This is a genomic window from uncultured Campylobacter sp., assembly GCF_938002845.1.
In the GTDB taxonomy this organism is placed as follows: domain Bacteria; phylum Campylobacterota; class Campylobacteria; order Campylobacterales; family Campylobacteraceae; genus Campylobacter_B.
Genome location: NZ_CALKZP010000050.1, coordinates 115,343 through 162,799, shown reverse-complemented (window position 1 = coordinate 162,799; position 47,457 = coordinate 115,343). Strand labels below are relative to the sequence as shown.

General features: G+C 47.3%; 43 protein-coding genes, 1 tRNA gene and 1 pseudogene (1 of these 45 running past the window's edge). 11 read left to right on the top strand and 34 right to left on the bottom strand.

All coding sequences use genetic code 11. The features are described from left to right. Positions 1-605: 605 nt before the first annotated feature. Positions 606-2,498, bottom strand: a complete 1,893-nt coding sequence (gene mnmG, locus Q0224_RS08435; protein WP_297950505.1) for a tRNA uridine-5-carboxymethylaminomethyl(34) synthesis enzyme MnmG — start codon at positions 2,496-2,498, stop codon at positions 606-608. Between the two features lie 238 nt (positions 2,499-2,736). On the opposite strand from mnmG, the gene bioB reads away from it, so the two are divergent. Both bioB and Q0224_RS08425 read left to right on the top strand, forming a co-directional pair. Continuing rightward, positions 2,737-3,726, top strand: coding sequence for a biotin synthase BioB (gene bioB, locus Q0224_RS08430; protein WP_297950503.1), 990 nt, complete (start codon positions 2,737-2,739; stop codon positions 3,724-3,726). A gap of 39 nt (positions 3,727-3,765) precedes the next feature. Continuing rightward, positions 3,766-4,191 carry a hypothetical protein gene (locus Q0224_RS08425; protein WP_297950501.1) on the top strand — a complete coding sequence of 142 codons (426 nt, stop codon included), beginning with the start codon at positions 3,766-3,768 and terminating at the stop codon, positions 4,189-4,191. Positions 4,192-4,436: 245 nt separating this feature from the next. On the opposite strand, the gene Q0224_RS08420 is transcribed toward Q0224_RS08425, so the two are convergent. Next, positions 4,437-4,511, bottom strand: a tRNA-Glu gene (locus Q0224_RS08420). A 316-nt stretch (positions 4,512-4,827) separates the two neighbouring features. Continuing rightward, a complete protein-coding gene (locus Q0224_RS08415; protein ID WP_297950499.1) occupies positions 4,828-6,051 on the bottom strand; it encodes an ankyrin repeat domain-containing protein in 1,224 nt (407 codons plus the stop codon). A gap of 517 nt (positions 6,052-6,568) precedes the next feature. Here Q0224_RS08415 and Q0224_RS08410 point away from each other — a divergent pair. The 3 genes from Q0224_RS08410 to Q0224_RS08400 all read left to right on the top strand — a co-directional run bounded on the left by Q0224_RS08410 (position 6,569) and on the right by Q0224_RS08400 (position 7,341). Next, positions 6,569-6,694: a hypothetical protein gene (locus Q0224_RS08410; RefSeq protein ID WP_297950497.1), complete on the top strand. Its 126-nt coding sequence runs from the start codon at positions 6,569-6,571 to the stop codon at positions 6,692-6,694. Positions 6,695-6,865: 171 nt separating this feature from the next. Further along, positions 6,866-7,168 carry a hypothetical protein gene (locus Q0224_RS08405; protein WP_297950495.1) on the top strand — a complete coding sequence of 101 codons (303 nt, stop codon included), beginning with the start codon at positions 6,866-6,868 and terminating at the stop codon, positions 7,166-7,168. Further along, positions 7,147-7,341, top strand: coding sequence for a hypothetical protein (locus Q0224_RS08400; RefSeq protein WP_297950493.1), 195 nt, complete (start codon positions 7,147-7,149; stop codon positions 7,339-7,341). The genes Q0224_RS08405 and Q0224_RS08400 overlap by 22 nt, the downstream gene beginning before the upstream one ends. A 28-nt stretch (positions 7,342-7,369) precedes the next feature. Here the strand turns inward: Q0224_RS08400 and Q0224_RS08395 are convergent, their stop codons facing one another. The 7 genes and pseudogenes from Q0224_RS08395 to Q0224_RS08365 all read right to left on the bottom strand — a co-directional run bounded on the left by Q0224_RS08395 (position 7,370) and on the right by Q0224_RS08365 (position 15,767). Beyond that, entirely contained in the window at positions 7,370-7,840 is a 471-nt protein-coding gene (locus Q0224_RS08395) for a hypothetical protein (RefSeq protein ID WP_297950491.1), read from the bottom strand. After that, on the bottom strand, positions 7,841-8,554 hold the full coding sequence (locus tag Q0224_RS08390; protein WP_297950489.1) for a DUF4230 domain-containing protein: 714 nt from the start codon (positions 8,552-8,554) through the stop codon (positions 7,841-7,843). A 736-nt stretch (positions 8,555-9,290) separates the two neighbouring features. Further along, positions 9,291-10,502 (bottom strand): threonine ammonia-lyase, encoded by a 1,212-nt coding sequence (ilvA, locus tag Q0224_RS08385; protein ID WP_005872070.1) that lies wholly within the window; start codon positions 10,500-10,502, stop codon positions 9,291-9,293. Positions 10,503-10,602: 100 nt separating this feature from the next. After that, the gene (locus Q0224_RS08380) at positions 10,603-11,601 is read right to left on the bottom strand and encodes a methyltransferase domain-containing protein (RefSeq protein ID WP_366939510.1); all 999 of its coding nucleotides are present in this window, start codon (positions 11,599-11,601) and stop codon (positions 10,603-10,605) included. After that, a pseudogene (locus Q0224_RS08375) lies at positions 11,593-12,132 on the bottom strand (tRNA (uridine(54)-C5)-methyltransferase TrmA); the annotation flags it as partial. The gene Q0224_RS08380 and the pseudogene Q0224_RS08375, both read right to left, overlap by 9 nt. After that, complete coding sequence (locus tag Q0224_RS08370) at positions 12,129-13,829, bottom strand: Na+/H+ antiporter NhaC family protein (RefSeq protein WP_297950486.1); 1,701 nt, start codon at positions 13,827-13,829, stop codon at positions 12,129-12,131. The gene Q0224_RS08370 and the pseudogene Q0224_RS08375, both read right to left, overlap by 4 nt. 687 nt (positions 13,830-14,516) lie before the next feature. Next, the gene (locus Q0224_RS08365) at positions 14,517-15,767 is read right to left on the bottom strand and encodes an ankyrin repeat domain-containing protein (RefSeq protein ID WP_297950484.1); all 1,251 of its coding nucleotides are present in this window, start codon (positions 15,765-15,767) and stop codon (positions 14,517-14,519) included. A 91-nt stretch (positions 15,768-15,858) separates the two neighbouring features. Here Q0224_RS08365 and Q0224_RS08360 point away from each other — a divergent pair, with 91 nt between their 5' ends. Further along, positions 15,859-16,041 (top strand): hypothetical protein, encoded by a 183-nt coding sequence (locus tag Q0224_RS08360; protein ID WP_297950482.1) that lies wholly within the window; start codon positions 15,859-15,861, stop codon positions 16,039-16,041. 628 nt (positions 16,042-16,669) lie between these two features. Here the strand turns inward: Q0224_RS08360 and Q0224_RS08355 are convergent. Continuing rightward, complete coding sequence (locus Q0224_RS08355; protein WP_297950480.1) at positions 16,670-18,847, bottom strand: cation-translocating P-type ATPase; 2,178 nt, start codon at positions 18,845-18,847, stop codon at positions 16,670-16,672. Positions 18,848-18,850: 3 nt separating this feature from the next. Then, on the bottom strand, positions 18,851-19,075 hold the full coding sequence (locus Q0224_RS08350) for a heavy-metal-associated domain-containing protein (protein ID WP_297950478.1): 225 nt from the start codon (positions 19,073-19,075) through the stop codon (positions 18,851-18,853). 132 nt (positions 19,076-19,207) lie between these two features. On the opposite strand from Q0224_RS08350, the gene Q0224_RS08345 reads away from it, so the two are divergent. From Q0224_RS08345 to acpS, 3 genes are read left to right on the top strand one after another with little or no spacing between them, the layout of a single operon-like run. After that, complete coding sequence (locus tag Q0224_RS08345; RefSeq protein ID WP_177388917.1) at positions 19,208-19,942, top strand: YebC/PmpR family DNA-binding transcriptional regulator; 735 nt, start codon at positions 19,208-19,210, stop codon at positions 19,940-19,942. Positions 19,943-19,950: 8 nt separating this feature from the next. After that, the gene (locus tag Q0224_RS08340) at positions 19,951-20,439 is read left to right on the top strand and encodes a peptidylprolyl isomerase (protein WP_297950477.1); all 489 of its coding nucleotides are present in this window, start codon (positions 19,951-19,953) and stop codon (positions 20,437-20,439) included. A gap of 34 nt (positions 20,440-20,473) precedes the next feature. Next, the gene (acpS, locus tag Q0224_RS08335; protein WP_297950476.1) at positions 20,474-20,845 is read left to right on the top strand and encodes a holo-ACP synthase; all 372 of its coding nucleotides are present in this window, start codon (positions 20,474-20,476) and stop codon (positions 20,843-20,845) included. A gap of 1,223 nt (positions 20,846-22,068) precedes the next feature. Here acpS and Q0224_RS08330 read toward each other — a convergent pair. Next, on the bottom strand, positions 22,069-23,412 hold the full coding sequence (locus Q0224_RS08330) for a class II 3-deoxy-7-phosphoheptulonate synthase (RefSeq protein ID WP_297950473.1): 1,344 nt from the start codon (positions 23,410-23,412) through the stop codon (positions 22,069-22,071). A 104-nt stretch (positions 23,413-23,516) separates the two neighbouring features. On the opposite strand from Q0224_RS08330, the gene rarD reads away from it, so the two are divergent. After that, a complete protein-coding gene (gene rarD / locus Q0224_RS08325) occupies positions 23,517-24,389 on the top strand; it encodes an EamA family transporter RarD (protein ID WP_297950471.1) in 873 nt (290 codons plus the stop codon). Further along, entirely contained in the window at positions 24,382-24,792 is a 411-nt protein-coding gene (locus Q0224_RS08320; RefSeq protein ID WP_297879902.1) for a hypothetical protein, read from the top strand. Before rarD ends, Q0224_RS08320 begins: the two co-directional genes overlap by 8 nt. A 769-nt stretch (positions 24,793-25,561) precedes the next feature. Here the strand turns inward: Q0224_RS08320 and Q0224_RS08315 are convergent. From Q0224_RS08315 to Q0224_RS08215, 21 genes are all read right to left on the bottom strand, one after another. Beyond that, the gene (locus tag Q0224_RS08315; protein WP_297950468.1) at positions 25,562-26,050 is read right to left on the bottom strand and encodes an ankyrin repeat domain-containing protein; all 489 of its coding nucleotides are present in this window, start codon (positions 26,048-26,050) and stop codon (positions 25,562-25,564) included. Further along, on the bottom strand, positions 26,047-27,483 hold the full coding sequence (locus Q0224_RS08310) for a catalase (RefSeq protein ID WP_297950467.1): 1,437 nt from the start codon (positions 27,481-27,483) through the stop codon (positions 26,047-26,049). Before Q0224_RS08310 ends, Q0224_RS08315 begins: the two co-directional genes overlap by 4 nt. 383 nt (positions 27,484-27,866) lie before the next feature. Next, positions 27,867-29,306, bottom strand: a complete 1,440-nt coding sequence (locus Q0224_RS08305; protein WP_297950464.1) for an ankyrin repeat domain-containing protein — start codon at positions 29,304-29,306, stop codon at positions 27,867-27,869. A gap of 149 nt (positions 29,307-29,455) precedes the next feature. Continuing rightward, complete coding sequence (locus tag Q0224_RS08300; RefSeq protein WP_297950462.1) at positions 29,456-30,430, bottom strand: hypothetical protein; 975 nt, start codon at positions 30,428-30,430, stop codon at positions 29,456-29,458. A gap of 176 nt (positions 30,431-30,606) precedes the next feature. Continuing rightward, positions 30,607-31,344: a hypothetical protein gene (locus tag Q0224_RS08295; RefSeq protein WP_297950460.1), complete on the bottom strand. Its 738-nt coding sequence runs from the start codon at positions 31,342-31,344 to the stop codon at positions 30,607-30,609. A 4-nt stretch (positions 31,345-31,348) separates the two neighbouring features. Further along, on the bottom strand, positions 31,349-31,483 hold the full coding sequence (locus Q0224_RS08290) for a hypothetical protein (RefSeq protein WP_297921526.1): 135 nt from the start codon (positions 31,481-31,483) through the stop codon (positions 31,349-31,351). Between the two features lie 176 nt (positions 31,484-31,659). Next, positions 31,660-32,397, bottom strand: coding sequence for a fumarate reductase iron-sulfur subunit (locus Q0224_RS08285; protein WP_177389477.1), 738 nt, complete (start codon positions 32,395-32,397; stop codon positions 31,660-31,662). Then, complete coding sequence (locus Q0224_RS08280; RefSeq protein ID WP_297950457.1) at positions 32,390-34,408, bottom strand: fumarate reductase flavoprotein subunit; 2,019 nt, start codon at positions 34,406-34,408, stop codon at positions 32,390-32,392. Before Q0224_RS08280 ends, Q0224_RS08285 begins: the two co-directional genes overlap by 8 nt. Before the next feature lie 10 nt (positions 34,409-34,418). Beyond that, a complete protein-coding gene (locus tag Q0224_RS08275) occupies positions 34,419-35,102 on the bottom strand; it encodes a fumarate reductase cytochrome b subunit (protein ID WP_297950455.1) in 684 nt (227 codons plus the stop codon). 94 nt (positions 35,103-35,196) lie between these two features. After that, on the bottom strand, positions 35,197-36,015 hold the full coding sequence (gene lgt, locus Q0224_RS08270) for a prolipoprotein diacylglyceryl transferase (RefSeq protein ID WP_297904690.1): 819 nt from the start codon (positions 36,013-36,015) through the stop codon (positions 35,197-35,199). A 585-nt stretch (positions 36,016-36,600) separates the two neighbouring features. Further along, positions 36,601-37,140 carry a hypothetical protein gene (locus Q0224_RS08265; protein WP_297950454.1) on the bottom strand — a complete coding sequence of 180 codons (540 nt, stop codon included), beginning with the start codon at positions 37,138-37,140 and terminating at the stop codon, positions 36,601-36,603. Between the two features lie 19 nt (positions 37,141-37,159). Beyond that, complete coding sequence (locus tag Q0224_RS08260; protein WP_297950452.1) at positions 37,160-38,317, bottom strand: DNA polymerase IV; 1,158 nt, start codon at positions 38,315-38,317, stop codon at positions 37,160-37,162. Beyond that, on the bottom strand, positions 38,314-39,315 hold the full coding sequence (locus Q0224_RS08255; RefSeq protein ID WP_297950450.1) for a bifunctional 3,4-dihydroxy-2-butanone 4-phosphate synthase/GTP cyclohydrolase II: 1,002 nt from the start codon (positions 39,313-39,315) through the stop codon (positions 38,314-38,316). The genes Q0224_RS08260 and Q0224_RS08255 overlap by 4 nt, the downstream gene beginning before the upstream one ends. A 15-nt stretch (positions 39,316-39,330) precedes the next feature. Then, complete coding sequence (locus Q0224_RS08250; RefSeq protein ID WP_297950448.1) at positions 39,331-40,167, bottom strand: WG repeat-containing protein; 837 nt, start codon at positions 40,165-40,167, stop codon at positions 39,331-39,333. A 15-nt stretch (positions 40,168-40,182) separates the two neighbouring features. Then, positions 40,183-40,671 carry an HIT domain-containing protein gene (locus tag Q0224_RS08245; protein WP_297950446.1) on the bottom strand — a complete coding sequence of 163 codons (489 nt, stop codon included), beginning with the start codon at positions 40,669-40,671 and terminating at the stop codon, positions 40,183-40,185. Positions 40,672-41,654: 983 nt separating this feature from the next. Beyond that, positions 41,655-42,449, bottom strand: a complete 795-nt coding sequence (trpC, locus tag Q0224_RS08240) for an indole-3-glycerol phosphate synthase TrpC (protein ID WP_297950444.1) — start codon at positions 42,447-42,449, stop codon at positions 41,655-41,657. A gap of 2 nt (positions 42,450-42,451) precedes the next feature. Continuing rightward, the gene (locus Q0224_RS08235) at positions 42,452-44,296 is read right to left on the bottom strand and encodes a hypothetical protein (RefSeq protein WP_297950442.1); all 1,845 of its coding nucleotides are present in this window, start codon (positions 44,294-44,296) and stop codon (positions 42,452-42,454) included. Beyond that, a complete protein-coding gene (locus tag Q0224_RS08230) occupies positions 44,275-44,634 on the bottom strand; it encodes a YkgJ family cysteine cluster protein (RefSeq protein ID WP_297950440.1) in 360 nt (119 codons plus the stop codon). The genes Q0224_RS08235 and Q0224_RS08230 overlap by 22 nt, the downstream gene beginning before the upstream one ends. Beyond that, positions 44,627-45,787, bottom strand: a complete 1,161-nt coding sequence (locus Q0224_RS08225) for a methyltransferase (protein WP_297950438.1) — start codon at positions 45,785-45,787, stop codon at positions 44,627-44,629. Before Q0224_RS08225 ends, Q0224_RS08230 begins: the two co-directional genes overlap by 8 nt. A 77-nt stretch (positions 45,788-45,864) precedes the next feature. Next, positions 45,865-46,812 carry an NAD(P)-binding domain-containing protein gene (locus tag Q0224_RS08220; RefSeq protein WP_297950436.1) on the bottom strand — a complete coding sequence of 316 codons (948 nt, stop codon included), beginning with the start codon at positions 46,810-46,812 and terminating at the stop codon, positions 45,865-45,867. A 330-nt stretch (positions 46,813-47,142) separates the two neighbouring features. Then, positions 47,143-47,457, bottom strand: partial view of an energy transducer TonB gene (locus Q0224_RS08215; RefSeq protein WP_297950434.1) — the 3' portion only. Its footprint extends 534 nt past the window's final position; the window shows 315 of its 849 coding nt (coding positions 535-849); its start codon lies beyond the right edge, outside the window; its stop codon occupies positions 47,143-47,145.

The window sequence follows — 47,457 nt, the reverse complement described above, 5'->3', positions numbered from 1 at the left end:
AGACTGGAAAGTAGATAGTAGCTGGAAGATGTATCCGCCTAGCGAAAAATAATCTTTAATCCGCCTCGCTCGGGGCGGATTTATCTCCTCTGTAAATATAAATAGCTCAAGATAAGTTAAGCGGATTTTCTCTTATCAATTTTAGCAAAAAGCAATGGATCTCTCTTTTATATCTGTAGTTTAGTAGCTCAAATTTAAAACAATTTAGATATTTAATGCCGTCTATATATCGTTCGACTATTTCTTCAAAAATAGTAGGTATTTCTTCTTCTCGTATAACGTCTTTTAATATGAATATGTTGTTTATTCCTGAGGTGTCAATACTAAAACCTAATTCTTGAATGTTGTTGTCGGCCGCGTCCTTTAATTTATGCTGTTCGAGAAATAATTTTGAACCAGGAAGTGAATAAAAAAGAATTTCGGCGACATACCGTATGTAAAAAAAGTATTTTTTGAGCAATTCTTGACAATGAATCTAAATTTACTATTGGCGTAATTATCAAAACATAGTTTTAGTTCAAACTGAAACATATTTTAAAATATCGTCCAGATTTTTCACTATAAATTTTAAAATTACTTTATTAAGCCTTTTATACTTTAGCATTCTATTCTCGCTTTATCCCAAGCTTATCGCCAAAATTTTGCTTGATGTAGATATGCAAAATATCGATTGCGGCGGGCGTTACGCCGCTGATCTCGCTCGCGGCAAAAAGCGTCGGCGGCGCAAAGCGATTTAGCTTCTGCACGATCTCGTTGCTAAGGCCTCCGATCTTGCTAAAATCGATCTGCGGCGGGATCGCGACGCCAAGCAGCCCCTTCATCCTCTCGACCTCTGCGCGCTGCATCGCGATGTAGAAATGATACTTGCACTGCGTTAAAATTTCATCCAAAACCTCATCGCTAAAGCCCTCAAAATGCGGCGCCAAAGCAAGCAGACCCGCCTTTGAAAAGCCGCTTTTGGCTACGATTTTTTGCAAGCTACAGCTTTGCGAAATGGGCTCTGCGCCGATACTTTGCAGCAGGCTAAGCGTCTGTTTTGAAGGGGTAATCTGCGTTTTTAGCAAAAATTCCATTCCGCTCTCCACGTCAAGCTTAAACTTGCGCGCCCGCTCGTAGCTTGCCTCGTCTAAAAGCCCGATCTCGCGGCCGTATTCGCTTAGGCGCAGTACGGCGTTACCCTCGCGCAGCAACAGGCGAAATTCCGCGCGCGAAGTAAACATTCGGTAGGGCTCGTTCGTGCCCTTGGTAACCAGATCGTCGATCAAAACGCCGATATATGCCTCATCTCTGCGCAAAATCAGAGGCTGCCGCTCGCGCAAATCAAGCACGGCGTTGATGCCCGCCATCAGCCCCTGCGCCGCAGCCTCCTCGTAGCCGGTGGTGCCGTTGATTTGACCTGCCAAAAACAGCCCGCGGATCTTTTTGGTCTCGAGGCTGTGTTTAAGCTCGGTAGGATCGATGAAATCGTACTCGATCGCATAGCCCGGGCGGACGATTTTAGCATTTTCAAAGCCTCTGATCGTGCGCAAAAACGCAATCTGCACGTCGTAAGGCAGACTCGTAGAAAGCCCGTTTACGTAATACTCCGTAGCCTCACGCGTCTGCGGCTCGACGAAGACGTGGTGGCGGTCTCGATTTGGGAATTCGTAAATTTTAGTCTCGATGCTCGGGCAGTAGCGCGGGCCGGTGCTTGAAATCTGCCCCGTAAACATCGGCGCGCGAGCGAAATTTTCTCGGATGATCTCGTGCGTGCGCTCGTTCGTATAAGCGATGAAGCAAGCAAGCTGCTTCGGCGCAAAATTTTTGCTGCGAAAGCTAAAAGCGCGCGGATCCGCGTCGCCGTCTTGGCGCTCAAGCACGCTAAAATCGATCGTCTTAGCATCGATCCTTGGACAGGTGCCCGTCTTTAGCCGCCCCATTTGCAGCCCCAAGCTTCGTAGCGATTCGGCCAGCTCGACGCTTGCCAGCTCGCCCACGCGCCCCGCTTGCAGCTTGTTCTCGCCCACGTGAATTAGCCCGTTTAAAAAGGTGCCGGCGGTGATTATCAGATGCTCGGTCTCATAAACGTTGCCAAGATGGGTCTTAACGCCGCAAATGCGCTGCTCGCCGCCTCGCTCGCAGGTTAAAATTTCGCTCGCGATCTCCTGACTTACGTCCAGCCCCTGCGTGTTTAGCAGCAAATTTCGCATATAGATGCGGTATTCATCCATATCGATCTGAGCGCGCGAACCTCGCACGGCTGGGCCTTTGCTCTCGTTTAGTATTCTAAACTGCAGCCCGCACGCATCCGCCGCAAGCCCCATCTGACCTCCCAGCGCATCGATCTCCTTTACCAGATGCCCCTTAGCAAGGCCGCCGATTGCGGGATTACAGCTCGCAGCGCCGATCTGTTCGGCCAAGATCGTAATCAGCAGCGTCTTTGCGCCCATTTTTGCGGCGGCCAAGCTTGCCTCGATACCCGCGTGCCCGCCGCCCACAACGATAACGTCGTATTTCATTTTTTGCCTTTAAATTTAAAGCCGCAATTTTAGCCAAAATAAAATTTCAAAACGATAAATCGCGCGCAGATGTCGCGGACGAGCCGTCCGTAAAAATCGCAGCGCAAAAGCGGCGTAGGGGGGCATAAAATTCCGCGCAAAATTTTTAGCGCAAAATTCCTACGCCAAATTTCGCGTGCGAGCTTTGCTTTAAATTTAGCGTTGTATAATTACGCATTTTTTTCAAAAAGGCTAAGTATTGATAGACAAATTTTATATTTCCGAGCTGAAAGATCGCGTGATAGGCGGCTGCGAGATTGCAAAGCAGCAGGCGCTAGAGCTGGCGCGATGCGAGGATTTAGGCGCGCTTTTTGCGGCGGCGGATGAGATCAGGCGCGAGTTTTGCGGCGATAAATTTAATCTCTGCACGATCATAAACGTAAAATCGGGGCGCTGTAGCGAGGACTGCAAATACTGCGCGCAGTCGGCGCATTTTAACACGGGCTGCGAGATTTACGGAATTTTGGGCGAGCAGCAGGTGCTAAGCGCCGCGCTTGCGAACGAAGCCGAGCAGACGCACCGCTTCTCGCTCGTCGCCAGCGGGCGCGGAATTTCTCAAAAAAGCTCCGATCTAGGGGCATACTGCGAGATCTATGAGCGGCTGCGAAGTAAGACGCGGCTGCATCTGTGCGCCTCGCTAGGGATCGCTTCAAAGCCCGCGCTAGCGCTGCTTAAAGCTAGCGGCGTGCAGACCTATCATCACAATCTCGAGACTTCGCGTAAATTTTATCCGCAGATCTGCACGACGCACAGCTACGACGATCGCATCCAAACTATCGAGAATTGTCGCGCCGTGGGGCTTGACGTATGTAGCGGCGGGATTTTCGGGCTGGGCGAGGGCATGGAGGATCGCATCGATATGGCGCTGCAGCTGCGAGAGCTGGGCGTTAGCTCCGTGCCGATCAATATCCTGACCCCGATCAAAGGCACTCCGCTGCAAAACGCCGCGCCGCTAGCGCACGATGAAATTTTAAAATCGATCGCGATCTACCGCTTCATCTTGCCGCGCGCGTATCTGCGTTTCGCAGGCGGCAGGCGGAATTTAGGCGAGCACGTGCGCACGGCGCTTGGATGCGGTATTAACTCGGCGCTTACGGGCAATTTCCTAACCACCACCGGCGATAGCATCGCAAGCGATAAGGCGCTTGTGGCGCAGTGCGGGTTCGACCTCGCAAAGGGCGCGGATTAGCGGCTGCGGGGAATTAAAGATAAAATTTAAGAGGTAATTGTGAAATTAAAATTTTTCTCTGCCTTGATTTTAGTTGTGTTGCTTTGCGGTTGCTCGCTGCTCTCGCAGGACGGCAAGGAGGCTCGATTCTTGGCGGACGCGAGCAGATGCGATGTCGCAAGCTCGCTAAATAAGGAGCAGTCAAACCGCTGTGCGAAGCGGCAAAAGATTGACGCCGAAGTCGTGCGTGCGGCGCAAAAGCAAGCGGTATCGCAAGATACGCTTAATTCATTCAGAGCGGACAGCGCACAAGCCCAGCAAAGAGCGCAAGATCGATATATCTCCGAGCAGCGAAGCCTAATGCAGCAGCAAGCGCAGCAGCAACTGGAGCAGATGCAGCAGCGGCAAAATAAGAGAAATTTACAAAACGAGCAGAACTGGAATAGGCTGCGTAATCTGGAAAATATAAGTAGCGGCGGAATTTAGCCGATGCAGCCATAGCTAAAAGCGGTCGGCGGCGCGCTAAAAAATATGAATAGCAGCAGAATTTAGCCGCGAATTTTAAAATTCGATCTAAATTTTAATTCGCGCGACTTTAATTCTAGATCAATTAACCTCGATAAAAATATGATGAAATTTTAATCAACATATTACAAAAACAAATGAGGTCTTAAATTTCAAGGGCAGGCAGCTAAATGCTAGAAAATTTTAATTGATTTTAAGTGATGAAATGGTGACCCACAGGAGATTTGAACTCCTGTTACCGGCGTGAGAGGCCAGCGTCCTAACCACTAGACGAGTGGGCCGAGAAATTGAAAATGGGATAATAGCGAAGTGTATATAAATTTTGGATTAAATTATATATTTTCTGCAAAAATAACGCAAAATAAAATTTTCGCCGAAAACTTAAAGCTTTTTGGCATAGCCGTAAATCTTGGTGCTCTAGAGAGTCCGATATGCCGCCCATTCTAGATGGCACATAAATAAGTTCCGTCGTTGCAGCCATAAGCCAAATCGATATCATAAAAGCTTGTTGCGCATTGCTATCTGCATCAAAAACGCTAATAATTTAATCGCGCTGATTCAAAGCAAACGATAAAGAAGTCAAATTTAGCATAGCTTTTATTTGGCTTCTAGGCTTTTTAGATACTCATATACTCTTTTGTCCTTGTTTTTCCTTGCCCAATCCGATGGAGTTACGCTTTGGTTATGAGAACATCTAGCTTTTGGATCGGCGCCTCTTTCTACTAGATATTTTACGATTTCTAGACTATGAGAACTTGCCGCATAATTTACCATGGAGCAGCCATCCCTATCCTTTGCTTTAAAATTTCCGCCGTATTTTTCCAAAAGCTTTACGAGCCTAAAACTCTTCTCATCGTCGTGTTGGCTTCCGAATACGCTCATCATCATTGCGCTATCAGTCAGTCTTTTTGCACACTCTAGCATCGCGCGAAGCGAATTTTCGTTACCTAACATTACCGCCATTTCAATGGGGGTGGTATTTTCATGACCTTTAAAATTCGGATCGCCGCCCATTTCGCAGTATTTTTTAGCATCTTTGGCGTTGTCTGAATATGCCGTTTTGTGAAGCAACGTTTGTATCTCATCTGCACTCAAACCCTCTTCAGTCTTAGGCTTAACGAAAAAGTTTTTGTCGTAAATCTCCTTTAATGAATTTGTACCGTAGTATTTACCCGGCTCGTCTTTAAAAATCAAATTTATACCATTTAAATCCGTAAGCTCTATAGAGTCGTTTGTTTTTAAATTTATTATCTTGTTAAAGTTAAAAACTAAATCATCCTTTTTAACCCCGCTATCAAAGATGAAAAAGTGACTAAACTCGTAAGGAAATTCGTTTTTGTATTCAGGGTTTGACGCCGGATTTATCCTAGAATCGCCGATTTCTATCTTATCGTGCCCCCATCTTTTGCCGAATATAAATATATTCGTACCCCAGCTTTTTGAAATTTTATCATCGTTCTCGCCCATTACAAAAATATCGTTTCCCCATGGGTCTTCCACATCGCTTCTGCCGCCAGTCAAAATATAGACGTTGTTATTTCCAGGGCAAATTATAGAGTGCCTCGTATCGCTTTCGGCTATAATGATTTCGTCTGCGTTTTGGTTGCAGCGAGAATTTATGTCCCAATATATGGTTTTGCTAAATTTTAAACCCACGTCTTCTAATACGGTGGTATCAAATCCTTGCGTCACTAAAATTTTTTTAGGAAAATATCCCTTCGCTTGCCCGTCTTTGATAAATTTTTCCAAGCTTTGAAAGTCGGTTATATTGCCTCCAAAACAGCTGCCGACCGCCAAAAACAATATAACGATAAATCTCATACTTGCTCCTTTTTTCGAGATAAAATTTTAAAAATTATACAAAATTTGTAAACAAAATTTACTAAAAACAGCTCAAATTTAAAAATCAAAAATAAGCGTTTTTATGCTTATAGTAATGGCACTTGGATAGTTATAAATTTAAGCTGCTCCGCTGCTTTTAAATTTAAAAAGTTAAATCCATTTTAAACAGAATTTGCATAAAATCCCATTTCAAAAACGTATTACGCGAGCGGCGGCGCCAAAGTAAAATTTGCGGTAACTACGGCGTTAAATTAAAAGCACTCGTAACGGCGGCACCAAATAAAATTTGCGGCAGTAGCCCAAGGATGAGATATTCGGCGGCGTGCTGAGCTTGAATCATTCACAGCGACGTAAAGTACGAAGTATGCACGGCGGCGTAAAATTAAAATTCGCAGCGGCTAAATTCAAAGCCTGCGTGGCGATAATCAAAGCATCGCCCGCCGTTTAGTTGCACGGCGCAAGCCGTGAGCCGCACATTAAAATTTAAAGGTATACAATGAACGAAGATTTTCAAAGAGCGAAGCTGCAAGGCACGCTCGGCGCGCTCTGCCTATTAGTCGCAAGCGCGGCGTATTCTATAAAAGGCGAGATCGCTTATTTGGATTCTCAAATCTTAGTGTGAATTTTTGCCTTCACATTCCTTTACCACGCGCTTAAAAACATCCAAAATATCACGGGTCCGCAGATTTTTATAATCTTCAAATACGCCTATAGCATTGCGCTTGCGGCGCTGCTATATTTTTCAGCCATTTATATACTCAGAAGATGTGATTGCAGTAGGCTGCAAATATACGTGCCGTATTTGATATTTGCGGTTACGCTCTCTTGGATAGTTATAAATTTTAAGTTGCGCGCCGCTACCGGATGCAAACTTTTTGCCATATACGCCGCTCTGCTAATCGCAGACATCGGCGCAGACGTCATCTATGGCATGAAAATACCGGCTCCCGCCCCTATAACGATGGGCGTCATAAATTTCATGGAGCTGTTAAATTTAATCTTAAATCCATTAGCGTCCGTAGTACTGCTTCTTGCGTGGCTTAACATGAAAAACCCCGCCAAAGCAAAGGATCTATGGAGCCGGGCGCAGAGATAAAATTTGCTCGCGTTTATACTCGCGCGGAGTTTAAATTTAGACCGCGCCTGGGTGCTTGCAGAGATAAAATTTCACGCTGCTCGTGCTGTTTTGGCAAAGGCACGGCCTCCAAAACCCGCCTGCTTGATTATCTGCGCAGCACAAACTACAAACCGCATCGACGCGACTCTTGATAAATTTAAGAAATTTCGTATCATACGATTATAAGGCCCCTTCGCCGCACTCGTAGCCGAAAATTTTAATCCCCGTATCGCTCTGCTCGTAGCGCAGCGCGGGGATTTTTTGCAGTAGATCTTTTAGCTTCGCTAGATCATTTTTCCGCTCGCCGTCGAAGGCTCGCGGCACCCACACCCACGCGATCTCGTCGTATGCAAACGAGCCTACAGAAAAGCTAGCCCGCTTTGAGCCTGCCTCCCATTTGATGGAGTTTTTGATAGCATAGAAGTTTGGATAGAGGATTTTTTTGATGATGAAGCATTTGCAAAATTTAAAATCCGCAAAAAACTCCGCCCACGTCGCATCCTCGGTAAAATAGCCCTTTGCGCGCAGACGCTTTTTCTCTTTGCGCAGCCTGATCGGCTCATAAAATCGCTGCCAAGCCCTCGCGCAAGCATCCATAAACGCGAGCATGCGGGCAAAGTAAATTTTAAAAAGCGCCTTAAAAAGCTCCATCTACTTCTCGATCTGCGATTTTAGCGATTTATCGATTGCGATCTCGCTGGAGCTTATGTCGATCGTTTGGAGCGCCTTGTCCTGAAAGATGAATCCGACCTCCTTCGCGCCGAAGCTCTTGGCGATTGCCTCCAGCGTGTCGGTCGCGGATTTGTGTATCTTGCCGCCAAGATCGTTGATGATTTTTAGCGAGAGCTGCTTGACCTCGTCCTTTGCGTCGTCGATAAGGTGGTTTTTATCGCTTTCATCAAAGCTCGCGCCGAATAGCCCATTTAGCGAATCAGGCAGCAAAAACGGCAGCAGCTTGGCGTTTTTCTCGTCATAAATTTTCATATCTTTGATCGAGTATTTGTATTTGCACGGCGGCATCTTGATCTCGTAGCGATCCTCGCCCTGCGGCAATATCGCAAACTCGGGACTTAGCAGGTCGTAAACGAACTCGATCTCAAACTCGAAGATGATGGCGATCTGCTTTTTCGTCATCAGCGGCGAGACGAGCGAGCCCAGCAGCCCGCTGCCTACGTTTTGCTTGCGCGTGACGATCTCTTTGGAGTAAATTTTAAAAACGCTCAGCTCGCCGATACTTTTAAGCCGCGTGATATCGGTGGCGATCTGTGGCTTGCCCGCCTGCTCGCCGCTTTTGCGCATCTTAAAAAACATAAAAACTAAGATGCAAAATATCACTAAATTTAGAAGAAAAGCAAAATTTTCCAAATTTCATCCTTTAAAATTTTATCGGTATTTTAGCAAAAATACAGCGCCGATTTGTAGTGCAATTAAAATTTTACGATTTTTGCGACAAGAAATTTTAAAATCGTAGAACGAATTTCAAAGAAGCGAAGCACAATTATAAATTTAACGCGAGCCACAAGGCTCGCCCCTTGAGCGTGCCAGGGGTTAGGGGATTTTAAGGGGAAAGGGGAGCGCCTCTCAAAACGAGCGTAGCGACGCAAGGCTTAAGCCTGGCGGCGTTTCTTGCGAGCGCAGCGAAGCAGAGCAAGTAGCGCCCCTTTCCCCTTAAGAGAAAACGCCGCCACGACCTAAATTCTAGAGGCAAAATTCTACATAGAGAAATTTTAAATTTATTACAAAATAAAATTCTATTTAAATTTCATCCGTGATATATATATATCTTGGGGCGGGAAGGGGGCTTGAATTGCGAGGTCACATTTCTCGCAGAGGCGGCGCTGCCCCGCAGCACCGCATTGCTATGCTCGCCCATAAACCCCACCCATCCCCCTACGACGCTTTATAAGGGGCGAGCTACGCTCGCGCTAATTTTTATGTTGCGGCTGCGCCGCATATTTGGATCTTAAATTATACGTAAAATTTGAAATCACGAGCGCAAAGCATTTCGGCACGGCGAGTATAAGGCGGATGTAAATTAAAATTTAACCGCCGTGAGTCGAGAAGCGCAATCAAAGCCCAAGCCCAGAGCTCCGGCGAAATTTTACAAAATCTCCCTGAAATCATACCCTGCGTTTTTGAGCGCCCAGGCGATGTCCTCTTGATGAGCCTTGCCCTTGGTCTCAAGCGTGATCGTAATCTGCGCATCGCCGTACTCGATATTGGTCGAGAAGCGGTCGTAGTCGATCTTGACGATGTTTGCGTTGGCGCGGCGCAAAATTTCGGTAAGCCCGGTAAGCGCGCCCGGCTTATCGACGAGCGTGACGTTGATCGTCATCTTGCGATGCGATTTGATAAGACCTTTTTCGATGATGATGTTTAGCATCTGCACGTCGATGTTGCCGCCGCTTAGGATGATGCCGATCTTTGCGCCCGCGGGGAATGCAAATTTCGCGTTCATCAGCGCCGCTACGCCCGCCGCGCCCGCGCCCTCGACGATGATTTTTTGCTGCTCGAGCAGATAGAGTATCGCGCTTGCGATCTCCTCGTCATCGACCTGCACGAACTCATCGACGCACTCGATGATCGTAGAGAGCGTGATCTCGCTCGTATCTCGTACCGCGATGCCGTCGGCGATAGTGCGGACCGATTTGGAATTTAGCGGCTTTTTCGCGACGAAGCTATCATGCATCGCAGGCGCGCCCTTGGCGGCTACGGCGATGATTTTGATGTCGGGGTTGATCTGCTTGGCGCAGCTGCAAACTCCCGTCGCAAGCCCGCCGCCGCCTACAGGAACGACGATGTATTCAAGATCTGCGACCTCCTCGATCATCTCAAGCGCGATCGTGCCTTGGCCCGCTTGGACGAACTCGTCGTTGAAGGGATGGACGAACGTCAGATTGTGCTCCTTTGCATATTCCAGCGCAAACGCGTACGCTTCGTCGAAATTATCACCCTTTAGGATGATCTCCGCGCCCAGAGCCTTCGTGCCGCTTACCTTAAGTAGCGGCGTGGCTTCAGGCATTACGATCACGGCATGCACGCCGAATTTTTGTGCGCTCATCGCTACGCCTTGGGCGTGGTTGCCCGCGCTTGCAGCTATTACTCCATGTGCCCGCTCCTCGTCCGTAAGATGCGCGATTTTATTATAAGCGCCGCGAATCTTATATGCGCCGGTGCGCTGCAAGTTCTCGCTTTTGAGATACACTTCTGCGCCGTAAAGCTTGCTGAGCTTCGGCGCCAGAGCAAAGGGCGTTTTATAGACGAAATCGTTTATCGTGCGCTTTGCTTGGATGATTTTATTTAGATCAACCATCTACTTCCTTTCATAATTTTAAATTTTGTTATTATACATATTTTAGGCGGAATTTTATCCCGCACGCCGCTCGGATCCGCAGCTTCGGTTTTAGATCCGCTTAACTCCTGCGCCGCAATAGCACGCCGCATTCGATATGGCTCGTATGCGCGAACTGATCGAAGATCGCAAACCTCTGCACCTCGTGTGTATCGCAAAGCGAGCGTAAATTTTCAAAAAGCGTCTGCGGGTTACAGGAAATGTAGATTAGATTTTGAAAATTTTTTATGAACCCCAGTACGCTAGGCTCCAGCCCCGCTCGCGGCGGATCGATCAAGACGTGCGAAAAATCGTAGCCGAAAATATCGATCCCCTTTAGCCGCTCAAACTCGCGCCTGCGCGCAAACGCGCTCATCAGCTCATCCGCGCTAAGGCGAACGAATTGCGCGTTGCAAACGCCGTTGAGCTCGCAGTTTATGCGCGCATTCGCGATCGAGCTTTTTGAAATTTCGCTCGCCAACACGCGGTTAAATTTAGCCGCAAGCGGGATGGTAAAGTTGCCGTGCCCGCAGTACAGCTCCAGCAGATCGCGCGCGGCGGAGCTTTCTGGGCATACGGCATGTTTTTCGCAGCTTGAATTTTGCTCGGTTGAATTTTTGCAGGCTGAATTTTGCGCGCTTTTCTTTTCACAATCCAAATTTTGCGCAGCGGAATTTTGCACTTCCAAATCCTTGCGAGCGAAATTATCATCCGCAGAGCTTTCGTCTGCGGAGGCACAGTTAAATTTCACGGAATTTTCGCCGCTAAATTCTGCACGAGCGAAATTTGCTTTAACGGAATTTCGGCAAGCGGCGTCAAATTCGGCGGAATTTTCAGAAGCAAAATTTCTATCCATAAAATTTTGCGCAGCGGACTGCTCGTGGCTCGAATTTTGCGCGCCAGAATTCTCCGCTATGAAATTATTTGCGGCGAAATTCTGCTCGGCGCACATCTCGCCCGCGCCGTCTTTGCCTAAGTCCACGCAGCTTCTCGCCCAGGCGATCATCTTTTCGTTCACGCCGCGGTTGGGCTGGATGAAGGCGTTTTCGCCGAAGCGAAATTTATAAACTCGCCCGTCCACGCAAAGCTCGTCTGTGAGGCTTAGCTCGCCGCTTAGCAGCTTCTGTCCGCGCGCGCGAGCCATGATAGTGATACCAAGCTTGTCCGCAAGTTCGCAAATCGCCTCCTGCTCGCGCTCGCCCAGGCGCTTGTGATAAAGCAGCGTCGCCAAAATCCCGCTAGCGCACGAGATAAACTCGACGCCGAAGAGCTTCTCTTTTAAAGCTTCGCTCCGCCTAAGCGCCTCTAGCAGCCGCGGCATTAAATTTGCGATAGGAAGCGCTACCTTGGGGCATTCGTTAATTAAAATTTTCTTACTACGTGCGCCGCCCATCGTGTAAGCAAGATCAAATGCGCTATGCCAAATATCGTGCCAGATGCCAAATTCCGCCCTGATACGATAATTTTGCGGTTGCGAGGCAAAAAATTCAAACTCGCCGTCAAAAAATTCTCTAAATTTATCGGCGATCAGCTGTTTTTTGTATAAAATTTGATCCTCATAGGGCTCGCCGAGCGTGCAGCTGCCGCAACTACCGAAGCTTTCGCAATTCATACATCCACTCTTTTACCCACCGTGCGCAGTAAAAGAATGATAGCCGCGATACCCAGGATCAGACATCCCCACACGCTAAGCCCAAAGCCCGCAGGCAGGTAGCCGCAAACGATACTAATGCCGCAAACGACCAGCGCATAGGTCATCTGCGTGCTTACGTGCTCGATGTGATCGCAGCCCGCGCCCATTGAAGAAAGTATCGTCGTATCAGAAATCGGCGAGCAGTGATCGCCAAATATCGCCCCCGTAAGCACCGCGCTAATGTTTACGCACATGAAAACATGAAATTCCTCGCCGCTAAGTCCGTATTTTTGCCCCACGGCGTGAGCAAGAGGCACGGCCAAAGGTGTGACGATGCCCATAGTACCGAAGCTCGTGCCCGTTGAAAATGAGATAAACGAGCTAAGCACGAAGATCACGATCGCAAGAGCAAAGCGCGGCGTAGCGTCGCTTAGAAGCTCGACTAGGTAGCGCGAAGTGCCAAGCTCTTTGATAACCGAGCTAAGCGACCACGCAAAAAGCAGGATTATGACGGTATTTAGCATACTTTTCCAGCCGCCCACCCAAACCTCGATCGCCTCTTTGACGCCGTAAATTTTTTGCGCGATGCCTAAAACGACGGCGATGATCGACGAAAAGAGCGCGGATTGAAACAGCACGACCGAAGCGTCCGCAGCGCTAAATGCGGTGCGGATCGAAGTGAAGCTAAGAGGGGCTGCTTTGACCGCCTCCAAAGCCTCGCCCTCCAGCGAGCTGTAGCCGTTGAGATAAAATCCGATGACGGAAAGGACGATCATCGCGCCTAGCGGGATTAGCGCGTTTATCTTGCGAAGCACGACGCCCTCTTTGGGTACGAAAATTTGATCCTCTAAATTTTTAATCTTAAAATCCGCAGCTCCGCTCTTGCCGCCGCGAGATGCGATCTCTGCGCGATACATCGAGCCAAACTCCCTGCTCATCACAGCGGTGGCGACTACGAAAAAGATCATGAAAATATTATAAAATCTATACGGGATCGTCTCAACGAAGACGGTGAAGGCGTTTATGTTTTCTATGCCGATCTGCGAGTAGGCCTCTTTGATCGCCGAAATTTCAACTCCGACCCAGGTGGAGATCACCGCGATACCGGTGATCGGCGCGGCGGTCGCGTCGATTATAAAGGCGAACTTTGCGCGCGAAATTTTAAATTTATCCATAAGCGGCCGCATTATCGGACCCACGATCAGCGCGTTTGCGTAATCGTCGAAAAATATCACGATACCCATCAGCCAGGTATAAATTTGACCCAAAACTGGAGTATCCGCGTGCTTGCTAAGCCAGAGCGCAAGCGCCTTCGTGCCACCGCTTTTGGTAACCAGAGCGATGAGCCCGCCGATACACATAACCTGAAGCAAAATACCCGCATTCCACGTATCCGCCATCGATTTTACCATGCGCGAGCACAGGTTCGTAAAAGCGAAAAGCGCCGAAGCCGCGATATTTTGATCGACCATACCGATGAGAAAGGTCCCGCTTAGCACGCCCAAAAACAGCGACAAAATCACGTCCTTGGTGATGAAAGCAAGCACGATCGCCGCAACCGGCGGGATCAGCGTCAGCACTCCGTAAAGCTCGCTGTTTCGCACGGCGGGCTCCACGTCCGCAAGCGCCAGCGCGGGCAAAAAAATCGCCGTAAAGATAAGCAAATTTTTCAACATTTTAATCCTTGATGATTGATAAAATTTTAAAATTTAACCTCCGATCGGGGGCTAAATTTTAAAATTATGCGCGCATTGCAGCAATTATTCATAATTCGCGTGCTTTCTTTTACGGCGATTATTGAGCGCCTTAATCGCGCAGCAAGCTCTGCTATTTTGCTGCGTTTGCAATTTTGCGAACGCATTTTTAAGCAATTTATCGCGCAGAAAAATCTCTCCGGTGCAAAATACCGCGCGCGGCGTAATCAAAAAGCGTTTTATAAGCGCATTTAAAATTTTACTTAACATAGCAAAAGCCCCAAGTCAAGGTAAAATTCCGCAATACTGCGATGCTTACTTTGTCGCAAAAGCGATAAGTTTATCGCACAAAATTTGACGAAATCCCGCTCTTGATCGCAAACCAAAATCCCTCGGCAAAAATTTTATCGCGCATAAACGCACAAATCGCCATTTTTAAAGCTCGTCTGCACGTTTATAAAATTTCAGTGCATGCAACCTGCGCAAGCAAAGCGATAAAATTTTAAAGCGTTAAATTCTACCAACTCGCACTCGAAAAATCCGCTAAATTTATAGAATTTACAAAGCGGCAAAACATTAAATTTAAAGCTCATAAGGCTTTTGCAAACCCAAAACGCCGCAAACCTAAAACGACGACGAAGCGGCGAGCGACCCTTTAAATCAAGCCCGTTAATTCTCGCGCTCAGGTGCATCTTGCGGATCGCTCGTAAAATCATCGCTTACTTGCGTAGGACTTAATCCAAGCGAGCGCAAATAGCTCTGCGTAGCCGCTTCACCACCCGCAAGCGCGTAGTCTAGCGCATTTAGCCCCGCCTCGTCGGCTGCCTTTTCGTTTGCGCCCGATTTTACGAGCAATTCAACGATCTGCTTGGTACTTTTTTGCGCCGCAAACATCAGCAGTGTCTTACCCGCGCCCGAACGTTCACAGCCGTCGCTACGCTCGCCTAGCGACGCTAGAGCCTGAGCTTCAGCGCTGCCGATCTGGCGGACATTTACGCTAGCGTGCGAGTAGATTAGCAACTTTACGAGCTCATAATTTTTTGCCGCGGCGGCGAAAAATATCGGAGTTTGCCCAAGTGAGTTTTTATAGCCAACCAAAGCGCCTTTAGAGATCATAAATTTAGCGCTTTGAACGTTATTCATCGCGTAAAATAGCGAGTTTTCCTCGCCAGCATTCACCTGCGCGCCTCGCTCGATCAAAGCGCCGCTAAAGCGCTCGTCATATCCTAGCAAAAGCGCCAGATCCAGGGCATTATCAAGCTCGTAAATTGCAAAATCCTTGCTAAAAAGTAGCGTACGAAACTCATCTGCACCTACTCCGCCTTTTAGCGCCAGCTCAAGCTCACCGTAATCTCCCGCCTTGCGATCCTTTGCGGCGTATGCGATAAATTCCGCTATCACGGCGCTTGCCAGCTCATCGGCTTCGTTTTTGTTGAATTTAGCGGCGAAATAATCTCTTAGTGCCTCCCTGGCTGCCGGGACCTCGCCCATAAAATTGCCATAAGCGATGAAATTTCCAATCTTGCGCTCAGAGTAAAATTCTAAGGCTTCAAGCGATTTTTCGCTAATTTGCGCGTAGTTTTTCTCTTTAGCATAGCTCAAAAAGCCCTCGCCATCCATCCCCGCAAATGCCAAGGTTCGCTCAAGCCTTTTTTCGTTCAGCAAGGCTTCGTTACCGACACAATCGATATTTTCGTCCCTGATCTCAGAAGCCGCGCTTTTTAAATTTTGCAAAAATTCTGCGCCAGCTAGCGAGCCTTTACAGCCAAAATCGCTTTGCAGCAACTCTTCGTCCGCAGGCTCTTTGCTAAAAAAGCCGCGCGGATCGCTTAGTATCTGCTCGCAAGAAGCGCCAAAAAGCGTGCCGCAAAAAACAAACGAACCCATTAGAATTTTTCGCATCGCTACCTCGAATTGCATTTGAAGCGTTATTTTACCTTTAAATTTATTTATTAAAACTTAGTGCGGACGGTAGAATTCTACGGAATTCCTTTTAACCTTATAAAATTTTGTGGAATTTTTAAAATTTTACGGCGCGGCAGCGAGCTGTACTGAACGGTCGGGTAGCGGCGTAGAGACGGGCGGCGCGATACAACGGCACGGCGAGCGGCGAGCGGTGCTAGGCGATAGTCGGACGGCGGCACGGCGACCGATGAAATCATACTACGACGCTACGGCAAACAACGCCGAATAGCGGCGGCGGCGGTAAGTAGCGTCAGGAGTATACCGAGCGGCGACGCAACGACGAATAACGCTAGAGGGCAAACGGCGCCAAGAGGCAGCTAGACGGCAGCGCGGCGGGCGGCACCGTATGACGGCGCGGCGATCTGCAACGTTAAAATTTTAAAATTTATACGTGGGGCTAGATGTAAAATAAAATTTCACAAACGGCGCAAATCTCGCAAAATTGCACGCGCAATTACCGCAAAATAAAATTATAAGCGCTCAAATTTCATAGAATTTTACGCGTTTACGAGTGATTAACCGCGGGAGTAAAATTTTGCACGCTCTGTGCAGAGAAAAAGAGCTCTTTCAAAACGAAAGAAATTCGCAGCGAGTAGAGTTAAATTTCGCCCGTAAAAATTCCGCCGAATAAAGCCGTCCGCCGAAGTTAACTCAGGCAAGCTTGCTAACGCGGAATCCGGCGGCGGAATTCACGAAATTTTACGCCAGATTAATCGCAAGATAAAATTTTGCAAGCAGCGCTAATCCCGCGGAATTCCGCGCGCGATTAGCCGCAGGATAAAATTTTGCGCGTTTTGCGCCGAGTAAATTAAAATTTCGCCGCGTAAAATTCCGCGCCTAGCGCAAAATCCGCCGCGTTAAAATTTAGCGAATTTCAATCTGATGGAATTTAGCACGACCGTTACGGAGCTAAAGCACATCGCCGCAGCGCCGTACATCGGCTTTAGAAGCACGCCGAGCGCCGGATATAGCGCGCCTGCCGCGATCGGGATACACACGGCGTTGTAAAACAGCGCCCAGAAGAGGTTTTGCTTGATCGTCCGCATGGCGGCTCCCGATAGGCGGAATAGATATAGCACGCTTGCAAGGTCGTTTTTTATAAAAATCGCGTCGCCCGCGCCCTTGGCTACGTCGCTGCCGCCGTTCATCGCGACGCCGATGCTAGCGGCTTTTAAGCTCGGCGCGTCATTGACGCCGTCGCCCACGAAAAGCACCCGCTTGCCCTCATCCGTCAGGGATTTGATAAACTCATATTTGCCGCTTGGAAGCACTCCGCTTCTTACCTCGTCGATGCCGAGGTTGCGAGCGACGAAATTTGCCGTTTTGGCGTTATCGCCCGTTAGCATGACGGTTTTTACGCCGCTTTTTTGCAGCGCCTGTACGACGCCGCGGGCTTCGGCTCTGATCTCGTCGCTAAATGCGATAAATCCCGCGTAAGAGCCGCCTATCGCGCAATAAACGACGCCGAAGCCCTTGTCTAAAAGCTCCTCCGCTTCTACTTCGACGCCCGCATCCACGCCGCGCTCGCGCAGAAAGCCCGCGCTGCCGCAAAGAATTTCGCCGGTGGGATTTTTCGCGACAATCCCTTTGCCTGCGATACTTTCAAACTCGCCGTTAAATTTAGAAATTTCGCCGAATTTCAGCTCGGCAAATTTCACGATCGCCTTTGAGATCGGATGCTCGCTAAGCTTTTGCGCACTTGCCAGAGCATAGAGATCTTGGGCGCTCAGATCGCTGAAGCTTACCGAAATTTCGCCCTTGCTAAGCGTACCAGTTTTATCGAAAACCGCGACGTCCGCGTCCTTTAAAATTTCTAAAATTTCGGGATTTTTTATTAAAATTCCAGCCTTTGCGGCGTTTGAGATCGCGCAAACGATAGCGATCGGCGTCGCAAGCCCTAGCGCGCACGGGCAAGAGATGATAAGCACGCAAATAGCGGCGGATGCGGCATATGATAGCCGTCCGTCAAGCGCCATCCACACTATAAAGCTAACAAGCGCGATCAAAACCACCGCGGGCACGAAGATATTTGAAATTTTATCCGCAAAGCGCGCGATCGGCATCTTTTTGTTGCCCGCCTCGTTTAGCAGATTTTTAATCTCGGCAAGCAGCGTCTGATGCGAAAATTTCGTCACCTTCACGTAGATGACGCCGTCGGTGCTGACGCAGCCTGCATTTACCTCATCTCCCACGCTTTTATAAACCGCCAAGCTCTCGCCGCTGATGAGCGAAGTGTCGATCTGCGCGCCGCCTTCTACGATAAGTCCGTCGCAAGGGATGCGCGAGCCGTTTTTTACTAGCACTTTATCGCCGGGCTTTAGCGCTTCTGCGCGCACTTCGGCTATCGTGCCGTCGTCTTTAATCAAAAGCGCGGTTTTAGGGCTTAGATCGATTAGCCCCTTGATGTAGTCGTTCGCCTTCATCTTGCTGCGCTCTTCAAGGTATTTGCCGAGCGAAATAAAGGCGATTATCATCGAGGCGGACGAGAAATAAAGATTGGTAAATTCGTTCTGCGCGCCGTGCGTATAGACCCACGCCGCGGCCGTTAGCGAATAGGCGAACGCGAAAAAGCTTCCCATCGCTACAAGCACGTTCATATCGAAGCTTCTATTTTTCAGCGAGCCGTAAGCGTGATAAAAGAAGTTCTTGCCGCAGTAAAATAGGCTCACGCACGCCATCGCCGCGCAAAGTAGCGCCTTTGGAACGAAGCTTAAAAACCCGCTCATCTCCACAGCCATTACAGCCGCGGCTAAAACGAGAGCGAGAATAAGTCTAAATAGCGCCGCTTTGAGGTTGCGTCGCTTTTTGCGCTCCAAATCCTCGTAATCTACGGCGATGTCGTAGCCTAGCTTTTTGATCTTAGCTTTTAGCGTCTCCTCAAGCGCCGGATCGGCAAGCACGAACTCGCCGCTGCCGTTTGCGAAATTTACGTGCGCGTCCTGCACCCCCTCGATCTTGCGACTTACCCGCTCGATCGCGTTAGAGCAGTTTACGCAGCTCATCCCGACGATATTTAGAGTGATTTTGCTCGGCATCCGTTAGTTTTCGCAGGACAGTTTTTCTACGACGCTAAAGCCCAAATCGTCCATCTCCTCTTTAAATTTAGCCTCGTCGCGCGGATCTAAGCTTAAACTCACCACTCCGCTTGCTACGTCCACCTCGATCTCGCCGAAATCATCCTTAAGCGCGTTTTTGATCGTCCTCGCGCAGTTTTCGCAGTGGATATTTTGCGCCTTAAATTTTACGCTTTGTTTCAAAGTCATGGGTCTCTCCTTCGGATTAAAATTTCAAAACTTATACTACTTTTTAATAAATTTTATTTCAACGCCCGCTCCTGAAATTTAAGGGTTTTTCGTTATAATCACCCGTTTTAAATTTAAGCTTTAAGGAATTTTATGGGACGAGCTTTTGAATACAGACGCGCTTCAAAAGAAGCTAGATGGGGGAAGATGAGCAAACTTTTCCCAAAACTGGGCAAGGCCATAACGATGGCTGCGAAAGAGGGCGGCGAAGATCCGCTGATGAACTCCAAACTGCGCGCCGCGATCGCCACGGCAAAGGCGCAAAATATGCCCAAAGACAACATCGACGCGGCTATCAAGCGCGCTAGCGGCAAGGATAGCGCCGATATCAAAACGATCTTTTACGACGGCAAGGCGCCGCACGGCGCGCTTTTAATAATCGAATGCGCCACCGACAACCCGACCCGCACCGTCGCGAACGTTAAGTCGATTTTAAACAAAGCCAAGGGCGAGTTTTTGCCGAGCGGCAGTTTGAAATTTATGTTTTCGCACAAGGCCGTTTTTGAAACCAAGCTGCCGAGCCGCGACATCGAGGAGCTGGAGCTTGAGCTCATCGACTTCGGTCTTAGCGAGCTTGAGATCAACGAGTTTGAAAACGACAAGGGCGAGCTCGAAAAGACGCTTCTAATCTACGGCGAATACGAAAGCTTCGGCACTCTAAATGAGGGGATCGAAAAGATAGGGCTTGAGATCATCAGCGCAAGCTTAAAATTCGTCGCTAACGAAAAGCACGAGTTTAGCGAGGAGCAGCTTGGCGACATAGACGCGCTGCTCGAGCGGCTAGAGGATGATGACGACGTGCAGGCAGTTTACACCAACATCGCATAGGAGAAAAAATGGAAAGCTTAAAAATTTACGACATCGACGCAGCGGCTTTGGCACGCGATAAATACGCTGTGATAAAAACCGAAAAGGGCGATATGAAGCTGGAGCTTTTCGGTGACGAAGCCCCGCAGGCGGTTACGAATTTCGCTTGCCTTGCTCGCAGCGGGTTTTACAAGGGGCTAAATTTTCACCGCGTAATTCCAAATTTCGTAATCCAAGGCGGCTGCCCGCGCGGCACCGGCACGGGCGGTCCCGGCTGGCGCATAAAGTGCGAATGCGACCGCCAAAAGCACAAGCACGTGCGCGGCGCGCTATCGATGGCGCACGCGGGACGCGATACGGGCGGTAGCCAGTTTTTCGTCTGCCACAGCGCGCAGCCGCACCTAGACGGCATGCATACGGTGTTCGGACAAATCGTGGATCAGCCTAGCCTAGCGGTTTTAGACGCGATCAGGCAGGGCGATAAGATCATTGACGTCGAGATCAAAGAGAGCTTATAGCCGTGATTAAATTTAAACCGCGGGGCGTTCGTCCGTGATAAAGATCGGCACGGACATAACCGCGGTGCGCAGGATCGCGGCGCTGCGCGCAAAATACGGCGCGAAATTTCTAAAGCGCATTTTGAAAAAATCCGAGCGCTCCTCGGCACTGCGCGACGAAAGTATCGCGGGCGTCTATGCCGCCAAAGAGGCGCTTAGTAAGGCGCTAGGCACCGGCATCGGCGCGGAGTTCGGCTTTAAAGACGCTAAAATTTACAAAGACGCCCTGGGCGCGCCGCATCTAAAAATCCGTAAAAAAATCCGTAAAAAATTTCATATCAAATCCGCAAGCCTTAGCATCACGCACGATGTAAACGTCGCAATCGCCGTAGTCGCACTAAAACTTAATAAGCCGCGCTCAAAGTAACGAAGCGAAGCAGCGCACGGCAGCAAGAACTCCGCGTAAATTCTGCATAAATTTTGCGCGACGGAATTTATGGGGCTAGGCGCAGATTTTGTAGAGTAGTATTTCGCGGCGCGGTACGCGATGCGGCGACAAACTTTGCCTATCTCAAATTTTATATTTGCCGACTTAAAATTCTACATTCATGGATAAAATTTTAGAGCACAAAATTTACCGCAACGAAATTTTAAAATTTCACCGCGTCGCAGAATTTTGCTTTAAATTTAAGACTTGGAATTTTATAGCGGCGAGGCGGCATAAACTCAAAAAGTAAAATTTCAGCCCAGAATTTAGCGGCAGAAGCATAGATTTTCTATTAAAATTTCACAGCGAAATCGCGCTCTGAAATTTTAAACGGATGCGAAGTCTGCTCCGCCTAATCTATCGCATCATCAAGGATTAAGCGAAAGTTCATGAGCTAATGAAACACGCGCCGCTACGGCGTGCGTTCGTCGTGACAATCTCAAGCAAGAGCTTTTGTGTCATATCTATGTCGAATATAATACCGCAGATAGCGCGGCGTTCTCTATCGCTATGTGCAAAAAGAGGGAGGCGGGCTTGCGTAGCTACATTTACCGCTTAGTCTGCCGCTAGTTTAAGCACTATTGGACAAGGGCGGCGCACCCGCAAAAGCAAGCGATCAAAATTTACGCGACGAAATTTAAAAGTGAAATTCTGCGAGCCGTAGATTTAGCGTTAAATTTTAAAATTTCACGGCGGTGTAAATTTTAAAATTTCGTACAATGCGGATTTAAAATTTTAAGCCAGCAAGCCCGCGAGGATAAATTTAGCCGCCAAGAAGTTTGAAAAGCCTCTACAAAAAGAAATTTTATTTCGGTGCGGCGCCGCAAAATTTTAAATTGCTCGTATTTTGGCGGCGGACTTACGCGACTTACGTTTTCACGCGAGCCATAAGTTTCAATTATCTATATTTTGACCTACGGCGCATTACGATAGGGTTTGGAATTTTTCCCGTATAAATTTTCAATTCTTTATATTTCAGCCGCTTTAAGACTGCGCCCAAAGCCGCCCCGTATTCCAAGCCGCGTAAATTTTAATCGCCCGCGCCAAGCTACGATTAAATTTAGAACGTAAAGCACGGTCGCAGCGCTGGCTTACGTCAAAACGCCTAAAACTACGACTAAAATTCCAAGCCGCGACCGAATTCCCGCGCAACGAAAGGCGAACTACTCCGCCTTTTTTAGATTATCGGCGAGCAAAAACGCAAGCTCCAGCGCCTGATCTGCGTTTAGGCGCGGATCGCACTGCGTTTCGTAGCGCTGTTTTAGCGTCTCTTGCGTCACGTTAAACGAGCCGCCCGTGCACTCGGTGACGTTTTGACCGGTCATCTCAAGATGTATGCCGCCCGCGTGTGTGCCCTCCGCAGCGTGAATCTCGAAAAAGCTCTGAACCTCGCTTAAAATTTTAGAAAATTCGCGCGTTTTGTAGCCGTTCGCGGCCTTGACGGTGTTGCCGTGCATCGGATCGATGCTGTATAGGATCGCCCTGCCCTCGCGCTTTAGCTGGCGTAAAATTTGCGGCAGCCGCGCGCCGATCTTATCCGCGCCCATGCGGATGATGACGTTTAGCCTGCCTGCTTCGTTTTGCGGATTGAGTTTGTCGCAAAGGCGCAAAATTTCATCCGCAGTGCCGCTAGGGCCAATCTTGACGCCGAGAGGGTTTTTGATACCGCTTAAAAAATGCACGTGCGCATCGTCCGCGCCGCGCGTGCGCTCGCCGATCCAAAGCATGTGCGCCGAGCAATCGTACCAATCGCCGCTGGTGCTGTCGATGCGCGTCAGACACTCCTCGTAGTGTAGCAGCAGCGCCTCGTGCGAGGTGTAAAGCACCGTCTCAGCAAGGCTCGGAGAATTCGCGGCGCTCAGCCCGCACGCCTCCATAAATTTAAGCGTGCGCGAAATTTCATCGCTCAGCTCGTTAAATTTAGCCTCCAGCTCGCCTTTTTTTAAAAAGCCCAAATTCCACTTATGCACCTCGTGCAGGTTCGCAAGACCGCCGCGAGAAAAGGCGCGCAGCAGATTCAGCGTCGAAGCGCTTTGATGATACGCCTCGATCATGCGCGCAGGATCCGGCTTGCGCGCCGCTTCGTTAAACTCAAAGCCGTTGATTATGTCGCCGCGATAGCTAGGCAAACTCACGCCGCCCGCTTCCTCAAAGTCGCTGCTGCGCGGCTTTGCGAACTGCCCTGCGATACGACCTACCTTCACGACGGGGCGACCCGCTGCGAAGGTAAGAATGATCGCCATCTGAAGCATTACCTTAAACATATCGCGGATATTATTTGCGCTAAAATCATTAAAGCTCTCCGCGCAATCGCCGCCTTGAAGCAAAAACGACTTGCCTTCGCTTGCGCGCGCAAGCTCGGCCTTTAGGTTGCGAACTTCGCCCGCAAAAATTAACGGCGGCAGCTTGTAAAGTCGATCTTTAGCGGCCTGCACCGCACTTTCATCCTGATAAATCGGCTGCTGTAAAATTTTATAATCTTTCCACGACGTCCTACTCCAGCTCATAGCCCCTCCTAGATTTCGTAAAATTTCGCGATTATACCGAAATAAGCTTTTATTAACCCAAAAAATCTTAAAATAGCGCCTTTAGGCAATTTGGAAGGAATTTTATGGAAAACGACCGCACGAAAGGGCTAATGCTTGCTCTCGCCACCTTTTTTATGTGGGGCGTTTTTCCGATATTTTTCAAGCTCATAAAGGACGTGGACGCGGTGCAAATTTTAGCGCATCGCGTCGTTTGGTCCTTCCTACTGCTGCTTGTTTTTCTCTGCTTTACGCACCGCTTAAAAAACGTCGCGCGACTTCTTAGCACCCCCAAAATCGCTCTCACGCTGCTTTGTACGGGACTACTTATCAGCACGAACTGGGGTATTTATATCTACGCGGTAAATTCCGATCAAATTTTAGCCACGAGTCTCGGATATTTTATAAATCCGCTATTTTCGGTGCTTTTGGGCGCTTTGTTTCTACGCGAGCGGCTAAGTACGGCGGCGAAATTTTCCCTGCTGCTAGCCTTTGCGGCGATCGGCGTGCAAATTTACGCGCTGGGTAGGCTACCGATAATCTCGCTCGTACTACCGCTTAGCTTTGCGTTTTACGGACTCATACGCAAGAAGGTAAAAGTGCCTAGCTTTGAGGGGCTGTTTTGCGAGACGACGCTGATGCTGCTACCTGCACTCGCGTTTCTGATCTACTGCGCGCTGAAAGGAAGCAGCGCTTTCGGCTTTAGCGCAAGCGGCGCGCTGCTGTTTGCAAGCGGACTGATTACGATTTTGCCGCTGCTTACCTTCGCCGTAAGCACGCAGTATCTGCCGCTATCTACGATCGGCTTTATGCAGTACATCAGCCCTAGCATGAGCATGCTGATCGCGGTATTTATCTACGGCGAGGAGCTTGAGACTTACAAAATTTTGAGCTTTTCGCTAATTTGGTTCGGGCTCGCGGTCGTGGGCCTGGACGGCTTAAGGAGAAAAAATGGCTAATTTCGCTTTGATGTTCGCAGTCGCCCTTGCGGTGGGCGCACTCGTATATTTTCAGGTCCAAAAAGCTTCTGCGCGCGCAGACGCCGCAGATCCCGAGCTTAGCTCACAAAGATATATGAAATTTTGCGATATTTTAGAGGACAAACTGCGAGATCTAAAGCGGCTAGAGCTGCACGACGAAAGCGCTCGCGAGAGTTATCTAGACGAGCTTGAGGCTCTTAGTAAGGAGCTGGTTTACATCAAAACGATGCATCAAAGCAACCTAAATCCCGCCGTGTGGGAGGGCAAGCTATTTGAGTTTCTAAATAAAACGGACGCTCTGATCGAAAAATACGCCGCGGGCGCAGAGCGCTCGCTGCAAGACTGGCGCAAGCAGCTGGAGATGGAATTTAAGAGCTTATAGTCATGATCCTTAAGATATCAAAATTAGGCTACATATAATAATCGGCTCGGCGTAAAAGGCTTAATCGATGAACCTAAAATTGTAAAATTTAGCCGCAGTACTCAGCCAAATCCAGCTACAAGACAAGCTCGATCCAAAAATCAATAAAATTCCAAGCGCGCTGAAAAATCTTAAAAATTTACAAACTCTGCAAAGATTCAAAGGAAAATTTATAGTCTTGCCACAAGGATCGCAATAGATCATACCAATCTTCATCGTAAAAATTGAGTCCACGGGCGAAGCCAACAAGACCTGCTAAATTCAGACAAAATGAGAAGCGCAGCAAAGCAGATGGAGGGAAAAATGCAAATTAGACAGGCAGCGCTAGCAAAATAACGCAGGCGCAGCCAAATACCGCTAAACTAGCGAAGCAGACGAACGAGCAATATAAAATTCTATCTCCCACCGGCAGAGAGTTAAATTATAGCCCAAAACCGCGCGCCGTTTATAGTCATAAAAGAGCGCGCCATATTAGATAAACGAAGAGGGCTTGTGTTGTTATTAAGCATATCGCAAAACGACACTATACCTGCGTACCAGATAAGCGAGAGAAGCAAAATCTTAAAGGTTAGAAATGGTATGCCAAAATTTCAAATCATCCTTGCATCTTTTTAGTAAAATCTCCGAAATTTCACCCTATGCGAGCCCTAAAATACGTCAAATTTTAAACCGTGTATAAGCGCTAAAGCGCGTGAATTTTAAACCGCCAAATATCAAGGCGCATAAAAATTTAAACCGCTCGCGCGCTCTTTTTGGTGAAAATTTCTAAAAATTTAACCGCCAGTTTTTGTAGCAATCCCTGCTTTTTACGCTTGCTTAGTAAAAATTTTGCCGTTTCACTTCTACCAAACATTATGGCAAAGGCATAGGGTGTCATACTAAGACCACTCGTAGCCTCTACGTCTGCACCTGCATTTACGAGAGCTTTGACTACCTCCAAATGCCCTTTAAAGGCCGCGCCCGCGAGCGGAGTTTGCCCGCGGTCGTTACGCTCATCGACTATGGCGCCGTTTGAGAGCAGCATATTTACAGTCTTTAGCGCGTTATTGTAGCTAGCTAGCATTAAAAGCGTGTCGCCTTTCGCGGATTTTAAATTTACGCTAAGGCCCGCCTTTATCATCTTTTCCAGCTCGTCAGCATCATCTCGCCTAGCGAAATCAAGCGCCATAGCGCAAAGCTCGCCATATCTTTGCTCCTCGGCCTGCGTTAAGCTCGTCAATTTTTTGCTTTCAAAGCGGCTCTTACGCCATTTGCATAGTCAGCGGAAATTTTTTCAAAATGTCCTATTGCGCGCTCTTTTATAGCTTCGCTCACACCCTCCATGCTATCTGCGATATTACTAAAAAGCTGCGATTTTTGTTCGTCGCTCATTAGCTCAAAAAGCGCTCTAGGTTGCGAATAATAATCCTGATCCTCGACTCTGTGATCGTATCTTTGCATCGCGCCTTCTATGCTTATATCAGGCTCTAACAAAGCACGATCCTCTTTGGCGCCACCAAAGCTGTTAGGCTCATAGTAAGCCTTATCGTCAAGCTCATACATTCCGTTATTCATCGCGCCGCCCACGACGTAAGTATTGACCTCGCTTACAGGACGATTAACATCTAGCTGCGCGTAGTGCGTGCCGATACGATATCTTTGAGCATCGGGGTAGCTAAATATCCTTGCTTGAAGCATCTTATCGGGACTAAAGCTGATACCAGGCACTATATTTGACGGGCTAAATGCAGCCTGCTCAACCTCATTGAAATAATTTTTCGGATTTTCGTTTAGCGTCATGACGCCCACGTCGATGAGCGGGAACTCCTTATGAGGCCAAGTTTTGGTTAGATCAAAGGGGTTAAATTTGACCTCTTTTGCCTGCTGTAGAGTCATTATTTGAATTTTGAAATCCCAGCTTGGAAAGTCACCCTTTTCTATACTCTCAAAAAGATCGCGTTGATTGCTCTCTCGATCTTTTGCAATGATCTGTGAGGCTTGAGCGTTGGTTAAATTTTTAATGCCTTGGCAAGTTTTGAAGTGAAATTTAACCCAAAATCTTTCGTTCTTATCATTTATAAGGCTGTAGGTGTGGCTGCCAAATCCGTGCATATGGCGGTAACTTGCCGGAATACCGCGGTCACTCATCAGGATGGTTACTTGATGCATACTCTCAGGGCTTAGGCTCCAAAAGTCCCATGCTGCCTCATTTGAACGGAGGTGTGTGCGAGGATCACGCTTTTGCGTGTGGATAAAATCCGGGAATTTATACGGGTCTTTTACAAAAAAGACGGGAGTGTTGTTTCCGACCAAGTCCCAGTTGCCCTCTTTGGTGTAAAATTTAATCGCAAAGCCCCTTACGTCGCGCTCAGCATCAGCCGCTCCAGCTTCACCGGCAACGGTAGAAAATCTCAAAAGTAGCTTTGTTTTCTCGCCTTTTTGTAATACTTTGGCCTTAGTATATCGCGAGATGTCCTGCGTAATCTCTAGGGTTCCGTATGCAGCGCTACCTTTTGCGTGAACGGCGCGCTCGGGGATACGCTCTCTGTTTTGATGAGCTAGTTTTTCAAGTAGCTGATAATCTTGCAACATTATACCGCCGCGGCTGCCTGCGGTAAGGGAGTTTTGGTTATCCGCGATAGGATTACCCGAAGTAGTGGTTAGGTTTTTCATATTTATTCCTTTCTAATAAAATTTATTTATAATTATACATATATAAATTAAAATATTCATTAAATAATAAAAATTATTGATAGAAGTTTAGGCTTAGGATTTGTAATATTTTAAAATTTTATATTTCTAACCCATCTTTAACATTATTTTATAAATTATGAGATCTGCTATATATAAATTTATCTCATATTAATACAAGAACCATGATATTTCGCGATCTTATATAAATATAGATGCTATATACAAAATACAAGGTAGTGATAACTTAAAGGTAGGATTGCGATGATCAAGATATTAAAGAGAAACGACAAATTTAAAATCATTAAAATTTTATAAAATTGTGCCAAATACGTAGCGATCATATCCAAAAGCTTTACGAAATTTTACTCATTGGCAGACGCGGTATCTGCAGTCTTGGATCTCGCTTGCCCTAGCTGCTTAGACGCATCGCGCCTTAAAATTTTATCGTACTCCTCCACTCTTATCACCTTGCCCTCATACTCTATTTTAAGATCAAATTCCAAGCCTTTTAAGTGCGAATATCTAAAAAATTTATCCAGATCAAAGCCGCTCGCGCCATTAAGCTCATCGCCGCAGAGCGCGGAATAGCGCTTTATAAGCGTATCGTAGATACCAAGTAGCGCCGTATTGGGTGTTACTGAGCCGCATCTATTAAGATCGGGCAGCGAACCTCTGTTAAACCCGATTGCACCCTTTTCCCAATCCTTTGAGCGCTCCATCATAATAAACCTAACTATATCATAATTAAAGCTATCCAACCAGCTCCAATCCAAAATAATCTCATCGTAACAATAATCATCCATATGCTCTAGGTATATTTTCTTATACTTCCTCAACGTATCCAAATCCTTACGGCAGTCATCGTATTTTTTTCGAATACGCTCATCGCCCGGAAGCCCTGCCAAATCGTATTTAAGCAGCAGATTTAGCATACTTGCGTCATATCGTTGCGGCAGCATCTGATAGATGGAGCAGTTCGGCTGCCGCTCATCTTTGCGGTGCTTGAGCGTAAAAGCAATACAATGATCGTCCGTCCAAGCGGTAATCTCAGGTCTTACGCCGCTACTAAGCATAAGCTCCGTCATCTGCAAAAATCCACCCGCTACGGCGTAATAGAGTGGATCAGATACCGCGCTAGTACCCTCGCTTTTAGGTGTTCCGTAATATGTCCTTACCTGTGCATCGCTAGTATCGGCGACCAAATAGGCATCGCAGCATCCCGGAGTCGCAAGCCACGGACGAACATATTTAACGTTAGAAAAGCTAGCTCCGTGCTTAAGTAGAACTTCCACGGCGGCGGTAGAGTTATTTTCGATAGCATAGCTCAGCGCCGAATGAGAAAAATCGTCCGTGCGGTTGATATCCGCTCCGTGATAGATCAGCTCCTCGGTGGTGTTTGCATCATTGTAAAAGCTAGAATACATTATCGCCGTTATGCCAAAATGCAGCGGATCGCCCGCAGTGATGCGCTGCTCTCGCATAAATGCCAAAATACGAGCAGTGTCCTTGGAGCGCAAAAGCTTGCGGAAATACTCCATCCACTCATCGTCCTGCACTACGCGCTCGTCTAAATTTAATTCGGCGCCCAGCCTTTCGTACCAGTACCTCGCTCGCGCAGCGCGATCTTCATCCGTTAGCGGCCGATCGGAGGAATTGCCGGAGGTCGCGACGCGGCTCGCCGTGGAATTTTGCACGGGCTGAGTTTCGGATCTATCCATAAACGCACTGCCTGCGATCAAACAAAATACGCCTGCCGAAACAACCAAGCACGCTATGATGAGCTTGGATTTTATCTCCTTCAAAGCAACCTCCGCAAATAAAATGACAAATACTACCGAGTGTGAGCTTAGCCGAATATAAACGGGCGTTTTCGCACATAGAATTTAGAGGCGGCTTACCATAAAATATTGAAATTTTAGTTTAAAATTTGCCGCCCGCTTCGTATATATTCCTAGATAAAAACTGTATAGTCTTTTTTAATATAGTCTATATTTATGTTTTTCTGCAAAAAGTACTCTTTAACCTCGTCGTAAATTTGACTGCTATACAAATAAATTAAATAGTAGTGTGCCGATATAGCAACGGCATTGTATAGATACTTGCCATATCCAGGTCTGGCGACTTTTATAAACGGGAAAATTTTAAATCCCTTTAAAGAATGGTTAATATAGAAATAGACGATTAGTTTTAGAAGCATATTGGTTATATACATAAAAATTAGCGCTACCAAGAAAAGACCCAGAGAACCGACACATAATACAACTAGCACAATAAAAGATGAGGCGCGAAAATTTTCCGTTGAAAAATTTCTACGCAACACTTCCTCTTTTACCTTACACTGCCTTTTGACGATCCCTTTATCTAAAAATTCTATGTATTGATTGGTAAATCTTATTTCGCGTTTATTGCGTATCGCGGTAAAGATATATGTAATAACGGAGATTAGTAATATCATTATACAGGCTTCTAAATAATCGTCTACATATATATGCCCAAAATCTACAATATCCCAAATAAAAGATATTAGAAGACCTGATGTCGGAAGAATTATAAAAAGCCGCGCATAAACAAAAAACTTTTCATAATTTTTGATGATTATCGGATCTTTGTCGTAGTTTCTAGCGTTAGAATTTTTAAATAAAGTAGCGTTATCTGAATGCAAATTTTGAAATTTTCTACCGCGCTCTGCATTTAAATTGAGATCGTCTGAATTTTTGTCATTAGAATTTAAAGCCTTGGAATTTGTAATATTTAAATCTGAGGTATTGAAATTTGAAGCATTTGAATTTGAGGTATCGGATTTTGAAGTATCAAAATTTAAGACATCAAAATTTTGAGCGTCAGAATTTTCTTGCGATCCTTGCTCTAAATTTTGACGTCGTTCGTTTAGAATTTTCTTTAGCTCTTCGAGCCTTGCTTCGTTCATCCTTATCCCTCACTAGTGATTTCGAAAGTTTGCCTATTTTGCCTTTTGTAGCTTAGATGGATATTAAATTTACTGAACCTAGCTTCAATTATATTACAAAATAGCAGAGCACTATCTTTAAATTTTGAAAATTCTTTTCTGCGCGATCAAGCTCAATTTGCGCATTTAATTCTCTCTTATCCATGTTTAAACTCCTTTTGAAATATCATAAATTCTTTTCTAACATTATCTATATTAATACTCTTATGTAATAAAAAGTATCTCTTTAATTCCGAATAATCTTTATTAGAATTTATAAAAATATTTATTATGATGCCATCTTTAGAATATATTGCCAAACGATCATATATTTTGTTTGCTTCCAAGCCGCCAATTACAGTACAAATTAAATTCTTTGGAAGAATGAATATTGTGGCCAACAATATAAATACAACTATAAAGTCTTTAAAAACAAATAAGATCATTGTTATTATAGTAGCAAATATACAGAAATAGAAGAGTTCTTTTGAAATTGGAAAATATTCTGGTGTAGAAGTCCTAGTATCCATATTTTTAGATATCTTAATAATTTCATCTAGATTTATTCGGAAGATTTTTATTCCTTCGACTTCTACCGAAATAAATTTTTCGTTAAAAATTATAAAGCGCCTATTAAATGGTTTATTGCGCTCAATAATTCTAATAAATGGAATAATAGTGCAAAAAATAATGAAAAAATAAGAATCTTCTGATTCGGAAAATTTTTCAATACCAAAATTAGACAATATTCCTGTTTGAGAAAGTATTATGATCAATATTAATATACAAAATTGGAAAAAACCTATTAAGGCACTAAAATCCTTTATTATTAACTCTTTTTTACAATGGGCATTTATATTTATATTGGAATTTCTATCATTAAAATTTCTAGACAATTTTTTAGTTCCAGATTCCGTTTATTTGAATTGGGCATTTTAAGCTTTCAAGATTAAAACTATTTCCAGAGCTCTGCTCCACATTTTGACGTCGTTCGTTTAGAATTTTCTTTAACTCTTTGGGCTTTGCTTCGTTCATCCTTATCCCTTGCTAGCGATCTTAAGCGATTTCATATTTTACTTCTTTATCGCTTGGGATAGTATTAAATTTAAAGCTACTTCGCTTGTCTGACTCAAGCATTTTGGAATTTGTCTATCGAGGTAAAATTTATAAAATTGAAAGATAAATTTAAGCGGGAAGAACCCGCTTAAATTTTATTTACCGCAGCCGCATTTGCCCTGAGCAGCAAGCTTGCGGCGAACATATGCGATTTTGCTTTGAAGCGGAAGGTGCTTAGGGCAGTGGTCTTCGCAGCCTAGCAGCGTCATACAGCCGAATACTCCGTCATCATCGCCGATTAGCTCGTAAAAATCCTCGTCGCTGCGTTTATCCAGCGCATCGATCTGAAAGCGTGCCACGCGGTTGATGCCGACGGCGCCGATGTAGTCTTTTCGCATTATCGCTACGCCGCATGCAGCTACGCAGATACCGCACTCGATGCAGCGATCCAGCTCGAAAACCTCCTGCGCGACCTCAGGCTCGACCTTCTCCTCAAGCTTAGAGATGTCGGTCTCGTGATCGGTGTGGATCCAACTCTCTACGCGTTTGCTCATCGCGTTCATCCAGTTGCCCGTATCAACGCTGAGGTCTTTTAGCAACTTAAAAAATGGAAGCGGCATAAGCTCGATCACGCCGTCCGGATAATCCTTAGTAAGCGTACGGCACGCAAGCTGCGGCTTGCCGTTTACGAGCATACCGCAGCTACCGCAGATACCCGCGCGACAAACGAAGTCGAAGCTTAGCTCGGGATCAAATCTCTCACGAATCACGTTAAGCGCGATAAATAGCGTCATTCCGTCGGTCTCTTCGATCTCGTAAGTAGCGAAGTGCGGCTTTGAAATTTTGCTTAGCGGATTATACTTAAATGCCTTTATTGTTATTTTTCTACTCATATCCTATACCTGCTCTTTCGTTAGGTGCTTTATATTTTGGCTGCAATTCATAATGCATCAATGCCTCTTGAATTTCATATCTGCCTTTGCCCTCGGCTTGCATTTTCTCGCGAATTTCATCGACCTCTTTTTGGCGCACGGCGCTGTCCGGATGCTCGATGATATTGCCTTTGGCGCCGTATCCGCGGAACGCAGGCGGCATCTCCATCTTCATAATATCAAGCGGCTCATAGGTCAAGGTAGGCATCGTATCGCCCTCCTTCCAGCTTGCAAGCGTTCGTTTTAGCCAGTTTAGATCGTCGCGTTTCGGATAATCCTCGCGGAAGTGCGCGCCGCGGCTTTCGGTGCGATCAAGCGCACCCTTGGCGATACAAAGCGCAAGCTTTAACATCTTCGGTACGCGATAAGCCTCCTCGAGCTCCGGATTTCCGAAAAGCTCTTTATTGCTTACTTTGACGTCCAAGGACTGCTTGTAAAGCTCTTCAAGCTCTTTTACGGCTTTGGCTAATCCCTCGCCGGTGCGGAAGATCGCGCAGTGCTCCCACATCACGTCTTTCATCTTGTTTTTTATCTCAAATACGTTAAATTTACCCTCTTTTTCAAGCAGGCTCTTAATGTAATTTTTCTCTTTATCTACGAATTTTTGTATATCGTGCGTATTGATATCGACGTCGTGTCCTTGACAATACTCCGCAAAATACTCACCCACGATCATTCCTGCGACGACGGTTTCGGCGACGGAATTTCCGCCCAAGCGGTTAAAGCCGTGCATATCCCAGCACGCAGCCTCGCCGGCGCTGAAAAGCCCGGCTAGCGTTGGACTCTCGCCCGTAGCTTTTGTTTTGATACCGCCCATCGAGTAGTGTTGCATAGGAAGGATAGGGGCCCAACCTTTACCGCGCTTTCTGCCCTGCTCGTCGGTTATTACCTCGGTGTCGGCAGGATCGATGCCGTTGAAAATTTCGCAAATTTCTTGTACGTCGCGTAAATTTTTCTCGATATGCTCGCGCCCGAGGATCGAAATGTCGAGCCAAACGTGCTCGCCGTAAGGGCTTTTGACACCCTTGCCTTTTCTTATATGCTCCATTATGCGGCGGCTTACGACGTCGCGGCTAGCAAGTTCCTTTTTCTCGGGCTCATAATCCGGCATAAAGCGGTAGCCGTCCACATCGCGTAAAATTCCGCCGTCGCCGCGGCAACCCTCGGTAAGCAAAATTCCGCTCGGAACGATAGGGGTCGGGTGAAACTGCACCGCTTCCATATTTCCAAGCTGCGCTACGCCGGTCTCAAGCGCGATAGCAGCACCTATACCCTCGCAAACGACGGCGTTTGTAGTGTGTTTATATACTCTGCCGTAGCCGCCTGTAGCGATCAACGTGCCCTTTGAGACGTATGCGATTAGCTCGCCGGTAACCAAATCCCGCACGATTGCGCCATAGCAGCGGTTATTTGCATGAATTAGCGCGATCGCTTCCTTGCGGTCGTGAATATCGACATTATGCTTTAACGCTTCGTTTGCAACGGCAAAAAGCATAGTATGTCCCGTAGCATCGGCGGTATAGCAGGTTCGCCATTTTTTCGTACCGCCGAAGTCGCGGCTGTGAATAAGTCCGTGAACCTCATCTTTTTCGGTGATCGTGGTTTTTTGAGCGTTGATAATAGCGCTTCGCTCGCCTCTAGTAATCCTAGTCCAAGGAACGCCCCAGCCTGCAAGCTCGCGAATAGCCTTAGGCGCCGTTTGTGCAAACATCCTAGCGACATCCTGATCACAGCCCCAGTCGCTTCCTTTTACGGTATCGGCAAAGTGCACGTCCTCATTGTCGCCCTCGCTCATCTTGGAATTTCCCAGTGACGCCTGCATGCCGCCTTGAGCTGCCGCAGAGTGCGAGCGCTTAACAGGGATCAGGCTCAAAACGATGGTGCTAAGCCCCTTCTCTCCGGTAGCGATCGCAGCTCTTAAGCCCGCCAAACCGCCGCCAATAACTAAAGAATCGCAATATATTACATTCATTCTAAACTCCCTATTCTAAACTTAACCATTTGAAATCGGCGATTATCGAAAGCAAGAAAAATGCACCCCAAACGATGAAAACCGCCTTTTTAATAAAGGCTCTTTTTCTTTGAATTTCAGCCTTCGTGCCGTCTATGCTGATCCATTTCATATATAATCTATAAATTCCGATGCTAGCGTGAGTTACTACGAAAATCAATAAAACAAAATAAAATAGATGAAGCTGTCCGAAGCGAGCGATAGCAAGATCTGCAGTAATTTTCGGACCGAATACGATCATTAAAATATGAGCCGCCGCAAAGAAGAATAGGAAAAACCCCGTCCAAAACTGAAACCACCAAAGCGTCGTGTCGCAATGCTTCATTCGCATTTTGTGCGCTTTAAACGCCCTATAAGCGGCGTAATTAGCTGGAAATTTTCTCATCGCCAAAAACGCGTGAACTACGAAAATCACGAAAATTACAAAAGCGACGATGTTTGTAACGAAATAAATTCCGCCCGGTTCGGCGAAATGTACGACGCCCTCAAACGCGCCCTTACCGATCAAAATTGTGCCGGTAAATATCATATGACACAGCATGAAACAGGCCAAAATTAGCCCGCTGATGCTTTGCGCCACATCTTGCAAAGCCATAATGCGGCTCTTTTTGCCGTCTATGGATCTGCCCGTAAAGCCTTCAATGCGACCTAGCATAGGTTCTCCTTAAAAAAGATGATTATAAATCCCCGCTAAACGAAAATTTACATTTTTGTAAAGAGATTATATTACTTTTTAACTTTAGATTAATTTAATTTCTGCAAATTAGTTTTTTCTTCAAAGACTGCTTTAAGAAAACTGCTATCAAAAACATCACCAAAGATAAAATTTGCCCCATCGATAAATTTAAAAATATAAAACCAAGCCCGTCGTCCGGCTGCCTAAAAAATTCTACGAAAAATCTAAACGCCGTGTATAGCATCGCATACAGACATATCAACTCGCCGTTAAATTTCTTAAATTTACGGTAGAAAAATAAAATCACGAAAATTACCAGTCCCTCCAAAACCGCCTCGTAAAGCTGGCTTGGATGGCGCAGCGTGCCGCCTACCAAAATCCCCCATGGCTCGCTCGTCTCGCGCCCGAAAAGCTCCTGATTTAAAAAATTTCCCACGCGTCCGAAAAAATACCCAAGCGGCACGCTAAGTGCCACGAGATCGAGCAGCGCCCACATATCGGTTTTAAATTTTTTGCAAAACCAAACCGTTGCGATCACGAATCCGACGACCGCGCCGTGATAGCTCATACCGCGGATACCCACAAACTCGCCGTTATGAAATGGGTTGAAAATTTGCCACGGATGGCTGAAATACCACGCCGCCTCGCCCGAATAGATCGCGATGTATCCAAGCCGCGCGCCCAAAATGACGCCCACCTCGACCCAGATAAAGTAGCGATCTAGCATCTTATCGCTGAAGTCAAGGCCGTCTTTTCGCACGAAATATTTGGCGATAAATAGCGCCGTAAGCAGCGCCAAAACATACATAATGCCGTACCAGTGCACGTTTATGCCAAACGCGCTGAACGCCACGGGATCAAAGTGGGCGTAAATTTCGTTCCAGTAATTCAAATTTTTCCTTTGTTTTAAATTTTAAAATTTAACGGCGCGCATCGGACGCTGCGTAGCGCGCTCGGCAAAAGACGCAGAGCGCGCAGGTGCAAGTGCAGAGGCCATGCTTCTGTGCCAGGTCGCACACGCAAAGCACGAAAGACGCGCTGTGCCGAGCGACGACATCGAACGATATACAGGGCGTCTCACGTAAAATTTCAAACGACGGCGCCTTGTGCGGCATACAAAGCAACGCACGGATTACCCAAGCACGCAACGTCGCGGCGGAGACGCGACGCGCACGGTATCGATACCGACAGCACACGGCAAAGGCTGGATGATGCGCATAACGCGACCAAAGCGCCGAATGCCGCGCAGAATTCAAAAATGACGCGCTATACGACAAACGCCGACGCACAAAACAGCAAGGCAGACACTTTACATCCGTGCAGATAAAATTCACCTGCCTCGCTTAGCAGCTTGTCGCACCCGCAGGAGCTGTACCGGCTACAGCGCAAGAAACCCCGAAAGCAAGCTCCAGACTTATCTCTACATAGCGCTTTTCTGCACTGAGCGCGCAAAAATACCGAGCGCGCGTTCTAAATTCTAAATTCTAAGTCCCAGCGTCTCTTTCACCACGCGGCAAAAATCCGCCAAAAACCACCCGAGCGCCTTGTAGTAGCTGCTTTTAGCGTTTATCTGCACGTACGTAGCAAGCGCGGAAAAGCTAGGAATGATAAATTGCGCCAGATATAGCGTCAAAATTTTATGCGATTTCGCGTCCGTGTTTTGCTTAAAGATCATGGCAAGAAGTGCTAGCATATTGGCCGCGTGAGCGCTTTTAAGCTCCGTAAAAGGCTTTTTGAAGCGGCATTTTTCATAAAACAGTTCCACTTCGCTTTCGCTTATGAGCTTGAAAAAATCCATCTCAAACGCCCCTTTTAGCGCCTCAAAATCGCGCCCTAGCGCCGCGTAGTCCTCGCCCTGCACCTTTTGCCAAAGCTCGTGGCCGTTTTTGTTCTCGATATTTTTGTTTACGATGATCCAGTTTTTACCCAAGCTGCGCAACTTCTGCTCATCTATCACGCCCCTGAAATTCGTCGCGAAGATTATGCAGATCACCGAGTATAGCTCGCCTAATTTCATCTTTTTCCTTTAAATTTAATCAAATTTCGCTCGCTTTTTTTAGCTTTTCGATGCCGAATTTTTCCCAAATCCTGCTTAAAGATCGATCTAAGCTCTGCTGCTTTTTATCGATCTCGCCAAAAAGTAGCGAGCCGCCCGATTTGCCGCCGAAATTTGAAAGATTTAGCGCTACGTGGATTATCTGCGCGCCTTTTTTCACGTCGCAGAGCTTAAACAGCTCAAGCGCGGTCTCGCTTAGCAAATTTAAACTAAACGCCCTATCCTGGCTGATCTGGTGCGAAAACTCCTCGCGCGATTTGTAGCGGATCTTTAGATCATACGTCGCAGGTTTTAGCCCCCTTGCGAGCACTTCGCCCGCCAAATGGCGCGCCAAAATTAAAATTTTGCGCCGCAGCTCGTTCCGATCGGCGCACGGCGCGAAGCTGCGCCCAAAGCCGATACTCTTGCGCTCGCGCTTTGAGACGACCTCGCCCTCATCCTCGCCGCTAAGGGCTGCGAAAATTTTCCTGCCGTTTGCGCCCATCTTTTCAAAAATTTCTCTGTGCCCTAGCGCGTCGCCGAAACTTACGATACCATATTTACCGAGCGTTTCTTGCGCCGCTTTGCCGATGCCAAAAAATTTCGCTACCGGTACGGCGGATAGCTCGCGCGCGATTTGCGATTTTAAAATTTGCCGCACGCCGAAGGGCTTAGCAAGGCTCGTGGCGAGCTTTGCGATCAGTTTTGCTTCGCTAAGACCTACGCTGCACGGAAGGCTAAAGCGGCGCATAATCTCGCTTTGCAAAAACGCAGCAAAGCTCAGCGCGTCCGCGTCGTAAGCCGTGCCGCGTAAATTTAGAAAAAACTCGTCGATGCTAAATTTTTCGATCTCGGGCGTAAAGCTTAGTAAAAACTCATAAATTTCGCGTGAAATTTTTCGGTATTCGCCGTGCTGCGAGCGCACTAAAATCAGCTGCGGGCAGAGTCCGAGCGCGATTTTAACGGGCTGAGCCGAGTGCACGCCGTCCGCTCTGGCCTCATAGCTCGCGCTTAAAATCACGCTGCCAAGCTCGCTCTTTCCGCCGAAAATCTCCTCGTCGCCGCCTCCGACGACCGCGATCTTTTTGCCCGCAAGCGCGGGATCGGCGAGCCTCGCAACCGAGACGAAGAAGCTGTCCAAATCGATGTGGGCTATCAAACTATGTCGATCCCGAATCCGCTAAGCCCCGCGTAGTCTTTCGGCTCGCTCTTGCTTAAAATTTTGATTTTTCTAACGCCCAGATGCGCTAAAATTTGCGCTCCGATGCCGAAGCTCTTAAAATCGGCGCGATTTTGCGCGGATTTTAGCATCAAAAGCACGCCGCCTTCTTTGCGCAAAACATCCAGATCGCGCATGAAATCGTTAAATTTCGCATCGCTTAAAAACTCCAGATCGCTTGAAATTTTATGAAATTTTACGTTTGTCTGTGCGCTCTTTCCCAGCTCGCCGAAAATATAGGCGCGGTGCTCGTTGCTCTCGTGATCGCTCACGTCGTAAAATTTCGCCGCCTCGCCGCACAGCAAAGCGCTTTTTGGCTCGCTAAATTTAACGAGAGTTTCGTGTTTTAGGCGGTACTGCACGATCTGCGCGACCGAGATCATATTGATGTCGTGCTGCGCGCAGAATTTTTCCAGATCGTCCCTGCGCGCCATATCGCCGTCGTCTTTGACGATCTCGCAGATCACGGCGCTTTGCGAAAGCCCAGCCAAGCGGCATAGATCCGTAGAGCCCTCGGTGTGCCCCGTGCGGGCGAGCACGCCGCCGCTTTTGGCGATGAGCGGGAAGATATGCCCAGGGCGGACGAAATCATCCGCGCGAGCGCCTACGCGCGACATCAGCTCGATCGTCATATTGCGCTCATACGCGCTTACGCCCGTCTTGGCGCCCTTCGCGTCGATCGTGACGGTAAAAGCGGTCTCGTGGCTGGAGGTGTTTTTATCGACCATCAAATTCAGATCTAGCTGCTGCGCAATCTGTGGGCTAAGCGCCACGCACAACACTCCGCGAGCATGCGTGATCGCAAAATTTACCTTTTCCGCGCTGCTAAAGGTGCTCGCAAACACCAAATCGCCCTCATTCTCGCGATCGACGTCATCGACCATAACGAGCATTTTGCCGTTTTTCAGATCCTCGATCGCTTGCTCTACGCTAACCATCATCTCTCCTTAAATTTAAGATATTATTTTGCCGTTTTTATCAACGATTATTTCGCGACCGTCTAGTATGATTTTGACGTAGTCGTCGCTTAAAACTTTCACAAATTCTACTTCGTCATAAAACACCGGCTTTAAAATTTCATTATCCTCATCGTCCAGCAGGCCCCATTTGCCGTCTTTTTTGACTTTAACATATCCTTCGTAATATTTGATTTCGTCATAATATCCGCACAAGGTATTGTCGAAATCCCAAACAAGCTCGTATATACAAGACACTACCTCTGTGCCCGTTTTATCGATAAAGCCCCATTTGCCGTCCTTTTCAATCTTTGCTAAGCCTTCGCAAAAACTCCCGGTCCGATCATATATGCAAGGAATAACTTCTTTTCCCGTTTCATCGATATATCCCCAATAATCGTTCTTTTTAACGTCCGCCAAGCCTTCGCGAAAAACGCCAACATCATCATATATACAAGGAACGATCTCTTTGCCGGTTTTATCGATAAAGCCCCAATAGCCGCTTTTTTGAACTTCCGCCAGTCCTTCCTCAAAATTATAAGCATCATCATATATACAAGAAATCACCTCTTTACCCGTTTTATCGATAAAGCCGAATTTATCGTTCTTATTAACCCACGCTAAGCCCTCGCAAAACTCCTCGGCCCGATCATATATGCAGAGAATAACTTCTTTGCCCGTTTTATCGACGAAGCCGAATTTATCGTTCTTTCTAACGCGTGCTAGGCCTTCGCTAAAATACGAAACGTCATCATAGATGCAAGAAGCTATTTCCTTTCCCGTTTTATCGATAAAACCCCATTTATCGTTCTTTTTAACCCATGCCGATACCATCTCGATCTTCCGAATTTAAATTCTAATCTCCGCGTAAGCAGCTTTTAGCTTCTCAAAAAGCGGGGCGAACGAAACGCCGTTTACGCGGACGTTTGCGATCGTCGTGATGAAATTCGTATCGCGCTGCCACCGCGGTACGAGATGATAGTGCACGTGCTCGGCTATGCCCGCACCCGCGGCGGCACCGAGGTTCATACCGATATTTACGCCGTTTGCGCCCAGAGTGCGTTTTAAAATCCCCACTCCGGCGCGCACGTAGCGGCTCATCTCCGCCCACGCATCGTCGCTAAGGCACTCGATATTATCGACGTGCTCGTAGGGTATGACCATAAACGCGCCCGGGCTGTAGGGGTAGAGGTTCATCACCCCGAAGCAGTGCTGCGCGCGAAAAAGCACGCCGTTACGATCGTCGAACGCCGCATCCGCCGCCGCGTCGCAGAAGGGACAGCCGCTTCTTTTTTCGGTAAAATACTCGCTTCGCCAAGGGGCGCAAAGATAATCCATCTCTTTTCCTTTCCGAAATTCCAAAATTCTATGGAATTTTAAAATTTGCGTTTCGCAAAATTCTATGAAATTTGGAATTTAAAACTTCTAAATTTCATAAAATTTTAAATTTACGCGGCCCGCGCTTGCTCGCACGATGCGGAGCTATGCGCGCGGCAGTACGCGCTCTTTACAAATCTCGTGCTGCGCAAGGCGCTTCGGTGCGCCATACGCTTCGCAGATCAAAGCGCACGGCGGGCGTTGGTGCGCATTTGGCAAACACTTATCGTGCGGCAAACATAGCGTCTAAAAGTCCGCACCGTAGCCGTTTGCGCGGCGCATTATAATAAAACTTTGACGCACTCACAGACGCGGTACGCGATGCCAAACCTGCGCCGCAATCACCGTCGCGACACGCGATAAAATTTAACGCGCCGCGGGCACGGCGCAGTCGTAATACAGCCGAAGTTCAATCGCGGCGTATCGCAGCCCTGCTAAGCCCCTACGACGTCCGCTTTTGTGGTAGCTCGCTTTGCGCAGTTATCGCACGCGCAAGCTCCTCTGGGAGGCTTGATCGCGAGCTATGATTAAATTTACGGCGCCGTACAATCGCCAATACTGAGCTTGAGAGCGCGCGCTAGACATACAAGGCATTACGGCAAACGCGCAATCCTAAGCAGTCAAATTCCGCAAGCGCAAACCCGCCTGCGCGAAGCTATGCAAAGCGCAAATTTAAACCTCGCTCCGCAACCGCTCGCACGGCGCGCAATAACAAACTCACGATGCTAAAGCGCAACGTGGATGCTCGTACGGCGCGCAACACCAAAGCGCGGCATGCAATATTAGATCGCGCCGCGGCGCTAAATTTAAAGAGCCGTTAAATTTTAAAGTCCGTCGAATTCTACGAATTTTAAAATTTACTGCCTTAAAATTTCGCTCCATTCGCTAAATTTAACCACTCGCTTCGGGTTTAAGCTTGCGCGATCAAACAAACGGGTTTAAATTTAGCCGCCCGCGCCGAGCTTTATCTCACGCAGTGCCGCGCCGACGTCATTTTGGCGCATAAAATGCTCGCCGATCAAAAACGCATCGACGCCCGCCTCGTGCAAACTTAAAAGCTGTTCGTGCGAGTGCAGACCGCTTTCGGCGACGATGATCTTGCCGTTTGGAATCAGCGGGATTAGTCGCTCACTCAAGCTCGTATCGACCTCGAAAGTCTCTAAATTTCGATGGTTGATGCCGATAATATCGGCGCCTGCAAAGACCGCCTTTTTCAGATCATTCTTATCGTGGATCTCGCACAGCGCCTCAAGCCCCAGCCTGCGGGCAAACTCGAGCAGCTCTCTTAGCTGTTTGCCTTCCAGAGCTTTGGCGATCAGCAGGATAAAATCCGCGCCGTAAACCAGCGCCTCGAGAATCTGATAGCGATCGACGATGAAATCCTTGCGCAAAATGGGCGTGCGAGTGTAGCGGCGGATCTGCGGGATAAACTCCAAATCGCCTCTGAAATAATGCGGCTCGGTTAGCACCGAAAAGGCGCTCGCACCTGCATTTTCGTACTCCACGGCAAGGCTTAGCGGCTCAAAATCCTCGCGGATAATCCCCTTGCTCGGACTTGCCTTTTTGATCTCGGCGATGATGCGAAGCGGGTCCTTCTCATCGCTTCTAAGTGCCTTTATAACGTCACGCGGCTCGTAGGGATTGGCGCTTAGCGAGCGGCCGAGCAGATCCTCGGGCAGCTTTTCTTTGCGAAGCGCGAGATCCTCGCGAGTGCGTTTTAAAATTTCATTCAAAATCATCGCTACTGCTTTGGTGTCTGGATTTTAGAGCCGGTGGGCTCTTTCGACGTAGAATTTTGCTCTGGCATAAAATCCTGCCTCGATACGGAATTTTGTCTTGACGAGGCAGAATTCTGCGCGGCGGAATTTATAGGCGTCGCAAAATTTTCAGAAGCCGCGGAATTTGGTGTCTGGTTTTGAATCGCGGAATTTGCAGACCCGGCAGAATTTTGCGAAGCGGAGTCTTTTGGCGTTAAATCACGCGTTGCAGCGGAGCTCGGACGTGCGGAATCTAACACAGAGCTTTCGGGCGCCGTAGATTTTATGGAATCAGGCGCAGGAGTTTTTATTGCCGGGCTTTGCGGCGCCTGATCTTTCGGTGCGGAGCCTTTTATCGTAGTGGGGTTTTGCGATATAGAATTCTGCGGCGCTACGCCTGTGCCAGCGGCGCACGCATCGATCGCCTCTAAATGCTCTTTGCCTTCGGGGGAATTAAAAAATTCTGCGTCTTTGATCTTAGCCATTTCATTTTTAGCCTTGTCGCACTCGCCAAGCTTGTAGTATCCCCAGGCAAGCGAGTCCAGATAATACGGCGAGTCGGGGTCTTTTTGCAGGGCGCGGCGGACGAGCTCGATGCCCTTGCGAACGTCCAAATCGTGATCTATTAGGATGTATCCGTAGTAGTTTAGGTGCACGGGGTCTTTAAGCTGCGGCGCGATATTTTCAAATTTTGCCACTACGCTAGATAGGGTCTTGGCGTCCACGTTTTTGCCCGCACTTTCATATTCGTAGATCGCCTCGATCGCCAAAAAGTCGTAATTTTTGGTCTTCATAAACTCATCGCGTGCCATTTTAATCGCGGTTTTATAGTCTTTTTTATGCGCGTAGGCATCGATTAGAAGCTCGCGCTTGTAGTCGTATTTCTTCAAAAGCTCGATTATTTTATCAAAGTCGTTTGAGTAGTAATAAATCGCTATCATATCGTCCAAGAATTTATTATCCCCTTTGGCTTCATACAGCGCTTCATCGATCTTAGCGACATCCAAATAGCGCTTATTCGCGCGATACACATCAGCTAGCAGCTCGCACGCCATACCCTGGGCGCAGCCGTAGATGCGCCTGTGCGTCTCGATGATGCGGATCGCTCCGTCCGAATCATCGAGTTTATTTAGCAGCACGTCGCATAATCTGATGAGATTTTCGTCGGTTTTGTCTAGCTCATAGGCTTTTTCAAAGTAGGTTTTGGCTAAAGTAAAATTCTCCATCGCATAATATGTCGCCGCTAAGATCGCATAACTTCGCGAAACTGGATCTACGGTGACTAGCTTAAGAGCAGCGGTATTAGCGTTTAGATTATCTTTAATGCCTAAGTAGTAGCCGATCTTTACTCGCAGATACTCAGAGTCTGAGCTTAGGCTCTTTTCGCCGAGCTTTAAATAGCGCGCCGTATTTTTACGATCTTTGATCGCAAAAGCTGTCTTTAGCGCTTCTAACAGATAAACGGACGAGCCCGTTTTATTGTATGCCTTTTCGTATAAAAACATCGATGCGACAGGATCTTTATGCAGTAGCTCCAAAGCTGTAAGCAAATCAAAATTTAACTCGGCGTCCTCTTGCGCTCGCATCGCGTGGTTTAGCTTTTCTTTGGTTATACTTTTAGCGCTTACGCCGCGATTTATCAAGCTCTTTTTAATTGCATCTTTTGCACCGTTTTTTGTGCCAATGCTGGAATTCTTATCAGACGCCTTTTTATCCGTAACGGACTGCTTCGCTGCTGCAGCATTCGCCCCCCTCTCCGCACTTAGATACTGCGGCGCTAAAATCATCGCTGCGATTAAAATTCCGCTTAAAACCTTACCCCGATACATTCTTTCTCCAATTCTTTAGTATGCGTTTTAAAATATTCCCAAAACGGAAAGCTGCGGCACTGCTTCGGGCGCAGCTCGTAAATCCCGCAGTTGCGCTGTGTTTCGTCAAAAAACACGCACGCTAAGCCGCCTTCAAAGGGCTTTTCTTTTACGCTAAATTTAGCGCCTATTTTTTGTAAATAAATTTCTTTAAGCCTTGCAGGCGAAATTTTAAATTTTACCGCCAACGCCGCGATCTCACTCTCATCTATCCAGATGTAGCCGCTCTCTCCCGTGCAGCACTTACCGCCGCAGCGCTCGCACGCGCTTGCATCGAAGCTGAAGCTGAACTCACTCATAATCCACGCTCGTTAAATCCGCGCTTTTGTAGATCGCTTGGGCTTGTGCGGTGCGCCTTCCGTGCGCACTAGCATAGATCGGAATGGTGATCTCACAGGGCGAGCGCGAGTTCTTACGAGCCTGCAAAAGCGCGAGCTTAGCGGGCCTTGAAATGTCAGGATAGACAAAACCAAGCCTCGTCAAATTTAGCCTAAACTCGCCTAAAAGCTCGCAAATTTTAGCTAGCTTGCCCGCCTCATAGCAAAAAATAAGCGTACCGCCAGGCTTGAGATGAGCATTCGCAGATCGCACGAAATCCCGTAGGCTAAGGCTTGCTGCGCTCTTACTAAGCGCCATATGAGGCTCTTTGCTAAGCGAAATGCGCTCTCGATAAAAAGGCGGATTTGAGACGATAAAGTCAAAACGCTTTTTGCTTTTAAACTCCGCGAAATCCGCGTGCAAAATCTCGGCAGGCAGATCATTTTGCAAAGAATTTAGCCTTAAGATTTCTAAATTTCGCTCTTGAATTTCTAGCAAGCTTAGATTAATGCTTTTAAAATCGCGTTTTAGCAAAAGCCCTAAAATTCCACATCCTGCGCCCACATCCAGCACGTCGCCGTATATCGCTCGCGGATTTAGCGCGCTTTTTAAACTACGCTCATCGCAAACTGCAAAGCCGCCGTCACGCAAGCACTCCGCAGTAAAATCCGCGCGCACCTTGGCGTCTTTAAATTTGCTCGCGAAATCTTTATCGTGCGTCTTTTTAGATTCTAAAGGCTGCGCGATTTGCTCGTCACAAAATTTAAAATTTTCACCGCTTGCGATATCAGGCTTTAAAGCATACTGGGCTTCGTCGTTTTGAAAATCGGAATTTTTGCAGCGCTCGCTTTGAAATTTCGCCCAAAATGCCTCTTGAAATTCCTTTTTAAATTCCGCCTGAAGTTCAGCGCAGCCCGTATTGCTAACATCGTGATCGTTCTCCATGCTCTGGTTAGCGGCATACGACTCTTCTTCGCTAAAAGCGCAATCCTCGGCGCAAAATTCCGCTTCGCCGCCTGCGAAATCCGAAGCGCAAAACTGCGCATTAAAGCCTCCATCTGTCGCGTCTTTAAATTCCGCGCCACAGCCCAGCGCCCAAGAGCCATTTTGCGATGCTGCGTCAGCTTTGCGCACGCCTGAGCTCCTTATAAAATTCCACAAAAAAATCGTATCGCTCGTGTAGCGATAACCTTTTTTCGGCTGATAAAGCCTCATCTGCGGATATTTTTGATGATGGTATGAGCGTGATTTATCGCCACCACGATCGATCCGCCGCTTCTGCTGATGAGATCTCCGCCCACGTAAAGCCCACTAGTGGCAGTTTGAAGATTTTCATCCACGATCGGCACGCCGTTTTCGTCGTAAGCGATGCCGCATTTTTTAAGAAAATCAATCGGGCTCGTGCCGCCGATCGCGTATATCACGCGGTCAAACACGAGCTCGGTGCCATCATCAAATTTTACCAGCACCTTGCCGTTTTCATTCTCAAGAGCCTCTATATCGATGCCTAAACGCAAGATGATGTTGCCGTATTTGGTCTCGCGCATTACGTCGCTTTCGTTCGTCTCGTTTAGGCGGGTAAATTTAGGCTTGCGATAGCAAAGCGTTACGACATTGGTCTTACATAGCGCTATAGCGTATTCAGCGGCTGAGTTACCACCTCCGACGACTAGAATTTTTTCATTGATCGTGCATTTATCAAGATTGAAATTTACCCGTTGCGTGATCGAAGGCGGAATTTTATAAGCGGGCTTATTGGGCTTGCCCATCCTGCCAATTGCGACGATGACGTTGCGCGCGCGGTATCCAGCCGAGTTAGTCGTGATATAAAACTCATCTGCGTGCTTTTCGATCTTTTCGACCTCACTTTTGAAATTCGTATCGATTTCATCGCTATCTAAGAGCTCGTCGAAATAATTTAGCACGCTCTCTTTCGTGCCGGTTTCAAACGAAATAGAGCCACGCGTCTCGCTGTCAAAGCCCTTATATTCTTTATCGACGCGCTTTTTATCTTTGTAAAACTGCCTAATCGTTTGAGAGTGATTGTCGCCTTTTTCAAGCAGAAGTACGTGAGCGAGCCCGTTTCTTTTGGCTTCTACTACGGAAGCGATGCCGCAAGGACCGCCGCCGATCACCGCCAAGTCGTAAACGTCTATCATAAATTTCCTTTAATCTTTTAAATTTCATACGAAATTATAGTAAAAATTCCATTAAAATCAGTGGAATTTCCTAGCAATTTCGCAGCTTAAATTTAAAATTTTAACGCTTTAAGATGCTTGCTTAGCTAAATTTGAAAAGACATAATTTTCTCCGTTTAAATTTTAAATTTCACGGCGCCAATCCGTTTGTAAAAACTAGCGCGGCAGAAGCGGCGAATTTAAAATTTTACTTCGCCAAGATGGAATTTTGCGAGTTAAGATAAAGCGGCAAGAGCGGTGAATTTTTAAAATTTTACCGCTCCGGCAGAAGTTTTAGTAGAAGCTTTAAGGCTAGTTGAAATTTAGCGTATACTTTATGCTAAAGTTAAATTCCATATCTTTCTCGACCTTTGGAAAGCTACCTTTTGTGCGCTCGACTGCGCTTAATGCGCCCTCATCAAGTGAATCGACATTCGAGGAAGACGTAACGCGAAGACCCTTAACATCGCCACTTGCCGTATAGGTAAAGTGCACGCCTACGACGCCGATTTTACGCATACGTTGCGCATTTTTTGGATAATGCGACTGCGCGTAGCGAGAAATGATGGCGAAAATTTTCTTGCCGACATCGCTATTGCTAGGATCTCCGCGGCTTGTTATAGCGTC

Excerpts from the sequence above, each read along its gene's own strand:
- mnmG (WP_297950505.1), bottom strand. The coding sequence starts at position 2,498 with ATGAAATACGACGTTATCGTTGTGGGCGGCGGGCACGCGGGTATCGAG.
- Q0224_RS08415 (WP_297950499.1), bottom strand. The coding sequence starts at position 6,051 with ATGAGATTTATCGTTATATTGTTTTTGGCGGTCGGCAGCTGTTTTGGA.
- Q0224_RS08410 (WP_297950497.1), top strand. The coding sequence starts at position 6,569 with ATGAACGAAGATTTTCAAAGAGCGAAGCTGCAAGGCACGCTCGGCGCG.
- Q0224_RS08400 (WP_297950493.1), top strand. The coding sequence starts at position 7,147 with ATGGAGCCGGGCGCAGAGATAAAATTTGCTCGCGTTTATACTCGCGCG.
- Q0224_RS08395 (WP_297950491.1), bottom strand. The coding sequence starts at position 7,840 with ATGGAGCTTTTTAAGGCGCTTTTTAAAATTTACTTTGCCCGCATGCTC.
- ilvA (WP_005872070.1), bottom strand. The coding sequence starts at position 10,502 with ATGGTTGATCTAAATAAAATCATCCAAGCAAAGCGCACGATAAACGAT.
- Q0224_RS08370 (WP_297950486.1), bottom strand. The coding sequence starts at position 13,829 with ATGTTGAAAAATTTGCTTATCTTTACGGCGATTTTTTTGCCCGCGCTG.
- Q0224_RS08365 (WP_297950484.1), bottom strand. The coding sequence starts at position 15,767 with ATGCAATTCGAGGTAGCGATGCGAAAAATTCTAATGGGTTCGTTTGTT.
- Q0224_RS08355 (WP_297950480.1), bottom strand. The coding sequence starts at position 18,847 with ATGCCGAGCAAAATCACTCTAAATATCGTCGGGATGAGCTGCGTAAAC.
- Q0224_RS08350 (WP_297950478.1), bottom strand. The coding sequence starts at position 19,075 with ATGACTTTGAAACAAAGCGTAAAATTTAAGGCGCAAAATATCCACTGC.
- Q0224_RS08345 (WP_177388917.1), top strand. The coding sequence starts at position 19,208 with ATGGGACGAGCTTTTGAATACAGACGCGCTTCAAAAGAAGCTAGATGG.
- Q0224_RS08340 (WP_297950477.1), top strand. The coding sequence starts at position 19,951 with ATGGAAAGCTTAAAAATTTACGACATCGACGCAGCGGCTTTGGCACGC.
- Q0224_RS08330 (WP_297950473.1), bottom strand. The coding sequence starts at position 23,412 with ATGAGCTGGAGTAGGACGTCGTGGAAAGATTATAAAATTTTACAGCAG.
- rarD (WP_297950471.1), top strand. The coding sequence starts at position 23,517 with ATGGAAAACGACCGCACGAAAGGGCTAATGCTTGCTCTCGCCACCTTT.
- Q0224_RS08320 (WP_297879902.1), top strand. The coding sequence starts at position 24,382 with ATGGCTAATTTCGCTTTGATGTTCGCAGTCGCCCTTGCGGTGGGCGCA.
- Q0224_RS08310 (WP_297950467.1), bottom strand. The coding sequence starts at position 27,483 with ATGAAAAACCTAACCACTACTTCGGGTAATCCTATCGCGGATAACCAA.
- Q0224_RS08300 (WP_297950462.1), bottom strand. The coding sequence starts at position 30,430 with ATGAACGAAGCAAGGCTCGAAGAGCTAAAGAAAATTCTAAACGAACGA.
- Q0224_RS08290 (WP_297921526.1), bottom strand. The coding sequence starts at position 31,483 with ATGAACGAAGCAAAGCCCAAAGAGTTAAAGAAAATTCTAAACGAACGA.
- Q0224_RS08285 (WP_177389477.1), bottom strand. The coding sequence starts at position 32,397 with ATGAGTAGAAAAATAACAATAAAGGCATTTAAGTATAATCCGCTAAGC.
- Q0224_RS08280 (WP_297950457.1), bottom strand. The coding sequence starts at position 34,408 with ATGAATGTAATATATTGCGATTCTTTAGTTATTGGCGGCGGTTTGGCG.
- Q0224_RS08275 (WP_297950455.1), bottom strand. The coding sequence starts at position 35,102 with ATGCTAGGTCGCATTGAAGGCTTTACGGGCAGATCCATAGACGGCAAA.
- Q0224_RS08265 (WP_297950454.1), bottom strand. The coding sequence starts at position 37,140 with ATGAAATTAGGCGAGCTATACTCGGTGATCTGCATAATCTTCGCGACG.
- Q0224_RS08255 (WP_297950450.1), bottom strand. The coding sequence starts at position 39,315 with ATGGTTAGCGTAGAGCAAGCGATCGAGGATCTGAAAAACGGCAAAATG.
- Q0224_RS08250 (WP_297950448.1), bottom strand. The coding sequence starts at position 40,167 with ATGGTATCGGCATGGGTTAAAAAGAACGATAAATGGGGTTTTATCGAT.
- Q0224_RS08245 (WP_297950446.1), bottom strand. The coding sequence starts at position 40,671 with ATGGATTATCTTTGCGCCCCTTGGCGAAGCGAGTATTTTACCGAAAAA.
- trpC (WP_297950444.1), bottom strand. The coding sequence starts at position 42,449 with ATGATTTTGAATGAAATTTTAAAACGCACTCGCGAGGATCTCGCGCTT.
- Q0224_RS08235 (WP_297950442.1), bottom strand. The coding sequence starts at position 44,296 with ATGTATCGGGGTAAGGTTTTAAGCGGAATTTTAATCGCAGCGATGATT.
- Q0224_RS08230 (WP_297950440.1), bottom strand. The coding sequence starts at position 44,634 with ATGAGTGAGTTCAGCTTCAGCTTCGATGCAAGCGCGTGCGAGCGCTGC.
- Q0224_RS08220 (WP_297950436.1), bottom strand. The coding sequence starts at position 46,812 with ATGATAGACGTTTACGACTTGGCGGTGATCGGCGGCGGTCCTTGCGGC.